This is a genomic window from Schwartzia succinivorans DSM 10502, assembly GCF_900129225.1.
GTDB lineage: Bacteria > Bacillota > Negativicutes > Selenomonadales > Selenomonadaceae > Schwartzia > Schwartzia succinivorans.
On sequence record NZ_FQUG01000009.1, the window covers coordinates 1 to 57,358 of the forward strand.

At 48.3% G+C, this 57,358-nt stretch carries 59 protein-coding genes, 1 tRNA gene and 2 rRNA genes (1 of these 62 cut by a window edge); 53 read left to right on the top strand and 9 right to left on the bottom strand.

Annotation, left to right across the window (positions count from 1 at the left end):
- The 19 genes from BUA83_RS12770 to BUA83_RS10280 all read left to right on the top strand — a co-directional run.
- A 23S ribosomal RNA gene (locus tag BUA83_RS12770) occupies positions 1–105 on the top strand; the annotation flags it as partial.
- Between the two features lie 65 nt (positions 106–170).
- A 5S ribosomal RNA gene (gene rrf / locus BUA83_RS10195) occupies positions 171–287 on the top strand.
- Between the two features lie 285 nt (positions 288–572).
- The gene (gene rny / locus BUA83_RS10200) at positions 573–2,099 is read left to right on the top strand and encodes a ribonuclease Y (RefSeq protein WP_407695188.1); all 1,527 of its coding nucleotides are present in this window, start codon (positions 573–575) and stop codon (positions 2,097–2,099) included.
- 191 nt (positions 2,100–2,290) lie between these two features.
- Positions 2,291–2,815, top strand: coding sequence for a hypothetical protein (locus tag BUA83_RS10205; protein ID WP_072936195.1), 525 nt, complete (start codon positions 2,291–2,293; stop codon positions 2,813–2,815).
- 9 nt (positions 2,816–2,824) lie between these two features.
- On the top strand, positions 2,825–3,601 hold the full coding sequence (locus BUA83_RS10210; protein ID WP_200796054.1) for a TIGR00282 family metallophosphoesterase: 777 nt from the start codon (positions 2,825–2,827) through the stop codon (positions 3,599–3,601).
- A gap of 151 nt (positions 3,602–3,752) precedes the next feature.
- A complete protein-coding gene (locus tag BUA83_RS10215; RefSeq protein ID WP_072936196.1) occupies positions 3,753–4,586 on the top strand; it encodes a PHP domain-containing protein in 834 nt (277 codons plus the stop codon).
- A 48-nt stretch (positions 4,587–4,634) separates the two neighbouring features.
- Entirely contained in the window at positions 4,635–5,471 is an 837-nt protein-coding gene (locus BUA83_RS10220) for an Asp23/Gls24 family envelope stress response protein (protein WP_072936197.1), read from the top strand.
- Between the two features lie 60 nt (positions 5,472–5,531).
- Positions 5,532–6,197: an L-serine ammonia-lyase, iron-sulfur-dependent subunit beta gene (sdaAB, locus tag BUA83_RS10225; RefSeq protein ID WP_072936198.1), complete on the top strand. Its 666-nt coding sequence runs from the start codon at positions 5,532–5,534 to the stop codon at positions 6,195–6,197.
- A gap of 12 nt (positions 6,198–6,209) precedes the next feature.
- A complete protein-coding gene (gene sdaAA / locus BUA83_RS10230) occupies positions 6,210–7,076 on the top strand; it encodes an L-serine ammonia-lyase, iron-sulfur-dependent, subunit alpha (protein ID WP_072936199.1) in 867 nt (288 codons plus the stop codon).
- A 290-nt stretch (positions 7,077–7,366) separates the two neighbouring features.
- Positions 7,367–8,632: a porin gene (locus BUA83_RS10235; protein WP_072936200.1), complete on the top strand. Its 1,266-nt coding sequence runs from the start codon at positions 7,367–7,369 to the stop codon at positions 8,630–8,632.
- 125 nt (positions 8,633–8,757) lie between these two features.
- On the top strand, positions 8,758–10,320 hold the full coding sequence (locus tag BUA83_RS10240; RefSeq protein WP_072936201.1) for a bifunctional metallophosphatase/5'-nucleotidase: 1,563 nt from the start codon (positions 8,758–8,760) through the stop codon (positions 10,318–10,320).
- A 179-nt stretch (positions 10,321–10,499) separates the two neighbouring features.
- Positions 10,500–11,171: a Crp/Fnr family transcriptional regulator gene (locus tag BUA83_RS10245; protein WP_072936202.1), complete on the top strand. Its 672-nt coding sequence runs from the start codon at positions 10,500–10,502 to the stop codon at positions 11,169–11,171.
- Positions 11,168–11,797 (top strand): ABC transporter ATP-binding protein, encoded by a 630-nt coding sequence (locus BUA83_RS10250; protein ID WP_072936203.1) that lies wholly within the window; start codon positions 11,168–11,170, stop codon positions 11,795–11,797. The genes BUA83_RS10245 and BUA83_RS10250 overlap by 4 nt, the downstream gene beginning before the upstream one ends.
- Complete coding sequence (locus tag BUA83_RS10255) at positions 11,769–12,440, top strand: heme exporter protein CcmB (RefSeq protein WP_072936204.1); 672 nt, start codon at positions 11,769–11,771, stop codon at positions 12,438–12,440. The genes BUA83_RS10250 and BUA83_RS10255 overlap by 29 nt, the downstream gene beginning before the upstream one ends.
- A gap of 15 nt (positions 12,441–12,455) precedes the next feature.
- Complete coding sequence (locus BUA83_RS10260; protein WP_268793931.1) at positions 12,456–13,082, top strand: cytochrome c biogenesis protein; 627 nt, start codon at positions 12,456–12,458, stop codon at positions 13,080–13,082.
- A complete protein-coding gene (locus tag BUA83_RS10265) occupies positions 13,079–13,450 on the top strand; it encodes a cytochrome c maturation protein CcmE domain-containing protein (protein WP_072936206.1) in 372 nt (123 codons plus the stop codon). Before BUA83_RS10260 ends, BUA83_RS10265 begins: the two co-directional genes overlap by 4 nt.
- A 3-nt stretch (positions 13,451–13,453) precedes the next feature.
- Positions 13,454–15,550: a cytochrome c biogenesis protein CcsA gene (ccsA, locus tag BUA83_RS10270; protein ID WP_072936207.1), complete on the top strand. Its 2,097-nt coding sequence runs from the start codon at positions 13,454–13,456 to the stop codon at positions 15,548–15,550.
- A 166-nt stretch (positions 15,551–15,716) separates the two neighbouring features.
- Positions 15,717–16,199, top strand: coding sequence for a cytochrome c3 family protein (locus BUA83_RS10275; protein ID WP_072936208.1), 483 nt, complete (start codon positions 15,717–15,719; stop codon positions 16,197–16,199).
- The gene (locus BUA83_RS10280) at positions 16,192–17,490 is read left to right on the top strand and encodes an ammonia-forming cytochrome c nitrite reductase subunit c552 (protein ID WP_072936209.1); all 1,299 of its coding nucleotides are present in this window, start codon (positions 16,192–16,194) and stop codon (positions 17,488–17,490) included. Before BUA83_RS10275 ends, BUA83_RS10280 begins: the two co-directional genes overlap by 8 nt.
- 117 nt (positions 17,491–17,607) lie before the next feature.
- Here BUA83_RS10280 and BUA83_RS10285 read toward each other — a convergent pair whose 3' ends face one another.
- Complete coding sequence (locus BUA83_RS10285) at positions 17,608–18,012, bottom strand: GtrA family protein (protein ID WP_072936210.1); 405 nt, start codon at positions 18,010–18,012, stop codon at positions 17,608–17,610.
- 165 nt (positions 18,013–18,177) lie between these two features.
- On the opposite strand from BUA83_RS10285, the gene BUA83_RS10290 reads away from it, so the two are divergent.
- Together BUA83_RS10290 and BUA83_RS10295 are read left to right on the top strand one after the other, a co-directional pair.
- Positions 18,178–19,005: a M15 family metallopeptidase gene (locus tag BUA83_RS10290; protein ID WP_234988321.1), complete on the top strand. Its 828-nt coding sequence runs from the start codon at positions 18,178–18,180 to the stop codon at positions 19,003–19,005.
- Between the two features lie 117 nt (positions 19,006–19,122).
- On the top strand, positions 19,123–20,067 hold the full coding sequence (locus BUA83_RS10295) for a glycosyltransferase family 2 protein (protein WP_072936211.1): 945 nt from the start codon (positions 19,123–19,125) through the stop codon (positions 20,065–20,067).
- 71 nt (positions 20,068–20,138) lie between these two features.
- Here BUA83_RS10295 and BUA83_RS10300 read toward each other — a convergent pair whose 3' ends face one another.
- Positions 20,139–20,681: an NADH peroxidase gene (locus BUA83_RS10300; RefSeq protein WP_072936212.1), complete on the bottom strand. Its 543-nt coding sequence runs from the start codon at positions 20,679–20,681 to the stop codon at positions 20,139–20,141.
- A gap of 146 nt (positions 20,682–20,827) precedes the next feature.
- Here BUA83_RS10300 and tsaE point away from each other — a divergent pair, with 146 nt between their 5' ends.
- From tsaE to BUA83_RS10350, 10 genes are all read left to right on the top strand, one after another.
- Positions 20,828–21,298 (top strand): tRNA (adenosine(37)-N6)-threonylcarbamoyltransferase complex ATPase subunit type 1 TsaE, encoded by a 471-nt coding sequence (gene tsaE / locus BUA83_RS10305; protein ID WP_072936213.1) that lies wholly within the window; start codon positions 20,828–20,830, stop codon positions 21,296–21,298.
- Positions 21,299–22,003, top strand: a complete 705-nt coding sequence (tsaB, locus tag BUA83_RS10310; RefSeq protein WP_072936214.1) for a tRNA (adenosine(37)-N6)-threonylcarbamoyltransferase complex dimerization subunit type 1 TsaB — start codon at positions 21,299–21,301, stop codon at positions 22,001–22,003.
- Positions 22,000–22,440, top strand: coding sequence for a ribosomal protein S18-alanine N-acetyltransferase (rimI, locus tag BUA83_RS10315; RefSeq protein WP_072936215.1), 441 nt, complete (start codon positions 22,000–22,002; stop codon positions 22,438–22,440). Before tsaB ends, rimI begins: the two co-directional genes overlap by 4 nt.
- An 11-nt stretch (positions 22,441–22,451) precedes the next feature.
- Positions 22,452–23,483, top strand: a complete 1,032-nt coding sequence (gene tsaD / locus BUA83_RS10320; protein ID WP_072936216.1) for a tRNA (adenosine(37)-N6)-threonylcarbamoyltransferase complex transferase subunit TsaD — start codon at positions 22,452–22,454, stop codon at positions 23,481–23,483.
- 20 nt (positions 23,484–23,503) lie between these two features.
- Complete coding sequence (locus BUA83_RS10325; RefSeq protein ID WP_072936217.1) at positions 23,504–24,946, top strand: sensor histidine kinase; 1,443 nt, start codon at positions 23,504–23,506, stop codon at positions 24,944–24,946.
- Positions 24,943–25,524: an ANTAR domain-containing response regulator gene (locus tag BUA83_RS10330; protein WP_072936218.1), complete on the top strand. Its 582-nt coding sequence runs from the start codon at positions 24,943–24,945 to the stop codon at positions 25,522–25,524. The genes BUA83_RS10325 and BUA83_RS10330 overlap by 4 nt, the downstream gene beginning before the upstream one ends.
- Before the next feature lie 28 nt (positions 25,525–25,552).
- Positions 25,553–26,296 carry an NAD-dependent protein deacylase gene (locus BUA83_RS10335; protein ID WP_072936276.1) on the top strand — a complete coding sequence of 248 codons (744 nt, stop codon included), beginning with the start codon at positions 25,553–25,555 and terminating at the stop codon, positions 26,294–26,296.
- A 61-nt stretch (positions 26,297–26,357) separates the two neighbouring features.
- Entirely contained in the window at positions 26,358–27,230 is an 873-nt protein-coding gene (locus BUA83_RS10340; RefSeq protein WP_072936219.1) for a LysR family transcriptional regulator, read from the top strand.
- Between the two features lie 171 nt (positions 27,231–27,401).
- A complete protein-coding gene (locus BUA83_RS10345) occupies positions 27,402–28,064 on the top strand; it encodes a DUF1638 domain-containing protein (protein WP_072936220.1) in 663 nt (220 codons plus the stop codon).
- Positions 28,065–28,091: 27 nt separating this feature from the next.
- Positions 28,092–28,769 (top strand): flavodoxin, encoded by a 678-nt coding sequence (locus tag BUA83_RS10350; protein ID WP_072936221.1) that lies wholly within the window; start codon positions 28,092–28,094, stop codon positions 28,767–28,769.
- 52 nt (positions 28,770–28,821) lie between these two features.
- On the opposite strand, the gene BUA83_RS10355 is transcribed toward BUA83_RS10350, so the two are convergent.
- On the bottom strand, positions 28,822–29,340 hold the full coding sequence (locus BUA83_RS10355; protein ID WP_072936222.1) for a cysteine hydrolase family protein: 519 nt from the start codon (positions 29,338–29,340) through the stop codon (positions 28,822–28,824).
- A gap of 499 nt (positions 29,341–29,839) precedes the next feature.
- Here BUA83_RS10355 and glmS point away from each other — a divergent pair, with 499 nt between their 5' ends.
- The 3 genes from glmS to BUA83_RS10370 all read left to right on the top strand — a co-directional run bounded on the left by glmS (position 29,840) and on the right by BUA83_RS10370 (position 34,895).
- Entirely contained in the window at positions 29,840–31,669 is a 1,830-nt protein-coding gene (gene glmS / locus BUA83_RS10360) for a glutamine--fructose-6-phosphate transaminase (isomerizing) (protein ID WP_072936223.1), read from the top strand.
- A 194-nt stretch (positions 31,670–31,863) separates the two neighbouring features.
- A complete protein-coding gene (locus BUA83_RS10365) occupies positions 31,864–33,366 on the top strand; it encodes an IMP dehydrogenase (RefSeq protein WP_072936277.1) in 1,503 nt (500 codons plus the stop codon).
- A 158-nt stretch (positions 33,367–33,524) separates the two neighbouring features.
- The gene (locus BUA83_RS10370) at positions 33,525–34,895 is read left to right on the top strand and encodes a sodium-dependent transporter (RefSeq protein ID WP_072936224.1); all 1,371 of its coding nucleotides are present in this window, start codon (positions 33,525–33,527) and stop codon (positions 34,893–34,895) included.
- Positions 34,896–34,983: 88 nt separating this feature from the next.
- On the opposite strand, the gene BUA83_RS10375 is transcribed toward BUA83_RS10370, so the two are convergent.
- The 6 genes from BUA83_RS10375 to BUA83_RS10400 form a co-directional block, all read right to left on the bottom strand.
- Entirely contained in the window at positions 34,984–35,355 is a 372-nt protein-coding gene (locus BUA83_RS10375; protein WP_072936225.1) for a hypothetical protein, read from the bottom strand.
- A 417-nt stretch (positions 35,356–35,772) separates the two neighbouring features.
- Positions 35,773–35,861: transfer RNA gene (locus BUA83_RS10380), tRNA-Ser, on the bottom strand.
- Positions 35,862–35,900: 39 nt separating this feature from the next.
- A complete protein-coding gene (locus tag BUA83_RS10385; RefSeq protein ID WP_072936226.1) occupies positions 35,901–36,467 on the bottom strand; it encodes a chromate transporter in 567 nt (188 codons plus the stop codon).
- Positions 36,468–36,478: 11 nt separating this feature from the next.
- On the bottom strand, positions 36,479–37,054 hold the full coding sequence (locus BUA83_RS10390) for a chromate transporter (protein WP_072936227.1): 576 nt from the start codon (positions 37,052–37,054) through the stop codon (positions 36,479–36,481).
- Between the two features lie 18 nt (positions 37,055–37,072).
- A complete protein-coding gene (deoC, locus tag BUA83_RS10395; protein ID WP_072936228.1) occupies positions 37,073–37,738 on the bottom strand; it encodes a deoxyribose-phosphate aldolase in 666 nt (221 codons plus the stop codon).
- Positions 37,739–37,922: 184 nt separating this feature from the next.
- The gene (locus BUA83_RS10400; RefSeq protein WP_072936229.1) at positions 37,923–38,603 is read right to left on the bottom strand and encodes a hypothetical protein; all 681 of its coding nucleotides are present in this window, start codon (positions 38,601–38,603) and stop codon (positions 37,923–37,925) included.
- Between the two features lie 403 nt (positions 38,604–39,006).
- On the opposite strand from BUA83_RS10400, the gene BUA83_RS10405 reads away from it, so the two are divergent.
- From BUA83_RS10405 to BUA83_RS10495, 19 genes are all read left to right on the top strand, one after another.
- On the top strand, positions 39,007–40,614 hold the full coding sequence (locus tag BUA83_RS10405) for an amidase (protein WP_072936230.1): 1,608 nt from the start codon (positions 39,007–39,009) through the stop codon (positions 40,612–40,614).
- A 246-nt stretch (positions 40,615–40,860) separates the two neighbouring features.
- Positions 40,861–41,451 carry a biotin transporter BioY gene (locus tag BUA83_RS10410; RefSeq protein ID WP_234988322.1) on the top strand — a complete coding sequence of 197 codons (591 nt, stop codon included), beginning with the start codon at positions 40,861–40,863 and terminating at the stop codon, positions 41,449–41,451.
- A gap of 3 nt (positions 41,452–41,454) precedes the next feature.
- On the top strand, positions 41,455–42,162 hold the full coding sequence (gene bioD, locus BUA83_RS10415) for a dethiobiotin synthase (protein ID WP_072936232.1): 708 nt from the start codon (positions 41,455–41,457) through the stop codon (positions 42,160–42,162).
- A 26-nt stretch (positions 42,163–42,188) separates the two neighbouring features.
- Positions 42,189–43,538 (top strand): adenosylmethionine--8-amino-7-oxononanoate transaminase, encoded by a 1,350-nt coding sequence (bioA, locus tag BUA83_RS10420; RefSeq protein ID WP_072936278.1) that lies wholly within the window; start codon positions 42,189–42,191, stop codon positions 43,536–43,538.
- Between the two features lie 166 nt (positions 43,539–43,704).
- Positions 43,705–45,444 (top strand): putative bifunctional diguanylate cyclase/phosphodiesterase, encoded by a 1,740-nt coding sequence (locus tag BUA83_RS10425; RefSeq protein ID WP_072936233.1) that lies wholly within the window; start codon positions 43,705–43,707, stop codon positions 45,442–45,444.
- On the top strand, positions 45,444–46,085 hold the full coding sequence (locus BUA83_RS10430) for an HAD family hydrolase (RefSeq protein WP_072936234.1): 642 nt from the start codon (positions 45,444–45,446) through the stop codon (positions 46,083–46,085). Before BUA83_RS10425 ends, BUA83_RS10430 begins: the two co-directional genes overlap by 1 nt.
- 44 nt (positions 46,086–46,129) lie before the next feature.
- Positions 46,130–46,825, top strand: a complete 696-nt coding sequence (locus tag BUA83_RS10435; protein WP_072936235.1) for an L-ribulose-5-phosphate 4-epimerase — start codon at positions 46,130–46,132, stop codon at positions 46,823–46,825.
- Between the two features lie 210 nt (positions 46,826–47,035).
- Positions 47,036–48,229: an ADP-forming succinate--CoA ligase subunit beta gene (gene sucC, locus BUA83_RS10440; RefSeq protein ID WP_072936236.1), complete on the top strand. Its 1,194-nt coding sequence runs from the start codon at positions 47,036–47,038 to the stop codon at positions 48,227–48,229.
- A 21-nt stretch (positions 48,230–48,250) separates the two neighbouring features.
- Positions 48,251–49,153 (top strand): succinate--CoA ligase subunit alpha, encoded by a 903-nt coding sequence (gene sucD, locus BUA83_RS10445; RefSeq protein WP_072936237.1) that lies wholly within the window; start codon positions 48,251–48,253, stop codon positions 49,151–49,153.
- Between the two features lie 169 nt (positions 49,154–49,322).
- Entirely contained in the window at positions 49,323–50,351 is a 1,029-nt protein-coding gene (mreB, locus tag BUA83_RS10450; RefSeq protein ID WP_072936238.1) for a rod shape-determining protein, read from the top strand.
- 220 nt (positions 50,352–50,571) lie between these two features.
- Positions 50,572–51,369, top strand: a complete 798-nt coding sequence (gene flgF / locus BUA83_RS10455; protein ID WP_072936239.1) for a flagellar basal-body rod protein FlgF — start codon at positions 50,572–50,574, stop codon at positions 51,367–51,369.
- 94 nt (positions 51,370–51,463) lie between these two features.
- Positions 51,464–52,252, top strand: a complete 789-nt coding sequence (gene flgG / locus BUA83_RS10460; RefSeq protein WP_072936240.1) for a flagellar basal-body rod protein FlgG — start codon at positions 51,464–51,466, stop codon at positions 52,250–52,252.
- A complete protein-coding gene (gene flgA / locus BUA83_RS10465) occupies positions 52,252–52,989 on the top strand; it encodes a flagellar basal body P-ring formation chaperone FlgA (protein WP_072936241.1) in 738 nt (245 codons plus the stop codon). Before flgG ends, flgA begins: the two co-directional genes overlap by 1 nt.
- Before the next feature lie 65 nt (positions 52,990–53,054).
- Positions 53,055–53,612: a flagellar basal body L-ring protein FlgH gene (locus BUA83_RS10470; RefSeq protein WP_072936279.1), complete on the top strand. Its 558-nt coding sequence runs from the start codon at positions 53,055–53,057 to the stop codon at positions 53,610–53,612.
- A 17-nt stretch (positions 53,613–53,629) separates the two neighbouring features.
- Positions 53,630–54,736, top strand: a complete 1,107-nt coding sequence (locus tag BUA83_RS10475; RefSeq protein WP_072936242.1) for a flagellar basal body P-ring protein FlgI — start codon at positions 53,630–53,632, stop codon at positions 54,734–54,736.
- 11 nt (positions 54,737–54,747) lie between these two features.
- Positions 54,748–55,197 (top strand): rod-binding protein, encoded by a 450-nt coding sequence (locus BUA83_RS10480; protein WP_072936243.1) that lies wholly within the window; start codon positions 54,748–54,750, stop codon positions 55,195–55,197.
- 114 nt (positions 55,198–55,311) lie between these two features.
- Positions 55,312–56,709 (top strand): phosphodiester glycosidase family protein, encoded by a 1,398-nt coding sequence (locus tag BUA83_RS10485; RefSeq protein ID WP_072936280.1) that lies wholly within the window; start codon positions 55,312–55,314, stop codon positions 56,707–56,709.
- Between the two features lie 82 nt (positions 56,710–56,791).
- Positions 56,792–57,085, top strand: a complete 294-nt coding sequence (locus BUA83_RS10490) for a hypothetical protein (protein ID WP_072936244.1) — start codon at positions 56,792–56,794, stop codon at positions 57,083–57,085.
- Between the two features lie 15 nt (positions 57,086–57,100).
- On the top strand, positions 57,101–57,358 hold the 5' portion of the coding sequence (locus BUA83_RS10495) for a SpoIVB peptidase S55 domain-containing protein (RefSeq protein WP_072936245.1). It continues 2,043 nt past the right edge of the window; 258 of the gene's 2,301 nt are visible here — the first part of the coding sequence; its start codon is at positions 57,101–57,103; the stop codon falls past the right edge of the window.

A 57,358-nucleotide genomic window follows, 5' to 3' on the forward strand; every position in this document is an offset into this window, starting at 1 on the left:
ACAAGCTGGTAAGGCACCTTGAAGACGACAAGGTTGATAGGTTGGGAGTGGAAGTCCCGTGAGGGATGAAGCGGACCAATACTAATATGCCGAGGGCTTGACTTACAAGACTAAAATGTTCGAATCTTCTTCTGTATAGTTTTGAGAGAGCAATCTCTTAACAAAATATATCCGGTGGTGATGCCTACGTGGTTCCACCTGTTCCCATTCCGAACACAGTAGTTAAGCACGTAAAGGCCGAAAGTACTTGGCTGGAGACGGCCCGGGAGGATAGGAAGCTGCCGGTTGAAAAGAGACATGTATAACGCATGTCTCTTTTTTCGTTGTTAGAGAAACATACGCCTATCCGACCGGGGAACCCGTTAAAAAATTATTTTTCACTTTTCTAAGAAATTTTCTAAATTTTCTTTTTAATTTCGTAAACGCGTGAACCCCTTATACGGTTGACTTATTACATTAAATTCATTACAATAAAGTTTGTATAGTTGCCACTACTATCATGATTTACAACGCTTAAAAAAGCAAAATGTTTTACAAATTTAATCAAAGAGGAGGCGTGTAGTATCTTAGAATTGGTATTAGCAGCAGTACTTGCACTGATTGTTGGCGCAGGCGCGGGCTACACAATGCGTAAGCAGCAGGCTGAGTCGCAGATTGGTTCTGCAGAGGAGCAGGCGAAACGCATTTTGGAGGACGCGGAGGCGAAGGGCGAGGCGAAGAAGAAGGAGGCTTTGCTCGAGGCTAAGGAGGATATCCACAGACTGCGTCAGGATCTTGACCGCGATACGAAAGACCGCAGAAATGAATTATCCAGGCAGGAACGCCGTCTTGTCCAGAAGGAAGAGAACCTGGACCGCAAGATGGATTTGCTGGAGAAAAAGGAAGAAGACCTTTCTGCAAGGGATGAAGCACTTGAGAAAGAGCGTGTTTCGATTGCAGAGCTGCATGAACAGCAGAAGGCTGAGCTTGAGCGGATTTCTCAGATGACGACAGAAGAAGCCAAGACCTTGTTGATGGCCGAGGCTGAAGATGAGATGAAGCTTGAGAAAGCTAAAATGATTAAGGATTATGAGCAGCAGGCAAAGGATGAAGCTGACAAGATTGCCCGTGATATTGTTTCACAGGCAATTCAGCGTTGTGCCGCTGATCAGGTAGCAGAGACAACGGTCTCAGTCGTAGCCCTTCCAAATGATGAGATGAAGGGACGTATTATCGGTCGTGAGGGGCGCAATATCCGCGCTCTTGAGACGCTTACCGGTATCGGTCTTATTATTGATGATACCCCTGAGGCGGTTATTTTGTCCGGGTTTGATCCGGTGCGCCGCGAAGTGGCTCGCATTGCATTGGAAAAGCTCATTCAGGATGGACGTATTCATCCTGCACGCATTGAAGAAATGGTTGATAAAGCAAGACATGAGGTTGATCAGCGTATTAAGGAAGCCGGTGAGCAGGCTACCTTCGACACAGGTGTCAACGGACTTCATCCTGAGCTTGTCCGTCTTATCGGCCGTTTGAAATATCGCACCAGCTATGGTCAGAATGTACTTAATCATTCTGTAGAGGTTTCCTATCTTGCAGGAATCATGGCTGCAGAGCTTGGTGTGGATGTTATGCTGGCAAAACGTGCCGGTCTTTTGCATGATATAGGTAAGGCCATAGACCATGAGGTAGAGGGACCGCATGCTCAGATTGGTGCAGACTACGCTCGCAAGCATCATGAGTCCAAGGAAGTTGTAAATGCTATTGAGGCGCATCACGGTGAAGTTGAACCGATGACGGTTGAGGCTGTTCTGGTTGCAGCAGCAGATGCTATTTCCGCTGCACGTCCGGGCGCCCGTCGTGAAAGCCTTGAGGCATATCTCAAACGCCTGACGCGTCTCGAAGAGATTGCGAAATCCTTCGATGGCGTTGAAAGCTGCTTCGCTATTCAGGCGGGCCGTGAGATACGCGTAATGGTTAAGCCTGATAAGGTTGACGATGTTGCTTCTGTCGGACTTGCTCATGATATTGTCAAGAAAATCGAGTCCGAGCTTGAGTACCCGGGTCAGATTAAGGCGACAATTATCCGCGAAACGCGCGTGGTTGACTATGCCAAGTAATGGGTATATGATAAAAGAACAGTGAAGTCAGATGAACAGAAGGATGTTGTGAGGTTCACTTCGCAGCATCCTTCTTTTTTATCCGATGCTAACAGATGCTAAGACTCTCACTTCTAACGTGAGAACTAGCACCCACAATCGGTGTTAATCTGAATTCGATTACGATTATTATCAGAAGTGAGGGAATACCAATGGTCAGCTTTGGAAAGAAGAAAAAGCCGAATATGGATGGTATCAATCTGCTGATTTCGATTTTGGTATGTTATCCTGAGATTGGAACGGTAAGTTATGAGCCTTCACGCAGTGCGCTTCATTTTGCGTTTGCGATGAAGGAGGTTCCGAAGCGTCAGGCTTATGAGGATGTGGGTATGCTTATCAAGGAGAGCATCAAGTCGTATCATTCGCTTGAGGGGTTTCAGGATGCTGATGTCGAGATTTTTCTTGAAGGTCAGGGGCATACAGCTTTTTTCCATATCATACGCGATGTGAAGACTATATCGCAGGGTGAGATTAGTATGCTGAGTACTATTATGAGGGAGCATTTTGGAAATATCCTTATTATGGATCCTGATAACGGTACAGCAGCCTATGAGATGGAGCAGGAAGCTCATGAGGATGCAATCGACCATATGATATGCAATCTTAAGGTCAGCAATGGAACGAACCGCATGGTCGGAATCCGCGAGGAAGGCCGGGTTTTGGTTTTTAATAAGTGAGGGATTACTGTGCGCATAGCAATGGTAGGCGATGTTATAGGCCGCCCGGGTAGGGCGGCCTTTGCTAAATACACAGCGCAGCTGCGTAAGGAAAAAAAGGTAGATATTGTTGTCGTGAACGGGGAAAATTCTGCAGGCGGCAAAGGTATTACACGCAAGGCACTTGATGAGCTTCTGCACGCAGGCGCGGATGTTGTTACGAGTGGAAATCATATATGGGATAAAAAGGATGTGCTGGAGTTTATTGACCAGGAGCCTTTTTTGATTCGCCCTGCAAACTATCCTGAAGGAGCACCGGGCAAAGGGTGGTGCATATACCCCTGGAGGGCAAAAAATATCGGAGTGATGAATCTTTCAGGCCGTGCGTTCATGCCACCTATGGACTGCCCATTCCAAAAGGTTGAGGATATTCTGAGGGAAATGAAGGATAAGTGCGATATTCTTCTCCTGGATTTTCACGCTGAAACCACATCAGAAAAAATGGCGATGGGCTGGTATCTTGACGGACGGGTGAATGCAGTAGTCGGGACACACACTCATATCCAGACAGCTGACGAAAGGGTGCTTCCGAACGGTACTGCTTACATCACGGATTTGGGTATGGTAGGACCATGGGATTCGGTGCTCGGAGTCAAAAACGATATAATACTGCAGAAATTTACAACCGGAATGCCTGTCAGATTTGAGCTGGCAGGGGGGCCTAATGTTTATTCGGCTGTTATTCTTGACATTGATGAGTCTACAAACAAGACAACCGGAATAGAAAGAATCATGATTAAAGAGTAATTGCGCAGGACAGGAGCTGTGAAAAAAGCTCCTGTTTTTGTTTTAGTTGGCATTTGGTGCGTTTTTCTTCAAATTGTGGTAAAATGATATCATATATAGATTATGTTCGGTAAGTATGCTTTCAAAGCAGAGAAGAGGAAGTGGAGACGGTATGCCCAGTGATTTGCACATCCACACTACGTTTTCCGATGGGCGTCTGACGCCGGAAGAGGTATTGGATGCGGCTAAGGAAGCCGGTCTTACATATATCGCGATTACGGATCACGATACGGTAGACGGTATACGGCATCTTTATGAGCAGGGGCTGTATCCCTCAAAGACGCTGTCTATTATTCCGGGGATTGAATTCAGTACCGAGATGGACGGACATGATGTCCACGTGCTCGGTTATGATATAGATATATATAATCAGGAGCTTTCGGACAAAGTAACAGAACTGGCGGAATCCAGATGGATGCGGTTTACACAGATTTTGTCAAAGCTCAGGGAGCTTGGCTTCGATCTTTCTGAGAGTGATGTGCTCCAGATTGGGGGAACCAGCAGTTCCATAGGACGTGCCCATATTGCGCGTGCTTTGGTGAGAAAAGGCATTGTTCCGACAATCAGGGAGGCTTTCGATACGCTTCTTCAGCACGGATGTCCTGCATATGTCCCGCATTACAGAATTCAGCCTAATGAAGCTGTGGATTTAATTCGCGGCGCAGGTGGAGTTCCTGTTCTGGCACATCCAAAGCTCGTTGGGGACGATCAAATGGTTGAGCATTTGCTGTCGATGCCGTTTGGCGGTATTGAGGTGTTTTATCCGCAGCATGATGAGGAGGATACGGCGCGTTACAGTGATATGGCGAAATCACATGGACTTCTCATGACAGGCGGTTCTGATTTCCATGCGCTTTCAACACGTTTTCCGGAAAAACTGGGCGTGGTTACGATTGATGATGATTTGGCAAAGCCTTTTTTCCATCCGCCCAAGGCGCTTGAGTGAGATTACTTATTTGATTTGACTTTTAGAGTTATCGGCAGGTGAAATTTTATGGATGTTATAGCCCTGGTAGGACCGAGCGGTACGGGGAAAAGCCATCGCGCCCTTCTTGTTGCTCATCAATATGGAGCGGACGCGATTATTGATGATGGTATTCTGATACGCGACGGCAAGATTATTGCCGGACATTCTGCAAAGCATGAAAAGAGCAAGATTATGGCGGTAAGGCGCGCTATTTTTGTGCTCCCCGGACATGCCGAAGAGGTTCGCGAGGCTTTGGAAGAGATGAAGCCGCAGAGAATCCTGATTTTAGGAACCTCTGAGAATATGACACACAAGATTGCGAAGAAGCTTGGCCTTCCACCGATTTCGAAGCTTATTCACATTGAGGATATAGCTACGAAGGACGAAATGGCGAAGGCGGCATTTTATCGGCTCAAGGAAGGAAAGCATATTATTCCGGTTCCAACTATTGAGCTGAAGCCTCATTTTTCGGGATATCTCATTGATCCTATTCAGTCGTTTTTCAAAAAGGCACCTGCCCGTCGGAGACGCCTAGGGGAAAAATCCATTGTGCGTCCGGTTTTCAGTTACTATGGAAAACTCAGTATTGATGATTCGGCTGTAAGTGCTATCGTAAAGCGGCTTATCGGAGAGAAGGAATTTGTCAGCTCTGTAGGGAGCGTTAGAGTACGCCATCTTATGTATGGCGATGAGGACAGAGGTATTGAGGTGTCCTGTGAGGTCGTGCTCCATTACGGCAAGCATATTCCAACGCTGATACATGAAACCCAGCAGAAAATAAAGGAAGCTATAGAGTACATGACCGGAATGGTCGTTCATCATGTGAATATTGTTGTGCGTACACTTTATGTAGTGAACGCATGAAATACAGGCAATGGGGCCTGCTCCGTAAAGGGGCAGGTCTCTTTTTGGGAGGCAGACATTATGCACGGTGTTTTTGATATTATCGGTCCAATCATGATCGGGCCGTCAAGCTCACATACGGCAGGTGCAGTCAGGCTTGGACTAATGGCGAGAAAGGTGCTGGGTGAGCCGGTTACAAGGGCTGGTATCATGCTGTCGGGCTCCTTTGCCCAGACTTACAGAGGACATGGAACGGATAAGGCACTGATTGCAGGAGTGCTCGGAATGAAGCCTGATGACGAACGTATAAGGGACTCTCTTTCTATTGCAAAGGAGCAGGGGCTGGAATTTGCTTTTCAAAAAGCTGATATTCCCGGTGCACACCCGAATACGGCGGAGCTTCATCTGACGGGACTCCATCAGAATATTGCTGTGGTGCGCGGCGCATCGGTGGGAGGAGGAAATATCCTCATTACGAAAATCAATGATTATTACGTTGAGCTTGCGGGAAGGTATCCTGCGGTTGTTACGATACAGCGTGACCAGCCGGGTGTCATTATGAATATCACCTCAATTCTCGGAATGGGAGGCCTTAATATAGCATTCATGCATGTTGCCCGCAAAAACCGCGGCGAAGAGGCAATGACGATTTTGGAGCTGGATGAGGAGCCGCTTCCTTCTGTTATCGAGGCAATAAAGGGAGTAGACGGAATTCAGCAGGCTTTCAGCATACCGGCGATAGGGTGAGGAGAGGGTATTATGGATAACTTTCATACAATAGCGGAGCTAATCCGCATTGCTTCCGAGCGGCAGAAGCCTGTGCATGAAATTGTTTTGGCGGTGGAGTCGGAGCAGAAGCTGCGTACAAGGGAAGAGCTTATTGATGAAATGCGGCAAAACTGGAAGGTCATGTATGAGTCCGTGAAAAAAGGACTCAAGGGAGGTATTCGTTCAGTTAGCGGATTGACCGGGGGAGACGCGCCCAAGCTTTACAGACATCAGCTGAAGGGATTTCTGGGGCAGGCAGGATTGTCTACAGCTGCTTTTGCTGTTGCGGCAAGTGAGGTAAATGCTTCAATGGGGCGTATTGTTGCATGCCCTACGGCAGGCTCCTGCGGAATTGTTCCTGCTGTGCTCACTGAGGCGTATGAGCAGGGACGGGCGGAGGAAGATATTGTCATGTCGCTTTTTACAGCGGCGGGTATCGGAATGGTAATTGACGAAAACGCTTCTATCGCAGGCGCTTTGGGAGGCTGTCAGGCCGAGTGCGGCTCTGCTGCAGGAATGGCGGCTGCGGCACTTACGGAAATTGGTGGAGGAACGCCTGAACAGATTGGACACGCGGTGGCACTTGCCATAAAAAATCTCCTTGGACTTGCGTGTGATCCTGTGGCAGGTCTTGTTGAGGTGCCCTGCGTAAAACGCAACGGATTTGCTGCAGTTCACGCTATGCTGGCGGCCGATATGGCTCTTGCCGGGGTGAAATCAGTTATCCCTGTGGATGAGGTCATTGACGCAATGGACCGTATCGGACGTGCCATGCCGAGGGATATTAAGGAGACGGCAGAGGGTGGACTTGCAACAACAAAAACAGGTCTGGCGCTTCAAAAGAAAATTTACGGTTGATATATTCAAATTTCCGCGTCAAAATCATTATCGGGGTGCATTTGCACCTCTTTTTCTTTTGTATACATGTTTTTATTGCAAGGGATACCTTGCTATGTATAGCTGAATATGTTATTCTATTACGCATAGGTGAAATTTTGTTGTTGCATCTGTCTATTATAAGAGGAAACATGGATACTCTAAATGGATTTATGTAAAAACAAAAGGAATCCTCCCGTTGTTTGTCCATAATGGATGAACAACATGCTTCACGGGGAGATGAAGCAAAAAAATTTTAGGAGGGGTTCTTAATGAAGAAGACTCTTGTATCCGCACTTACGACGGCATTGGTCGTCGGCGCTGCATCCACGACGTTTGCAGCTGCTAATCCGTTTGAAGATGTTGCTGCTGACCACTGGGCTTATGATGCAGTTGCACAGCTCGCTGCAGACGGTGTAATCGAAGGCTATGGCGACGGCACGTACCGTGGCGACCAGGAAATCACACGCTATGAAATGGCTCAGATGGTTGCACGCGCTATGGCAAAGAATGGTGTTTCCGCTGCTGACAAGGCAATGATTGACAAGCTGGCTGCTGAGTTCGCGGATGAACTCAATGCACTGGGTGTTCGCGTTGCTGCACTGGAGAAGAAGGTTGACAACGTAAAATGGTACGGCTTGATGCGTTACACCTATGACCGTACACGCGTTGAAGGTCAGAAGGACCACAAAAACACGAATGACTTCCGGCTCCGCCTCATGATGGACGCAAAGGTTAACGAGCACTGGACAGGAAAGGCTCGTATCGAGTACAAGTCAGATATGGATTCTGCAAAGAATTCCACAGGCGCTGACGGCAACATCTTCCTGAACCGTGCTTATGTTGAGGGTACTTACGGCGCTACGGTCATCGACCTTGGCCGCTTCCCGGCTTTCTCCACGGTAGACGGCGGTATGGTATTCGATGATGAGATGTCCGGCGGACAGGTCGTATTCGGCAAAAAGGCACAGCTGAAGCTCTTTGCCGGCCGTTATCGCAATGATGACCTCATTGACGGAAAAACCTCCACACTCATGGGTATTGAGGTAGATACAGATCAGTCCAAGAAGTTCAAAGCAGGTGCTGCATACTATCATCTGAGCAACAAGGATGCTTTTGAAAATGCTGATTATGCAGGCAAGCTTTATGACGCAAAGAAAGCAAGCATCTGGGAAGTCGGACTTGGCTACCGCTTCGATAAGAACTTCGCTTTGAACGGTGCTTATGCTGCGAATACGTCCGGCGACATCGAATCCAAGCATCGCCGTGCATGGAGCGCACAGCTCGATTACAAAGGAGCAAAACTCAATCAGGTAGGCTCCTTCGGTCTCTACGCTGCATACCGCCACATCGGCAACTATGCTGTCCTTGCTCCAACATACAACGTCGGTGCACGCGACAACAAGGGCTGGAGCGTCGGTGCCAAGTACACAATCATGCAGAATGTATTCCTCATGGCTGAATACTTCGACGGCAAACAGCTCTCCACAGATTTGAAGAAGAAAGAAATCTTCACACGCGTTGAGATGTACTTCTAATTTGATATTAACTAAAAACTCCCGCCTCGGCGGGAGTTTTTTTCTACGTGAAAAAGGATTTTTCAAACCTTTGACGAACTCTTACAACGTGAAAATTTTTTGAAGAAAAGAAAGGGGAGAAATTTATGAAGAGAAGATTGGCGGCAGGATTTTCATTTGTGCTGGTGCTTTTACTTTTTGCTGTACCTGCATTTGCGGCAGAGGTAACCTTCTATCACACAAATGATATACATGCACGTGTCGAAGCCGGGGATGACTACGGCAAGTCTGTTGGATTGGCTGAAATTGCGGCTGTTGTAAAAGAGGGGAAAAAACACAAGACAGCGCTGTGGCTTGATGCAGGTGATTTGATTCACGGTATGCCGCGTATCAATATCACGAAGGGCGAGGCAATGGTTCCTATTCTTAATGAGGCAGGGATGGATGTTACCGTTCCCGGAAATCATGATTTCAATTATGGCTTTGCGCAGCTTCATAAGATATCCAAAGAATTCAAATTTCCCGTTCTTTCCGCAAATATTGCGATGAAAGAAACGCCCGAGGGGCAGACGGAGCGTGCGCTTCCCTTCCGTCCGTATGAGATTTTTAAGCTGAAAAACGGTGTAACTGTCGGCGTATTCGGACTTACGACACCGGAAACACAGTACAAAACTAATCCGAAGAATGTCACAGAGGTTGAATTTCTTGACCCGGTGAAGTGTGCCCGTGCGATGGTATCCATGCTTCGCCCGTCCTGCGACATTGTTGTCGCAGTCATGCACATGGGAGTGGACCTTGGTTCTGAAATCAAGAGCGAAACGATTGCAAGGGAAGTCCCCGGAATTGATGTAATCGTTGACGGACACAGCCACACACGTCTGCCTGAGGGCGAGCTGGTCAATCAGACGCTGATTGTACAGACCGGCTGGCACGATTACTGCCTCGGAGAGGTAACTGTAAAGGTTGAGGATCACAAGGTCGTTTCAAAAAAGGCAAGACTGATTGAGGCAGAGGAAATGAAGAAAATCGCTCCTCAGCCGGACAAGGCCGTTACCGATACTCTGAAACGTCTTAACGCTGAAAGCGACAAGCTGATGAATGAGGTTGTCGCTCATAGCGGTCGTGAGCTTACAGCGGAAAGAGATATTGTACGTTCAAGGGAAGCCGAGCTTGGGAATTTTTATGCGGATGCCTTCAGGGCAACGGCAAAAACAGATATTGCTGCCATCAACGGAGGCTGTCTGCGCGAAAAGCTTCCGAAGGGCGATGTAACGCGTGGAAACTTAATGGAAATTACTCCCTTCGGCAATACATTAAAAGCAATTCGTATAAAGGGTGCTGTAGTTCGTGCTATGGTTGAGCATTCGGTATCACAGGTGCCGGGCAATTTCGGAGGTTTTCTTGACTTTAGTGGCCTGACCTTCTCCTTTGACCCGTCAAAAGCACCGGGAGAGCGCGTGCAGGATATCCTTGTAGGAGAAGAACCTCTTGACCCGATGAAGGATTATACGTTTGCAACAGTAGATTATTTATGCGACGGTGGCGACGACTATAGTATGCTGGTCGGCGCGCCTGTCGTCGGAGAGTTCGATACTGTAGAAAGTGTCGTGGCAGATTATATGAACTCCGGAGCTGAGGTAGGAGCTGACATGGGCCGAATAACGGTTCTTGGCAAAGAGGCTGCAACGGACAGCAAAGAAGCGGCGTAAAGTACAACTAAAAGGGACTGTGAAAAATGCGTCAGCATTTTGTCATGGTCCCTTTATTTTTAGCGTATGTCCATCATAGATTGCTTTTTGTGATGTTGCAATTGCAACATCATAGTGTGGCAGTTGATGGTATAGTAGTAAGTAGATTATGAAAATTTAAAAATGTTGGGGGTGTGGAAATGGCCGGGTATCATCTTGATCTTCACCTGCTGCATCTTTTTGAGGGGCTGACAGCAGCGGAAACAGATCAGTTCCTTGCAGGAATGAACGCCTCAGTTCGGAGATATGAAAAGGGGAAATATGTTTTGCAGGCGGGGAAGAAAAACGAAAATATCGGTGTTATCGTTGAGGGTGAAATACAGGTAATCTCAGAGGATGTACACGGAAATGAGTCCGTAAGCCATTCGTTGGAACGAGGGGCACTCGTAGGAATTACTACTGCGATTCTTCCGGATAAGGCAATGAATTTGTCTCTTGTTGCGACAACAAATGTGCTTGTTCTTTGGATTCCATATAATATCCTGCTGACTTCAGGAGCCCGCATGGGCCGTATTCATGGAGTGGTCATGAAGCACCTTTTGCAGGTATTCGCTTGGAAGACCGTCATTATGGCAGAAAAGATTCAGCTTTTATCGCAGAAGACTCTTAGGGAGCGGATCGTTTTGTACCTTCAGCAGAAGATGTGGAGGCAGGGAGTGGATAAGGTTCATATTCCGGGACGTATACAGATGGCAAAGGAACTGGAGTGCAATCGAAGCGCGCTTACGCGAGAGCTGTCTATTATGAAAGCAGAGGGTATTATCTCTTTCGAGGATGACTGGATGCAGCTGTGCGTGGAGAAGCGCTTATGAAAATGATTGTGTTTGAAGAAGTAGATAAATCCTTTGGGGGAAGAAAGGTTCTGAGAAATTTATCTGCCGTATGTTGTGGGGGGCAGATTACATCGGTCGTTGGACCGAACGGATGCGGAAAGTCAACTTTTTTAAAACTGGCTGGGCACTTCATGCTTCCTGACAGTGGACGTGTCACGATAAAGGAAGAAGACATGGTGCTGCAGGGGGAAGAACTTCGTATGTCTCTCGCTTATATGTCGCCGGAGCTAAGATTTTATCCGAGACTTACGGCGCTGGAAAATCTCTCTTTTTTTCTTGGGCTTAGGGGGATAGCGTTAGATGGCAGACAGTATGAGGAGGTGCTGGAACGTGTCGGAATACTTCCAGAGGCAGTAAAAAGAACCAGAGTCGGTGAATTTTCTACAGGCATGCGGCAACGTCTCCTTTTTTGTGTGATGCTGGCATCGAAAGCGGATATATGGCTTTTGGATGAACCGGGAGCAAATCTGGATGATGAGGGACGTGCAATGGTGCTTCGTGAGATAAAGCGCGGAGCATCTGAGCAAAAGCTTATATTGCTCGCAACAAATGACAGCAGGGAAAGGGGGGCGGCAGATGAAGCCATCGACCTTTCAGGGAATTAAGCTGGTGCTTCGAAAAGAGCTTATGACAGGTTTGAGGTTTCGTGCAGCGTGGGCGGCAATGCTTATGTTTTCTTTTACGTCGCTGGTGTGCATTAGCTTTGCACTGGGCGGAACCTCAGCAGAACCAAAGCTTTTCGCAGCACTTTTATGGATTCTGTTGTTCTTTTCCTCACTGGCAGGGTCGGACCGTGTGTTTTCAGATGAAGAAGCTGAAGGAACACTTATGGCTCTGCGTGTATATGCCCCTTCTCAGGCTGTGCTGTTCGGCAAAATGCTTTATGAGTTTTTTGTACTGACCGTTATCACTGTACTTCTTTTGCCGCTGTTCATAGTATTTCTTGGAGTGGAAACGAAAGAGATACTGCTGCTGCTTTGTACGGTTGGCGCAGGTCTTTGGGGTATTTCGGCGGCCGGAACGCTGCTTTCCGCGCTGATTGTCGGAGCAGGGGTTCGAAGCGGACTGTTTTCGGTTCTGATGCTTCCTGTGATTCTGCCTGTCTTTCTTCCGGCAATCCGGCTGACAGAGGCGGCGTTTGGAGGAACCGTGGTATCACTGAGCTTTTTTGGTGGAATCGTTTTGTACGATATGATTTTGTCTGTGGCAGCATCGATTTTGTTTGATTATCTCTGGTATGCGGAGTAAATGGGGGTGAAGTTTGTGCTTGGTGCGTGTATTGTGATATTGACAGTAATGGTAGCCGGTGCAGTATTCTTCGTCGTGCCTCCTGCGGAAGGGCTCGGGAATCTGGTCCGTATCGCGTTTTTGCATATTCCTGCGGCGTGGGTATCCGTTATTGCCTTTTTTATGAGTGCATGGTGGGCTGCGGCATATCTTCGCAGGGGAAATATACGGGATGATGCGCGTTCATTTTCCTCGGCAAGACTTGGCTTTGTATTCACACTTTTGGCCACTGTCAGCGGGGCCGTATTTTCAAAGCTTACATGGGGGGCCTATTGGAACTGGGACCCAAGACAGACGACAATCCTGGTGCTGCTTTTAATTTATGGGGCGTATCTTACACTGAGGGCTGCAATGGAGGAATACAATCGCAGGGCCAGGGTATCAGCGGTATACTCACTTTTTTCTTTCCTGACCGTGCCGTTTCTCGTGTTTATCGTTCCACGCCTGTTTTTTTCGCTGCATCCGACACCGGTTTTGAACGGCAGCGGCTCTGTAGATATGGATCCGGTGATGCTGGTTACGCTTTTTGCGGCGGCAGCGGATGCAACGCTGATTTACATCTGGCTGCTTTTGAAGAGTTCCCGTAAGGAGGAAAAGATATGAACCGAAAGGCTCTGCTGGTTGTTCTTTTATTGGCCTTTATAGGATATGCAGGATGGAGCTTCGTGGACTCACTGACCCCGTATGTCGGCATCGCAGCCGCCAAAAACGCATCAGGCAGCGTGCAGGTTAAGGGGCTTTTGGATGATAGGGAAAGCGCTCCTCACATGGAGGGAGATACCTTTGTGTTTTTTCTGAAGGATGAGGAAACAAGTGAGAGTATGATGGTTCGTTACAAAGGCACAAAGCCGGATCAGTTCGATCAGGCACATCATATTGTTGCGGTGGGGAAATATCATTCAGGCGCTTTTCATGCGGAAAAGCTGCTTATCAAATGTCCGTCGAAATACGAGCAGCAGAAGGGAAAATAGAAAATGGCAGGATTTGTCTTTTTGTGTGTGGTACTTCTTGCATCTACGGGAGCAGTCCTGTGTTATGGAACAGAGCGGGAAAAAACGGGCTGCTTGGGCAGGGTACTGGTATATCTGGCGTTTTTTGCGGCGTTTGCCGCAGCTGCCGTACTCATGGGATTTCTGCTGACGAATCGTTTTGACATTGCATATGTTGCAGCCTATTCATCAAAGAATCTTCCTTTAATGTATAAGATTTCAGCTTTTTGGGCCGGACAGGAAGGTTCCTTCCTCTTATGGCTGCTAATACATGCCACAGCAGGTGCATGGCTTGTTTATAAAGGAAGAATGAAATATGGTGGATTAACAGTATATCTACTTATTCAACTTCTCTTGACCGTGTTGTGTGTTGAAAAAAGCCCTTTCCGTCCTATAGAGGAATCGGTGCTTGACGGTGTGGGGCTTAATCCTCTGCTGCAGGACCCATGGATGGCAATACATCCCCCAATAATTTTTGTCGGATACGCACTTCTTGCCGTGCCGTTTGCGTACTGCTGCGGGGCGCTTATTGAAAAGGACATGGGAACGGGATGGATGAATTCTGTGCGCAGATGGGGGCTTTGTGCGTGGGCGTTTTTGGGTGCGGGTATTTTTATCGGCGGCTATTGGGCGTATAAGGTTCTCGGCTGGGGCGGTTATTGGGGGTGGGACCCTGTGGAAAATTCCTCCCTTGTACCGTGGCTTGTAACGGGTGTCATGCTCCATGTGCTATGTACAGCAAAAATCCGGCCGGCAGTTATCCCTATGGTGCATCTGTCGGTAATATTTACGTATACACTGGTTATTTACGGAACGTTTCTTACTCGAAGCGGTATTCTCGGAGATTTTTCGGTCCATTCCTTCAGTGGGACAGGAATAGGTCTCATGCTTGCGGTCGCGGACGGAACCGTGCTGCTGGCAGGACTCATCTTGATGATTGTACGTGCGGGCCTTCTTCCACAGGGTGAAATGTATACGGACCACAATAGCCGCGAGTTTTTCATGCTTCTCGGGTCGCTTTTGATTGTGTTTGCTTCTGCTATTGTCTTTATAGGAATGTCTATGCCTCTTTTGACGCAGCTTGTGAGTAAACCTGCGGCGGTCAATACAGATTTCTATGTACGGACATTGATGCCACTTGCAGTGGTACTCATGCTTGTTATGGGCATCGGAAGTCTGAAGCGATGGGGTAAACAAACAGAAAAGAAACGGCTTATACTCCCGATGGCTTTCTTTGTACTGGGGATTATGGCTGCACTTGGCATAGGCCTTCGCGCGCCGCTTCCAATTTTGCTCTCCGGCGCTTCGCTCTTTGCTGTTGGATGTGTTTGCATGGCAAAGAAAAAACAGCTGATAAAATGGGGAGGCTTCACTGCTCATCTTGGAGTCGCAATCGGCCTTTTTGCCATTGTGCTTTCCGGAAGCGGTAGCCGTCAGGTTTCCAGTGAATTTATCACAGGGACACCACAGCAGCTTTTTGGTCATGAAATTATCTATGAAGGGCAGCGTTTTACTGAGGATGGTTCAGAAAAGCGCTATGTTTTTCGGGTGGATGGAACAGAATATTCCGCTCTGACTAAGCTGCGCGCAAATGGGGAGGATGCGGCGCGTGAACCTGCTATAGGGCACTTTGCCGCAGGCGATGTGTATATAGCTCCGTCGCCTTTAAGTGCGGAACGAAGAGAAATGCTGCTTAAACACGGGAAAATTGCTATGGACGAAGCTTATGCGTACCGTTTTGAATCTGTTGAATACGAAGAAAAGAATGACGGCACAACGCTCGTGACGGCTGATGTAGAGATTACGGACGGAGAGCGCGTAGAACATGCTAAGCCCTGGATACGCGCGACTGCTGAAGGCGGTACATCAAAGCCTGTTGAAGTGTTTGGCGGGGCCTCGCGCATACGTTTAACAGGTGTTTCTTCAGATGGCCGTACTATACGCATGGAGTGCATGCCGTCCCTGGAATCTGAACAGGCTATGCCGGTGACCGCATCGGTAAGCACAAAACCTGGAATATGGATATTGTGGCTTGGCACGATGCTTGTTACAATTGGGTGTATAAAAGCTGCAAAAGAATAGCAAGAAGGAAAAACGCCGGGGAAAAATTCCCCGGCGTTTCGCGGTTTTGTAAAAATAAAAGCAATCGGTTTTGTTGTAAAAATTTTCTATAAAAACGTTGCTAGTGCAACATACGATTAAATTTTATGATGATATAATGAAAATAAATGAAAGGAGGGGAGCGGAATTGGATTTCAAACAGTATGTTTCCGAGCATACGCTGAAGTGCCTGGCGGGTGGATTCGTTATAGGTGCTCTTGTTATGGGGGTCGGGTCCGTTATGGTATCGGCAACAGGCGGCCCGGCATTTTGCGGAAGCTGTCACGCGATGAAAGAACCTGCTGCGAGCCATGCCATGGCAACGCACAAAGACAGGGACTGCGTTGAGTGCCATCTTCCACACGATAATCCGGCCATCTATCTCATAGAAAAGGGAAGAACCGGAATGATTGACACATATCATGAAGTCCTGCGTGATTACCCGGCGCATATTCAGCTCTCGAAGGGAGCGAAGGAGACCGTAAATAAGAACTGCCTGCGGTGTCATCAGACTACCGTAGAAAGGGTAAAAATGGGAGCCGCACCTATGGATACGGGTGACTGTATGAAGTGCCACAGCCGTGTGGCCCATGGCTCCAACCATCTCGAAGGGGGGATAAAAGTTGAATAAACTGCAAAAACGGCTCATCGGACTTGCCGGTGCATCGGCCCTGTTCTTCGGATTTGTGGTGTTCCGCATCGCAGCAGCTCCGCATGATGATACCGTGAAGCTTGCAAAGATACCGACGACGAATAATGCGCATTTGGGAACGGAAGCGTATAAAGACGCGTATCCTCTGCAATACAAGTCATTTATGAAAAATAATGAAGGAGCTCCTTCACCAACAGGCTTTGGCGGAGCACAGCCGGAAAATTCTCATTTGAAAAATCAGCCTGAGATGCTGGAGAATTTCAAAGGATATAAATTTGCCATTCAGTATGATGACGACCGTGGTCATACATACGCCGGCAAAGACATTCTGAGCTCAAAACGCCGTCCGGGGCAAAAAGGAAGCTGTATCGTCTGCAAGAGTTCGTATATGTATGATGTCTATTATAAGGACAGCGGTTGGGATTTTGCTTCCAAACCTTTTGATGATATCGCTGCACCGATTGCGGCTGATCAGTGGTTCGGCTGTTCGTCATGTCATGATCCGGAAACCATGCAGCTGCGTATTTACAACGTGGGCTTTGTTGATTCCATGGCACGTCGCGGTATCGACGTAAAGACTGCATCCCATAACGATATGCGTGCTTATGTCTGTGCGCAGTGCCATACTGAATATTATTTCACCAAGGAAGACGGACGCGTTAATATGCCGTATGACAACGGATATGATGCCGAGGCCGAATTCCAATTCTATCAGTCGGGGCAGGCGGGAGGCTTCCAGCAGGATTGGATTCATGCAGATTCCAAGACACCAATGCTCAAAGCACAGCATCCGGATTTTGAAGCATGGGTCACGGGTGTCCATGCGGATGCGGGAGTAACCTGTGTGGACTGCCACATGCCGTATGTACGTGAGAACGGACGTAAATATACATCGCACTGGATGACGAGTCCGTTGAAGACTATCAATGAATCGTGCCTTAAATGTCATGATGAGAGTGCTGAAACCCTCACCGCGCGAGTCAAGACTATTCATGAGAATACGTTCAAGCTCCAGCGCATTGCGGGACAGACAGTATCCAAAGCGCATCTGACCATTCAGGCAGCCATGAACAGCGGTGCAACAGATGCACAGCTTGCGCAGGCACGTTTGAAGCTTCGTGAGGCTCAGTGGTATTGGGATTGGGTGGCTGCCGAGAACGGTGTCGGCTTCCATAATCCTGACCGTATCATGCGCACACTTGGTCTTGCAATAGACCTCGCCCATCAGTCAATAGAAGAAGCAAATGCAGTAGTTAAGGGTTCACTGTAAGAACAAAAGAGACTGTGTAAAATGCGAAAGCATTTTCCACAGTCTCTTTTTTATAGCCCTGGATAAGTTCGGCTAAATTCAGAAGTAGTCTAAAATTCCCCCTGAATAAATTTCATTTTATGTTCGCCCGAAGGCGAAGATTTTTACGAAAAGGAAGGTGACGGGGACTCCGAGAACCGCAGCTATGAGATAGCTTACTATGTCGGGATAGCCCAGCCAGTTGTAGAAGATAAGGACAATGATATTCTGTATGACATAGTTTGGTATGTATGATACAGCAAATTTCGCCAGTCTCTGAAGGCTCAGCGGCTCAGGGAATATGAATTTGCTGTTCAGCACGTATGCGATTGTGTTTGCTACGATATATCCGCAGTTGAATGCGATATTGCTGTCGGGGATAACATGGCGGAACAGCCACGCCAGAAATGTTCCGTTAAATGTGTTTATGCAGCCGACAACGAGAAAAAGAAAAAATTCCTTTGTGAAAAAATGATGCCTAATGCGTTCCATTAGTGATGACAATTACAAGACTCCCTTCGTCAGTGAATATTATCCGAAGATATAGGGCTTTTGTCAACTTAAATGAAAGTCTTTGGATTATGCAGATTATTTGAAGCAAAAAGAAGGAATATTTCCTTGTATGGAGAAATAAGTAGCGTAAAAAGATTTTTTCTGGAGAATGACGAAATGAGAAAGATGAACAAAAAGCTTTTCGGAATTGCAGGCGGCATATTATTTGCGGCAAGTATATTTCAACCTATACAGGTGCAGGCAGCAGCGGAAACGGTGGCTGAGGCCACGGTAACTGCAGGACGCAGTGCGGACATAAATGATTCCACGGGATTTGTGGTGTTATCCGATGTAGTTCCCGATATCATTCAGGAGGTGCGTTATTTTTCAACATATAACTTTGTCGGAGACCGTATCAACGGATATCATGAGCCCTGCGTACTCATGAGCAGGGAAGCAGCTCAGGCTCTGAAGGCTGTCTCTGATGAGCTGAAGGAAAAGGGCTACCGTCTTAAGGTTTACGATGCGTATCGTCCGCAGGAGGCCGTGGACAACTTTGTTGCCTGGGCAGAAAATCTCAAAGATGCGCGTATGAAGACGTACTTCTATCCGCAGGTTGACAAAACGAGACTTTTCGCTGACGGATATATTGATGCGAAATCAGGTCATAGCCGCGGCTCTGCCATAGACCTTACACTTTTCGATATGAAGACAGGCAAGGAAGTGGACATGGGAGGTACCTTCGACCACTTTGGGCTGGAAAGTCATCCCGACTGGTGCGGAGATCCTGAGACAGGAAAATATACAGGAAAATTCAAAGGGAATGCTGTACCAAAGGAAGGAAAAATTACGGAGAAGCAGTTCGCCAACCGTATGATGCTCAGAGACGTAATGCTGCGTCACGGCTTTAACCCGATTGATACGGAATGGTGGCACTTCTTCCTGAAAAATGAACCGTATCCTGATATGTACTTCAATTTCCCGGTAGAGAAACTGAATAAATAATGCAAGGGAATTTTTTGAGGATTTGCCTTTTTGGGGGCAAATCCTCTTTTTGCAGTAAAGAGGAAAAGGCGTTATAATTAAAAAGATATTTGGATGATGGGATGAAGGTTTGTATATATGAAATTAGTTTCTATTGTTGTACCTGTTTATAATGAAGAAGCGAATCTGCGGCATTTTTATGAAGCCGTATGCGAGGCCATGAAGCCCTTGACAGATTATACCTTTGAGCTTGTTTTTGTTGATGACGGTTCGAAGGACAATAGCCGTGTGATTCTCCGTGAGCTTGAAAAAGAGGATGAGCGGGTACAGCCGATGTTTCTGGCAAGAAACAGCGGTCATCAGCTTGCCCTGACCTGCGGACTTGACCATACAGATGGTGATGTAGTAATTACTATGGACGGAGATATGCAGCATCCGCCTGAAATGATTCCTACGCTTCTCAAAAAGTGGGAGGAAGGCTACGAGGTCGTTCAGACTGTTCGCGTGACTACAGAGGGAGTATCATTTTTCAAAAAGACGACCTCGGCTCTTTATTACAAGGTGCTGAATATGGTTTCAACTGTACCGATTCAGCCCGGCGGTTCGGATTTCAGACTCATGGACCGTATTGTTGTGGAGGCATTCAGAAAATATCGCGAGCATGCACGATTTATACGCGGACTTATTGTTGCTATGGGTTTTAAGCAGACGAAGCTGGAGTTCGTCGCTCCGCCGCGCTTTGCAGGTGTGTCAAAATTCTCTTTCAGGAAGATGCTCCACCTTGCGGTAGACGGCATTCTGGCTTTTTCTACGGTTCCACTGAGATTCGGCCTTTATGCAGGAGTGCTGTCAGGTATCATAAGCTTTTTCCTCTTCCTGCATGTGCTTTTTGTAAAATATGTTGAGAACGATGCTGTCCCTGGCTGGGCAACTATTCTTGCCTGCGTTCTGTTTTTCGGAGGGGTGCAGCTCTTTATTCTCGGAATTATGGGAGAGTACATCGGACGTATTTTTGAGGAAACAAAGGGAAGGCCTCTGTACCTGATTGCAAAGGACAAGCCGAAAAACGAGAAGAAAGAATAAAAGCTGAAATTTTGTTATAGAGAATAAGAAAGACCGTCGGCAGCTGCCGACGGTCTTTGTGCGTTCGGATATTATTTGAAGTAACGGTCGAGAAGTCCTTTGAAGCCGCAGCCGTGACGGGCTTCGTCCTTTGCCATTTCGTGGACTGTGTCGTGAATGGCATCGAGATTAAGCTGTTTTGCCAGCTTTGCAAGCTCCATTTTTCCTGCGCATGCACCGTGCTCGGCGTCAACGCGCATCTGAAGATTTTTCTTTGTGGAGTCGGTGAGCACCTCTCCGAGAAGCTCCGCAAATTTTGCGGCGTGCTCTGCTTCTTCAAATGCATAGCGTTTGAATGCTTCTGAGACTTCGGGATAGCCTTCGCGGTCTGCGACACGGCTCATTGCAAGATACATGCCTACCTCTGAGCATTCACCTGTAAAGTTTTGGCGGAGGCCCTCGATGATTTTTTCATCAACACCCTTTGCAACGCCTACACGATGCTCATCGGCAAATACGAGGTCTCCTGACTGCTCAACGAATTTGGAGGCAGGAGCCTTGCAGATAGGGCACTGCTCAGGTGGATTGTCACCTTCATGGACATAACCGCATACGCTGCATACAAATTTTTTCATAATAGCCCTCCTACAACAATTGTTCTGTAAATTCGTTCATCATACTCCTGATTTGATTATATAGGCAGTATAGATAAAAAGCAATGAGTAAAAGCTTAAGTTTTGTGTTATGATTAAATGAGTATAGAAAGAAGGGAAGAACCCGTATGGAAATCATAACAAAGGCGCCGGAGGAGACGAGCGCTCTTGCGTGCAGAATAGGGAAAAATGTGCCTGCCGGGACGGTAATATGCCTTACGGGGGATCTCGGAGCAGGAAAGACACTTTTCACAGAAGGCTTTTGCCGTGGTCTCGGAATTGATTCGGATGTAACAAGCCCGACGTTTAATCTTATGAATGTGTACGAGGGAAGGCTTCTCGTGCGTCATTTTGACCTTTACCGCCTTGAGGATGAGTCGGAGCTTGAGGAGTTCGGCTTTTATGAGTACTCTGAGCCTGATGACGGGCTGGTGCTTATTGAGTGGGCGGACAAGTTCCCTGAGGCTTTGCCTGAGGCATATATAAGAATACATATTGAACGCGGTCAGGATGAAAATGAACGCGTCTTAAGCTTTACGAGGGCCGGCGAAATTGATGCCGCCTGGCTCAGGGAGCTTCTTTCACAGGAGGGAAAGTAATTGTTGGTTTTAGCTATAGAGACAGCGACTATTGTATCAAGTGTGGCGGTTGCCGAGGATGGCAGGCTGCTTTCTGAGGTGACTGCAGCGGCAAAGCTGACTCATTCGGAAACGCTTCAGCCCCATATAAAGCAGGCGATGGAGATGGCTCGCGTAAAGAGAGAGGATATAGGGGCTGTTGCGGTAAGTCTTGGACCGGGTTCCTTTACGGGACTTCGTATCGGTCTTGCCGCTGCCAAGGGCCTCGCGTACGCGTGGGGCGTGCCCATCGTCGGGGTTTCGACGCTTGAGTCGATGGCTGCGGATTTCCCTGTGCCTGGTGCGTGTATTGTGCCTCTCATTGACGCGCAGAAGGGGAATGCCTATATGGCATGCTATGAATATGGAAAAAACGGCCTTGAGGAAGTAGAAAAGGTTGAGGTCGTTTCTATTGATGAAGTCCTTTCGCGTTGCGGAGCAATGAGTAAAAATGTGATACTCTGCGGAGATATGGTAAAAAAATTCGCAGGCAGGGAGCTTCCATCCAATGTGGTTATTGCCCCCTTTACTCACGTGCTTCCAAGGGCTGCGACGGTGGCTTCATTGGCGTTGGAACGCCTTTCAAAGGGCGAAGAAGACAATGTTATGAACCTTGAACCTGTTTATATCAGACGCTCGGAGGCAGAGGTGCTTTGGGAAAAACGCCATCCGGAGGCAGAGCTTTGATTACGTTTCGCAGGATGCGGCCTGAGGATGCCGCAGGGGTTGAAAAGGTTGAGCTTGCGTCTTTCCCTGTTCCCTGGTCCAGACAGTCATTTTGGGAAGCTGCGGCAAATGACAAGACGCATTATATTTTGGCGGTTGACGGTGAGGAAATCATTGGCTATGCCGGTACATGGATTCTCGGAGACGAGGCGCAGATTACAAATGTGGCAATCGCGCCGGAATACCGTGGAAAGGGTGTAGGAACCAAGCTGATGGCGGAGCTTATAAAGGCGTCAAAGGAGCTGGGCGCAGTACGGATGACTCTTGAGGTGCGCCCGTCAAATGCTCCTGCCATAGCTCTTTATGAATCCTTCGGGTTCAAGGACTGCGGAAGAAGACCGGGCTATTATCAGGATAACGGCGAAGATGCCATTATCATGTGGAATATGAATTTGTAATGGAGGAACGTATGAATAATTCAGAGGAGCGGCTGACACTTGGGATTGAGTCCAGCTGCGATGAAACGGCAGCCGCGGTGCTTCGCGGCGGCCGTGAGCTTTTATCCAATATAATATCGACACAGATACCGATTCATCAGAAGTTTGGCGGTGTTGTGCCTGAAATAGCATCGAGAAAACATATTGTGAATGTAATGCCTGTGGTTGATGAGGCGCTTCGTACGGCAGGCGTAAAGCTCTCGGATATAGACCAGATTGCGGTGACCTACGGACCCGGACTGGTAGGCGCGCTTCTTGTCGGGGTATCGGCGGCGAAGGCGCTCGCTTTTGCGCAGGATATTCCATTGATTGGTGTAAATCATCTTGAGGGGCATATATTCGCAAATTTCCTGAGTGCGCAGGAGCTGAAGCCGCCTTTTATGGCTCTCGTTGTCTCGGGCGGTCATACGGCTTTGGTTGAGGTCAAGGACTACAATAAATTCCGTATGATGGGACAGACGCGTGATGACGCGGCAGGAGAGGCCTTTGATAAGGTTGCCCGTGTCATGGGGCTTCCGTATCCGGGAGGTCCGCAGATTGACCGCCTTGCCAAGGAGGGAAATCCTAAGGCGATAGATTTCCCCCGTGCGCTTGTCAAAAGCGGTGATTACGAATTCAGCTTCAGCGGTCTGAAATCTGCTGTGCTTAACTATCTCAATGCTCAGAAGATGAAAAATATTGAGGTCAACCGCGCGGATGTTGCGGCGTCCTTTCAGGATGCGGTTATTGAGGTCCTTATCGCAAAGGCTCTTGAAGCAATGCGTGAGACAAATATGGATACTCTCGTGCTGGCAGGCGGCGTTGCGGCAAACAGTATGCTTGAGGACCGCCTCCGCGCAGCTGCTGAGGAAAACGGAATCAAATTCTATTTCCCAAGCCGTATTCTTTGCACGGATAACGCGGCTATGATAGCGTGCCGCGGATATTATCAGGCTCTGGACGGAGGTTTTTCGGATTTGTATCTGAACGCGGTGCCCGGGCTTGGTCTTAATGATGTGGGTTAAGTCGGCAAAAGGAGAAATCAATGGACGTACGTGAGCTTTGCCGAAAATTTACATCCTGTACCGCTGTCCAGGGAGAGATTCTTGCACATATTGCTGTATGCTTTTCGTTTGTGGCTGACCTGACTCATGCACAGGTGACACTTTACGCACCTGTGAAGGGAAAGGATTTTGAACAGCCCTGCTTTATTGTGCTTGCACATGAGGAGCCGCATACAGCGGTTCATGCTGCCAGCTGGGCGGAGCAGGGAAGCCTTGTGCGCATGCTTGAGGAGCCTTTGGTCAGGCAGACCTTTGAAACCGGCAAGCCTCTTACCGGAAGACGGGAATGGGAGCTTGGACAGACAGATATAATGATGTTCACCTACGCCATTCACGACGGTAATACACCGATGGCTGTTGTGACACTTGAAACAGCTGAGGAGACTCTGCACCTTGCCGGCAGCAGCCACCTTTTGAAGACCGCGTGCGCTATGCTTGTAAATTCCAGAAAACCTATCGAGCCAACCCTTTATCGTCCGATTGGGGCAAGTGACGGTGTGCTTATCACGGATGCTTATAACCGTATCATTTTTGCGAATGAAGCGGCAGGGCATATATACCGTATGCTTGGTGTCGGAAATCTTTTGGGGATGCATTTTTTCGACCATAAGCTCACCAGGCATATCACACGGGAGACAGTTTCACCGCAGCGTCCTGATGAAAAGGAATTTGAAGCGGGAAATCTCGTGCTTGTTCAAAGAAATATCCCCATTCATGAGGGAGGTAAGCTGCTGTGCCGCGTTATCGTTCTTGAGGACGTGACCGAGCTCAGGAAAAAGGAAAAGCAGATTCGCGTACAGTCGGCGGTCATCAAAGAGATTCACCACCGTGTAAAAAATAATCTGCAGACCATCGCAAGCCTTCTTCGTATGCAGGCCCGTCGCTCTTCGGAGCCTGCGGTCAAGGAGGCACTTTCAGAGAGCGTAAACCGCATTATGAGCATTTCTGTTGTTCATGAATTTTTATCTCAGCAGGGTTTTGAGGAAATCGACGTAAAAAAAGTCACGAACAATATTTTGGATTTGCTGCAGCCGATGATGCTTCCTGCGGATTTTGTGCTTGAGCGCAAATTTACAGGAGGAAATGCTTTGCTGCCGCCTGTAAAAGGAACGAATCTTGCTCTTGTCATAAATGAGCTGCTGCTTAATGCTATGGAGCATGGCTTTGAAGGAAGAAAAAGCGGAGTAATCGGGCTGGATATTGATGAAAAACCGGAATGCTTTTTGATTGATATATATGATGACGGTCTGGGGCTTCCGCATGACTTTAAGCTTTCAAAAACAAAATCTCTTGGGCTTCAGATTGTCCGCACGCTGGTGGAGGGAGATCTGGGGGGAGAGTTCCGCCTTGAAAGTGATGGGGAAGGTACTCACGCGCGGCTTATTGTTCCGCGTGGAAATGATAAGGAGGAAAAGAGTGTATGACGCCTTTGCGGCTTGTAATAGCGGATAATGAATCAATCATCCGAATGGATTTAAGGGAAATGCTGGAGGATGCGGGGCATGAGATAGTAGGCGAGGCTACGGACGGAAAACGTGCCGTGGAGCTTACGAAAAAATATAAGCCTGACCTCGTCCTTATGGATATCAAGATGCCTGAGATGGACGGCATAACGGCAGCAGGAAAAATTTCCGAGGAAGGGATTGCTCCTGTGTTGCTTTTGACGGCATTCAGCCAGCAGGATATAGTGGAAAAGGCGAAAGGATCTGGCGTTCTCGGGTATCTGGTAAAGCCCGTGCGTGAGGAAAATCTTTTCCCTGCAATGGAGATTGCTCTTTCGCGCTGGCAGGAAATGAAGGAGCTTGAGGGGGAGCTTGATAAGGCAAGGGATTCTCTGGAGCTTAGAAAGACTCTGGACCGCGCAAAGGGAATCCTGATGGATGCGTATTCTATAAGTGAAAGCGAGGCGTACCGCCGTATACAGCGCTACAGCATGATGAAGCGAATGACCATCAAGGAGGTAGCGGAGGCGGTTGTGCGCTCGGGAGTCAAAAAGAAGTAAAAAGCATAAGATGAAAGGGATGGGAAACATGGACGGAGAAATGCAGCGTTTTGTCGATATCCTTAAGGAAAGCCGCCGTATCGTATTTTTCGGCGGGGCCGGTGTATCCACGGAATCGGGAATACCGGACTTTCGAAGTGCTCAAGGACTTTGGAACGAAAAGCTCAAGATTGAGTTTACCCCTGAGCAGCTTGTGTCTCATACCTGTTTTATGAAATACCCTGAGCAGTTCTTTGACTTCTACAGAGAGAAGCTGATTTATCCCGATGCAAAGCCAAACGCCTGTCATACGGCGCTTGCGGAGCTGGAAAAAATGGGGAAGCTTTATGCCGTCGTCACACAGAACATAGACGGGCTGCATCAGGCTGCAGGCTCCAAGACTGTTTACGAGCTGCACGGCTCTGTGCTGAGAAACTATTGTATGGACTGCAATGCGCCATATGATATGCAGTTCATTTTTGACACTGCTCCCGAAATACCGCGCTGCCCCAAATGCGGCGGCATTGTAAAGCCTGACGTGGTGCTTTATGAGGAACCGCTGGACAGTGAGGTAATCAGCGATGCTGTGGATGCTATCCGCATGGCAGACACGCTCATCATTGGCGGAACATCCCTGGTGGTTTATCCGGCGGCAGGACTTATACGATACTTTGGCGGAAAGCATCTGGTGCTTATAAATAAAAGTGAAACGCAGGCAGACCGTGCCGCTGAGCTTGTAATAAGGCGCCCGATAGGAGAGGTTATGGGAGAAGCTGTGGCAGCACTGAGATAGAAGCTGCAGCTCCGGAAATTGAGCGAAACGTTCTTTTGTTGATGAAACAAAGGGGGATACGATGGAGATTCGGGTTCTTCGATATTTTCTTGCCGTTGTGCGTGAACAGAATATTTCACGCGCAGCAGAAGCACTTCATATAACTCAGCCTACACTTTCAAGGCAGATTGCCGAGCTTGAGGAAGATATAGGCCGTCCGCTTTTTGTGCGCGGGCGCCGGCTTGTACTTACAGAGGCCGGAATGATGCTCCGCAGACGGGCGGAGGAAGCTGTTGCGCTGATAGATAAGATAGAGACTGAATTTCGTCACGGAGATGAGGTCGGCGGAACAATTGCTGTAGGAAGCGGTGTTTATGCGGCAGGTGTTGAGGTCATCCGCGCACTAGCGGATTTTTCCCTTGTATACCCAAATGTGCAGTATGAAATATATACAAACAGCGCGGATACGCTTCGGGACAGACTGGATGCAGGGCTTTTGGATTTTGCGATTTTACAGGAGCCTATTGATATAGCTCACTATGATTATTTCCGCCTGCCGACGAGAGAGATATGGGGGATTCTTACGAGGGCAGACAGTGAGCTTGCAAAAAAGGAAAAAATACGCCGAAAAGACCTTGTGGGAAGAAAACTGATAAGTACCGGAAGGCAGTCTGTACGTAAAGAGGTGGAGCAGTGGATTGGTGATATGTCCGAGCTGGATATGTTTGCCAGTCACAATCTGGTGGACAATTCGCTTCCGCTTGTTGAAAGCGGATTTGCCGATGCAATAACCATAGAGGGAGCTGCTGCATATTGTGATCCCCAACGCTTTGCATTTCGCAGATTTGAACCGAAACTAACGTCTACGGTTGTACTGGCATGGAAAAGATTTCAGCCATCCTTTGGTGCGGCGGGATTGTTCTTGGATTTTTTGAGAGAAAAATATATGCTTTAAAAGCATGAAAGCGGATAAAAAATAAGCATTAGACAGAATTATTGATAGAAAGATATACTGTGAGCAGGGATAGAGCCTGCTCACTTTTTTTATCGCTGCCAGTGAAAAGAGGATTTGCAAAAAAAGCGGAGAATTATTTGATAGATAATTATTCGCAGAGGTGGTATTGCTATGAAAAAAACAGTGATTCTGGCATGTCCTACGCTGAAGGGGGAGCTTCAGACTATACTTTCGGAAGAAGCCTCAGAGGCTGTGGTTTATTTTTTGCCCAGAGGACTTCACAGCGACCCGAAGGAGCTTCATTCATACGTGCAGAATATGATTGACAGCTTTTGGAACGTAGACAGGATTGTACTTTGCGTAACCGGGTGCGGAGGTGGAACAGCAGGACTTCGCGCGACCACTGCGGAGCTTGTTGTACCGCGGACCAGAGACTGTCTGGATATTCTTTTGTCGGACGACAGCCTTTCATCTCTTGAGCGTGATATATCAGGTGTTTATTTCACTGAAAGCTGGATGGAATATTCACGGGAATCCGAGATTGACCTTGACAGGCTGATTGGGAAAATGGGGAAAGAACCGGCTGAGGATTTTTTGCGCAATCTTTATAAGACATGCAACAAGTTCTATATAATCGACACCGGATGCTATGACGTCAAGAAGGTAGACGACTATGTAGCACCGCTGGTAAAGGTGCTGTCGGGGACAGTTACGATGCTTAAAGGAAAATGCGGAATTCTGCGCAAAATCGCGGGGGAACGCTTTGATGAGGATTTTGTTGTCGTTCCCAAGGGGAGTGAAATCCCTGCGGGTGTATTTTTGAAAAATTTTTAAGTTGGTCTGATTAAAGGAGTGTTGTTCATGAAGAAAATGTTTACCATGCTTGTGCTGGCTCTTTGCGCATTAACGCTTACCGCCTGCGGCAGCAGTGCACCGGCGAAAAACTCAGGCTCTGCACCGAAAGCAGAAGCACCTAAAACGGAACCTAAAGCCGCCGCAAGCTCTGCGCCTGCCGGAAAGCGTGCGCTGGTGGTATATTTTTCCCGTGCCGATGAAAATTACGTAGTGGGTAATGTCGAAAAAGGCAACACACGTATTCTGGCTGAAATGATTGCCGAAGCAACGGGAGCGGATACCTTCGAGATTAAACCGGCTAAGCCGTATCCAAAGGAATACACACCTGCAACAGAGGTGGCGAAGCAGGAAAAGAACGATAACGCACGTCCTGAGATTGTCGGTACAATGCCGGATGTTTCGGGCTATGATGTAGTATTTGTAGGCTATCCGATTTGGTGGGGCGACCTTCCGATGCCATGCTATACCTTCTTTGACAAGGTGAAGCTTGAAGGCAAGACCATCGCACCCTTCTGCACTCACGAGGGCAGCGGCCTTTCAGGTACTGACAGCAATATTGCCAATGCAACTAAGGCAAAGGTTACTGAGGCACTTGTCATGAAAGGCTCAGTCGCACAGAATTCCCGTGATGAGGCAAAGAAGGAAGCAACCGACTGGCTGAAAAAGCTTGGGTATGTTAAATAAAATGGAAATTATTAAGGGGGGAGTCGTAGACTCCCCCCTAATAATTTTTACCTTATCGGATGATTTCAATCTGGCACATCTTCATGGCTTCAAGAGCGTTGTTATGGCTTTCAGGTGTTACGCCGGCGCAGCCTTTTGCGTCGATTTTTACGGGGCGCTCGGGATAGAAGGCTTTCAGCAGCATTGCGTTGGAGATGACGCATATATCCGTGCATAATCCAAGAAGAATAAATTCGTCACAGTCCTTGACGGCCTTCGGAAGCTCCGTGCTGCCGAAGGTCGGTTTTTCTATGACAACGGCATCCTTGACATACGGTGTAAGTGACGGAGCAATTTCCCAGCCCTTTTGAGGCTTGATGCAGTGGGGAACAGGAAGCTTCTTGCCTTCGGCTGTATCAAGATAGTTTTCTTTATGGGTATCCTGTGTAAAAACGAGAAGCGTGTCAGGCTCTTTTGCTGCCTCAGCTGCTCTTTTTTCAACGTACGGAAGTATGCTCATGGCTTCCTTTGTGCCAAGGGCACCGTCAATAAAATCATTCTGCATGTCGATGACGATAAGTGCTTTTTTCATATAGCTTCACCCTTTCGTATATTGTATCTATTTTAACATCTGTCTTGACAGTGTCAATGCTGAAACGAAAGAGTATATGGTATCCTTCGAAAAACTTGACTATTCCAGTTGTTTACATTAAAATAAGTGCGTGCAAAGCAAGGGGGCTTATGCTCCTTTGCTTTGTTTATGTTGCGACGTGAAATCTCCTGTTGTTTCACGGCGAAGGAAAGGTGGGCAGAGGCAAAGGAAAAGATTATATCTTAGCGCGAGCTCTTGCGTATGCAAGAGGACGAGGAAGAGGTTGTCGAAGGGTGGAGCATACGCTCCCGGTTCAGCGGATGCCTCTCGGCCGGGTCCGGTCGAAAAAGCTGTAAAATCCGAACGGTGACGGGCGGGACAAAGCAGTGTATAAGGACCGATAAGCAGGAAAAGGATAAATACTGACGACCTTGTCGATGCCGATAAGGTTTTATCGGAGCAGGAAACCTGCATCCGTTTACTTAATGGAGGTTTACATATGTGTGGTATTGTTGGTTATGTAGGTGACGCCCAGGCGGTAAAGTTCCTCATCGAGGGCCTTTCCAAGCTTGAGTATCGCGGTTACGATTCTGCCGGCATTGCTGTTTATAACAATGATAAGATTCGCACGGAAAAGAGCGTAGGCCGTCTGGCTGCTCTTTCTGAGAAAATTGAAAATGATATTCCTGTGGGTACGATGGGTATCGGTCATACGCGCTGGGCAACCCACGGCCGTCCGTCTGATGCAAATTCTCACCCTCACATGGACTGCCATGGTGATTTCGCTGTAGTTCACAATGGAATCATAGAGAATTATCTTGCCCTCAAGGAAGAGCTTATGGCGAAGGGACATGTCTTCAAGTCCGAGACGGATACGGAGATTGTCGCGCATCTCCTGGAGGAGGTCTATGATGGGGATTTCGAGGCTGCTGTCCGCGAGGTGCTTCGGCAGATAGAGGGCTCGTATGCGCTGGTGTTCATGTCGCGCCGCGACCCGGGAGTGCTCATTTGCTCCAAGCAGGATAATCCGCTTGTTATCGGACTCGGCGAGGGAGAGAATTTCATCGCATCCGATATTCCTGCTATCATTGCGCGTACGCGCCGTACATATATCCTGAGCGACGGCGAGATGGCTGTTGTGAAGAAGGATTCCGTTTCGATTACGAACCATGCCGGTGAGGCAGTTACGAAAAAAGTATTCGAGGTTAACTGGAATGCTGAGGCAGCTGAAAAGGGCGGCTACGAGCATTTCATGCTGAAGGAAATTCATGAGCAGCCCAAGGCTGTCCGTGCAACGATTTCTTCCCGTATAGCAAAGGATAACAGTGCTGTTGTTCTTGATGAACTCAAGTGGAATAAGGATTTCCTTAATTCCTTCAACCGCATTTTCATTGTTGCATGCGGTACTGCTTATCACGCAGGTCTCGTTGGAAAATATTATATTGAGAAAATGGCACGTATTCCGGTAGAGTGCGATATTGCGTCAGAGTTCCGCTATCGTTCGCCTATAGTGGATGAAAACACTCTGATGATAGTCGTCAGCCAGTCAGGTGAAACAAGCGATACTCTGGCTGCATTGAAGGAAGCAAAACGCCTTGGCGCGAAGACACTGGCGGTTACAAATGTCGTCGGTTCATCAATCGCCCGTGAAGCCGATCAGGTTGTTTATACCTGGGCAGGTCCGGAGATTGCTGTCGCTTCCACAAAGGCATACACGACACAGCTTATCGTTATGCTGCTTCTTGGACTTTATATGGCAGGCATCCGCGAAACTATGCCTCAGGAGCGCATCACGGAGCTTATCCGCGGACTGCGTGAAATCCCGACACAGATTGGTCAGACACTTGAGGACGAGGACCCGATTAAGACCTTTGCGAAGCAGTACGGCTTCAATGAGGATGTATTCTTCATCGGACGTTCCCTCGATTACGCCGTAGCCCTTGAAGGCTCCCTTAAGCTGAAGGAAATCAGCTATATTCATGCTGAAGCCTATGCGGCAGGAGAACTCAAGCATGGTACACTGGCACTGATTGTTGACAGCATTCCTGTAATCGCTCTTGCTACACAGAAGAGCGTCTATGAAAAGACACTCAGCAACATAAAAGAGGTCAAGGCCCGCGATGCAGTAGTCATCGGTATTGCATCGGCAGATGATACGGAGCTTGAGAAGTATGTAGACCATGTAATCAAGGTTCCTGAAACGGATGAGCTTTTGATTCCGCTTCTGGCAGTCGTACCGCTGCAGCTCCTTGCGTACTACGCTGCCATCACCCGCGGCTGTGACGTCGATAAACCACGAAATCTTGCAAAATCTGTTACTGTTGAGTAACAAAAAATATACGCCTGTCCATTGGGATGGGCGTATTTCTTTTTGATGTATACAAAGTTCTTTTTCCTTGACAATGCACTATATGTTGTACTAGAATAGTAAAAATTCAAATCGGGGGCACATATAGGGTGCTCTTTCAAAAGCGGCTTCACAAAGAGGAAGCGCTCAGAAAATAAGAGAAAGAAGGAGTTATGGTGGCATTTTATTACAAAGAACCGTCGCACACGTTTGGAGAGTATCTTTTGGTTCCGGGGTATTCATCCGATAAATGTATTCCGGCCAATGTATCATTGAAAACACCGCTGACAAAATTCAAGAAAGGCGAAGAACCGGCACTCAGCCTGAATATCCCTATGGTATCGGCTATCATGCAGGCCGTCTCTGATGACAGGATGGCAATCGCGCTGGCAAAGGAAGGCGGTCTTTCCTTCCTGTACGGCTCTCAGACACCTGAGCAGGAAGCTCAGATGGTCAAAAAGGTAAAGAGCTATAAATCCGGATTTGTTTCCAGCGATTCCAACATCAAGCCGACGACTACACTTGGTGAAATCCTCGCACTCAAGGAAGTCACCGGACATTCGACGATGGCAGTTACCGAGGATGGTACGCCGACGGGAAAGCTTCTGGGTATTGTCACAAGCCGTGATTACCGTGTAACCCGCATGTCCATGGATACACCAGTTTCGGAGTTCATGACTCCCTTTGAAAAGCTCGTCTACGCAGATGCAGGCACGACTCTTACGGAAGCTAACGACATCATCTGGGAAAGCAAGCTCAACATGCTCCCGCTCGTTGACAAGAACCAGCGCCTCATGTATATGGTTTTCCGCAAGGATTACACGGAGGATAAGGAGTTTGAGAATCAGCTCATTGACGAAAACAAACGCTATCGCGTAGGCGCAGGTATCAATACGCGTGACTATGCTGAGCGTGTTCCGCTTCTTCTTGATGCAGGCGTTGATGCCCTCTGCATTGATTCCTCTGAGGGATATTCCGAGTGGCAGCGCATTACTCTTGACTACATTCATAAGAAGTTCGGACCTGAGGTAAAGGTTGGCGCGGGCAATGTTGTTGATCGTGAAGGCTTCCTGTTCCTCGCAAAGGCAGGAGCAGATTTCGTCAAGGTCGGTATCGGCGGCGGCTCCATCTGCATCACCCGTGAGACGAAGGGTATCGGACGCGGTCAGGCTACGGCTCTTATCGATGTCTGCCAGGCACGTGACGAATACTATAAGGAGACAGGCATCTACGTTCCTGTCTGCTCGGACGGCGGTATCGTTCACGATTACCATATCACTCTTGCGCTTGCCATGGGCGCAGACTTTATGATGCTCGGACGTTACTTCTCGCGCTTCGATGAAAGCCCGACAAACAAGGTTAAGCTCAACGGCACATTCTATAAGGAATACTGGGGCGAAGGCTCCAACCGTGCCCGCAACTGGCAGCGTTATGACCTTGGCGGAGCTTCCAAGCTCTCCTTCGAGGAGGGTGTCGATTCCTACGTACCGTATGCAGGCCCGCTGCATGACAACGTCGGCATCACTCTCAGCAAGGTACGCTCCACAATGTGTAACTGCGGCGCGCTCAACATCAAGGAACTGCAGGATAAAGCGAAGCTTACGCTTGTATCCTCTGTAAGTATTGTTGAAGGCGGCTCACACGACGTTATTCCACGCGATCAGTTCACATCCCGTTAACAGTATATTTCAAAGCCTGCGGCTTCATGCCGCAGGCTTTTTTGCATCTCAAAATATTTGATTTTGGTTCGTTTTTCTTATATACTTTTTATTAAGTGTCTTCTGGGGATGGAAGTACACTAATTTTCGATTCGTTATAGAAAGTGGTGTATCGCATTTTGGAACGTGGAAGTTTTTCCTCCCGTTTAGGGTTTATTCTCGTTTCCGCAGGCTGTGCCATCGGTCTGGGAAATGTTTGGAGATTCCCTTATATTACGGGAAAATTCGGAGGCGCATCCTTCGTACTTATTTATCTTGTTTTTCTGGCAATTCTTGGCCTTCCTATTATGATTGCCGAGTTTGCTGTGGGCCGCGCGAGCAAGCGCAGCGTTGCGCTGTCCTTTGATGAGCTTGAGCCGAAGGGGACAAAATGGCACTTATATAAATATGGCGCTATTGCCGGAAATTTCCTTCTCATGATGTTTTATACGACGATTTCCGGCTGGATGATTTATTATCTGTGGCAGATGGCTATCGGAGGGTTTGATGGTCTGGATGCCGCCGGAATCGGGCAGAAATTCGGCGCACTGCTGGCCGACCCCGTTCTTATGACGGTGCATATGCTTGCCGTTGTCGTGATGGGCTTTGGAGTCTGCTGGCTAGGAGTACAGGCAGGCGTCGAGCGCATCACAAAGTCAATGATGGTATGCCTTTTGGGGCTTTTGGTTGTGCTTGCGGTGAATTCCGTGCTGCTTCCTGGAAGCGAAGCAGGGCTCTCCTATTATCTGATGCCTAACATGGATAATCTGATGAAGTACGGCGTGAGCGAGGTCGTGTTTGCTGCAATGGGACAGGCATTCTTTACACTGAGCCTTGGAATAGGTTCTCTTGCGATTTTCGGAAGCTACATCGGAAAATCCAAGCGCCTGACAGGAGAAGCAGTATGGGTTGTTGTGCTTGACACCTTTGTAGCCCTTATGTCGGGACTTATAATTTTCCCTGCTTGCTTCAGCTTTGGAATTGACCCGGGCGGCGGACCGAGCCTGCTTTTCATCACACTGCCGAACGTGTTCAACAGCATGGCAGGCGGACGCATCTGGGGAACGCTGTTCTTCCTGTTTATGTCATTCGCTGCCATGTCTACAGTAATTGCCGTATTTGAAAATATTATTTCCTGCGTTACTGAGCTGATGGGAAGGGGACGTCGGGGAACAATCCCGGGACTGGCTGTAATCATATTCCTGCTGTCAATGCCCTGCGTTCTCGGCTTTAACGTATGGTCGGGCTTTCAGCCCTTCGGACCAGGCAGCGGAGTCCTGGATTTTGAGGATTTCTTCGTAAGCAGCAATCTGCTGCCTCTTGGAAGCCTTGTTTACCTGCTGTTCTGTGTAACGCGCTATGGCTGGGGCTGGGATAATTTCATACGGGAAGCTGATACAGGACGGGGAATGGCATTTCCTAAATGGCTCAGGCTTTATCTCACGTATATCCTTCCGCTTATTGTTCTTTACATATTCGTCAAAGGCTATATGTCGATATTCCTAAAGTAAAATTTCGGGGCTGCACTTCGGTGCAGCCTTTTTTGTGTGCGTACAGACAAAGAAAAATCCCTGCCGATGTCCGGCAGGGACTGATATGTTAGCTGAGGAGAATACGATTTGCAGCGCTCTGGAAATTGAAACTGAGCTCAAGGGAATAAGCCGGGCCGATATGCTGCTCGGTATCGAGCGAAATACCGGTACGAAGATTCGCCTTGTTACGGTCAACAATCTTTTCAATTTTCCTGTGTACTTCCGCCAGTTTCTTTTCAGCAGTACGGATTTCGCGCGTGTTGCGGTCGTCCTTCTCGTGGCTCAAACGCTCGAGCGTTGCCTCGAAATTGCCTTTCTCCAGACGATACTGCTTTGAAAGAAGATTATCTGAGGAAGCATTTGCCTTTGACGTGACTGCGATCATGTACGGAGAAATCCTCTTCGCCGGATCATAAAGCGCAGCTTGAATGGAACTCATAGCTAAGCACCTCCCTGTGTTTAGTTGTACAGGCATCCGTAAACATACAATGTTTACAGCAGAATCTGCAATAAAATACATTGTAAGTGGATATCTGTTTACATTATATCGCATGCAAAAACGGCCTGCAAGCCTATGAAATCAAGGATTACGGGCCGTTCATGAAAGTTATATGAAATGTAGCAGACTGTGGGAATTAAGTCACAAATTTTCAAGAAAAACTGTTAAATACAAATTAAGCTTTTTTCGTTAGATTTCAGTGGACTTGCAGCAATATGCTCAAACGAAGGAATTTTTTAACATAAGATGGGACTTTACTCTCAAAATAAATATATTGGTTTATAGTGAACGGATAAGGCAGATATGATGAAAAAAGAAACAAAAAAGCCCCGACAGAAAATCGGGGCTGAATCTTCATGGCGGAGAGGGTGGGATTCGAACCCACGGTGCCTTGCGACATCACTGGTTTTCAAGACCAGCTCCTTAAACCACTCGGACACCTCTCCAAAAAGCAAGTAATATTATATCAGTGATATGGCGATTGGTCAATACTGCTGCAAAATTCCAATGACAAGACCAAGAATACCGCTGCCGAGAAGAACAGGTATGACTCCCTGCTTTTTTCTTATTGCGATGATGGCGAGAAGAAGAATGATTCCTCCGCGGAGGTCCACAGCAGCCCAGTCGGAGGGCATTGCCTCTGAGTTCCAGAGAGCCAGAAGGATAAAGCTGAAGCCTGCGCCTATAATGAGCGCAACAACTGCAGGCCGCAGTCCGTTCAAAATGCCGCGGATAGGGCCGATATCCCCGTATTTATAAAAGAGCATAGCCAGCAGTATGCCGAGGATGAAGGATGGGAAAACAAAGCCTGCCGTGGCAGAGACCGCTCCTAAAATGCCTGCTATCTTGTTGCCTGCAAAGGTCGCGGCATTTACACCTATAGGGCCCGGAGTCATCTGTGAGATTGTGAAGATGTCAATAAATTCCCGGAGGGAAAGCCAGTGATACTGGTCAACCACAACCGCCTGAATGAGGGGCATTGATGCGTAGCCGCCGCCTACACAGAAGAGACCTGCCTTGGCAAATTCAAGGAAAAGAATAATATATATCACGGTATGCCTCCTCAATCAAATTTATGGCTGCGCATAAAAAATAAGCCTATAAGACCGTCAATCAATACGAGCAGCATGATATTCACATCAAAGAAGAAATTTGCAGTGAAGGTTCCTGCAATTATCATAAGGGGCAGAAGAAGTCCCTTTTTTATCTGTTTTGAGAGCAGGTCGATTGCGACGTTCACAATGAGCGCAGTCGCTCCGCACTGCATTCCCTTCAAAATCATCTGGATATACGGGTTTGATGCGAAGGCCTCATAAGCAAAGGAGATGGCGGTAAGTGTTATGAGGGGCGGCAGAATCGTGGCGAGAAGCGCTATTGCCGCACCCAGGACGCCTGCCATGCGGTATCCGAGTAGAATTGACGCATTGGCGGCTACAACACCGGGCATCGACTGGGCAATGGCAACCAGATCCAGTGCTTCCTTGTCTTTAATCCAGCCGTATTCGTCAACATATTTTGCCTTTAGAAGGGGAATTATGACAAAACCGCCTCCTACGGTAAATGCGCTGATTACGAAGGTGGATATGAAAAGCGCGCGGTAGAAGTGATTACCGCGCGCGGAGTTTGTTTGTGAGTCCATAGAACAGAAAACTCCTTTTTAGACCTCTATGTCAGTTTTGTCCTTTAAAAGACGTACTGCCGCACTGCAGCCGAGACGGTCGCAGCCTTCGGAAAGGTACTGCTTCATATCGGATATTGTGCGGATACCGCCGGCGGCCTTGACCTTTACGTCTTTGCTGACATTGGCACGCATGAGCACAACATCAGCGTGGCTTGCACCTGCAGAGCCAAAGCCTGTCGAAGTTTTTATGTAATCGGCACCGCCGTCCGTGACAGCATGGCACAGGGCGATTTTTTCCTCGTCCTCAAGGTAACACGTCTCAATGATGATTTTTAGGATGTGCTTGCCGACGGCTTTTTTCAGTGAGGCAATCTCCTCCGTGATTTTATCAAAATCTCCGTTTTTGACATCACCCAGATTGACTACAGCATCAATTTCAGAGGCACCGTTTTTTACAGCCTGCTTTGCTGCCCACACCTTTGCTTCTGTGGTATCTGCCCCGAGAGGGAATCCGATTACCGTACAGATGTTGATTGATGCTCCGAAGGTTTCGTGGACGCGTGATACGTAAGAAGGAGGAATGCAGATGGAAGCAGTGTGATAAATAAGTGCTTCTTCACAGAGCTCCTCGATTTGCGGCCATGTAGCCGTTGGAGAAAGCAGGGTATGATCTACGTGCTTCAGAATATCCGAGCCTTTCATTGGATAAAACCCCTTTCCGGTTATCGTGTGTTACGAAACAAGGTCATTATACCGCCTTTGTTCAGGTTTTGCCAAGGGCAAAACTTCACAATATGTGAGTTTTTCAAAAGCAGGCATTTCCATTGAAAAAGAAAACCGGTTTGAATGCCTGTGGTGAGCGGCAAATCAAACCGGTTTGTATTTTTTATTTTATTGCCGCAGCGGCTGCAGCAGCTTTCTCTTCGGCAAGGATTCTCTTGGCTGAAGGATTCATTTCAAAGTTAGTATTGTGGTATTTGTGGCTGAAACGGTCAGCGACAATGACAAAATTCTTTACGAGAGCCTTGTAAAGAGAATCGTCTGCATTGTTGATTGCAAGAGAGAATACAAAGTTGCCGGCAGTCCAACGGACTACGCGTGTCCCGTTATCCGAAACGGCGGTGTAAATCTGCGTGTTGTTCATGTCCCCTGCGCTTTCCTGTTTCCAGTCAACGCTGTAGAAGCCGCTGATGTCATTTGTGTTTACAAACGGGAGTACAGCTGTGCGGAGAGCAATAGTGCTTCCGTCAAGCTTGCTCTGGAATCTGACATCTGCTACCTGACCATGGATGCCATATACATGGACTGCCGGATGGTAAGACGCATAAAAGTTGGCAGGTAGATAGAGCACGGGGAACCCGATTGCACGCTCAAGCGCCGGAACATCCTTGTACTCGATGTACGGATTAGGCATTCCTGTTATTACCGGTGCTTCAGCTGCTGCGGGAGCTTCCGCCTCTTCCTCGTAAGCAGCTTCCTCGTTTACCTCCTCAGCATGCGCTGCCGGCATTCCCAAAAGGGCAGCGGCAAGAACTGCAGTACCCAGCGTATATTTCATCTTTGTCATGTAGTTTCCTCTCTTTTCTTGGTTATAGTTATGGATTGATTTCAATATTTCTTATTTTATCATGGAGAATCCTTTGGCGCAAATGGACAAAAGAAAGAAGCCGACAGTAAAGAGGTGGGGAGTTTTGAAAACTTTAATTGAAGCTTTAAAAAAATATTGTCTGAAAACACGAAAAATAAGATAATATAAACAGATAAATAGTTCGGCAAATTAGAATTTTTTGTGCCAATATTGAAATCCGCACACAGGGAGAAACTGCCGATTGTATTCTGTCATCCGGAAATGACCGACGGAAGACCGTATATGATGAAAGGAGGAGAAAGCTGACAAGGAAAATTCCGGTGTTTAGGTTTTAGCTGCAGGTGTTTTGAATATCGGGTAAAAATTCAAAGGAGGAGATACAATGAATAATTCCCCGAAAGCGGTTAGGTTCCTTTTGGCTGTGCTAATGGCGTTCAGCTTTGCCGTTTGCGTTTCAGCGGCGCAGGCAGCCCCGAATCCTGCTGAGTCGAAATTTACGCAGGACGAGCTGGCATACATGCCGGCCGTACAGCTTATAGAACTGTTCAAAAAGGGTGAAACAACGCCAAGCGAGGTTTTGGAAGCGCAGATTAGTCGTGTAAAGAAGTACAATGGCGAATACAACGTATCGCGGCGGGACCTGGTAAACGAGCTGGACACGTTCAATGCAGGCAAGGTCAATGCAATTACCTTCGACAACTTTGACGAGGCCAGAAAGCTGGCAAAGGAGGCCGATGAACGCTATCGGAACGGCTCTGCACGCAGGCTTGAAGGGATTACCGTCGGCATCAAGGACGAGAATGAAGTCAAGGGATGGCGTGTCGATGCCGCGTCCCTTCTCATGAAGGACCATGAGCCAAGCGACGCTGACGGTGCTATGATTCAGAAACTCCGCAAAGAGGGTGCGATATTTGTCTTCCAGACGACGGTACCCGAGCAGTATCTCAGCCCAATGACCTGGTCGCGGCTCTACGGTGTCAGCCGCAATCCGTGGAACCTCTACTACGGCACCGGCGGGTCGTCAGGCGGCTCAGGCGCGGCACTGGCTGCCGGCTTCTGCACGCTGGCCACCGGTTCCGACATGGGCGGCTCCATCCGCATTCCCTCTGCCATGAACGGACTGTATGGCTTCAAACCTCCCTTCGGCCGCGTAGCCACGTCGGACAACACCTACGAAACCTTAGGGCCGATGGCACGCACTTTTGCTGACATGGCACTTATGCAGGACGTCATTACCGGTCCAAGTCCGGAGGTACATTCCGTAATTCGTCCCAAGCTGGACTATCCCCAGAAATATACCCCGATTCAGGGGCAGAAGGTCGCTGTCGCCTACTGCAGGAACTGGCTCCAGGGCGGTCTGAGCGATGAATCCAATCATGCCATGGATACTACTGTTGCGGCGTTGAAGAAGGCCGGAGCGCAGGTTGAACTGATAGAGCTCGATGTCGAAGCCGAAAGCTTCATGCCTACCTACTTCAAGGGACTCATGTCAACAAGCATGTACGTCATATTCAACGGTTTGGACGAGCATCGTGACCTGTTCAGCTCGTACGTGAAGAATCTGGAGGCGTATGCAGGCAATCTGACTCCACAGGATCAGGTTAATGCAGAAATGCTGTTGATGAAGCTGCATCGTGACGTCCAGCAGAAGGTCTTCGAGAAGGGCTGCATCGCCCTGATTATGCCCACGCTGGCAACCCCTCATTTCCCGGCAGATCTTGAAGCGACACCGGATAAAACAGCCCCGGTAAAAGGGAAAACCTATCCAAACACCAATCTTATGTTGACACCGATTTGGAATCTTGCCAGCAGATATCCGGTGGTGGCTATGCCGGTTGAACTGTCCGATAAAAACGTTCCCGTCGGCGTGCAGATTGTCAGCAACACTTATGATGACTTGAATGCCTTCCGTGTGGCATACGCCCTGTCAAAAACGATTGCTCCGCTCTATAAGGATGGGCGTTTCCCGGATTTCAGAAATGCAAAATAGTACGATTGGGCTTTCTGAGCGCGGAACATGACACCCGGTCAGATATGAACAAATAGAACGGATAAAACATAGAAGAGAGCCTTCCATGAATCAGAACATTTCGTGATTTGTGGAGGGCTCTTTTTCACGGTTGCTTATCCTTTTTTGCAGATGGAGAGGCCTGCATGTTTGGTTAACCATACTAAAATAGTTGGTTGACAATATGAACTGTGGGGCGTATCCTATGTGAACGAAGGGGGAGTTTACGTGAAAAACTTAGAGTTAAGGGAAATGATTCTGTGTGCGCTTTTCGTCGCGCTGGTAGCTGCTGGAGCGTTTATCCGTATTCCTGTTGGTTCGGACGTGTTTACGCTGCAGTTCATGTTCACGCTTCTGGCAGGACTGCTGCTGGGCAGAAGACTGGGAGCAACGGCTGTTTTTGTTTACGTATTGCTGGGACTCATCGGTGTGCCGGTATTTGCTTCGGGTGGAGGCCCTGGCTATGTCCTGCAGCCTACCTTCGGATATCTTCTCGGATTTATTGTACAGGCGTGGTTCTGCGGATGGTATTCACGCCGTCTTAAAGAGATATCAATGAAGAGTCTTCTGCTTGTTAACGTCGGTGGAATGGCGATTGTTTATCTTTTTGGACTCAGCTGGTTCTATGTGATTTCAAACTATGTTATTGACGCTCCGGTTTCTCTTTGGTGGGTTGTTCTGTACTGCGGGATTCTGCAGGTAGTTCCGGATTTTCTTCTCTGCACGGCTGCAGCCGGTATTGCGGTGAAATGCAAGACTGCGGGAGTGTGGGTAGAGAATAAGGAAATCCGCAATATATACAATGTAAAGGAAGCGTAAATCATGGGAAAAGGTATTTTTGTAACAGGGACAGGGACAGATGTGGGAAAAACCTATGTGACCGGCCTCATAGTCAAGAAGCTGAGGGACAGCGGTAAAAACGCAGGCTACTACAAGGCAGCCATCAGCGGAGCTGAAATCGGGAAGGATGGGGAGCTTCTCCCGGGAGATGCTCTATATGTCAATGAGACGGCAAATATAGGCGAGGCTGTGGAAAATCTTGTTACTTATGTGTACCCTGAGGCTGTTTCACCGCACCTTGCAGCAAATATCAATCATACGCAGATTGACTTTGACAAGGTAGATGAGGACTTCCAATGGGCACTGGCAAAATACGATTACCTTACGATGGAGGGAAGCGGAGGCATTATATGTCCGTTGAGATGGGACGATAAAGAGCATGTTATAATTGATGACCTTGTAAAACGTCTTGACCTTGGCGCTATTGTGGTGGCTGATGCAGGACTTGGAACAATAAACTCTGCGGTGCTTACGATTGAGCACCTGGCATTCCGCCATATACCCGTGAAGGGTGTTATCCTGAACAATTTCCATCCCGGTGACCTGATGGAAGATGATAATCTGAAGATGATTGAAAAAATTACAGGTGTTCCTGTTATCGCGACAGTGAAAAAAGGCGATACCGAGCTGGATATTGATGCAGATTTTCTGGCAGGGCTGTATTGCACACCATTTGAAGACGAAAAATAAGATTTGGGGGATATACTATTATGTTGATGGATGAGCATTATGAAGAACGGGATTTGAAGCACATCTGGCATCCTGCAGCCCAGATGAAGGATTATGAGGAGCTGCCGCCGATTGTGGCGGCACGTGGGCGCGGAGCCTGGCTCTATGACGTACACGGGAAAAAATACCTTGATATCATAAGCTCCTGGTGGTGCAATCTTTTCGGACACTGTAATCCGATTATAAATGAAGCGGTAAAGGAGCAGCTGGACAAGCTGGAGCATGTCATCTTTGCCAATTTTTCAAATGAAGCGGCAATCAAGCTTGCTGAGATGCTCGCCCAGATTGTTCCGAAGGGACTCACAAAATTTCACTTCAACGACAACGGCTCGTCAGCGGTTGAGGCAGCACTTAAAATGTGCTTCCAGTATCATTTGCAGACAGGACATCCTGAGCGCCAAAAATTTATGTGTCTTTCCGAGGGTTATCACGGAGAAACAATAGGAGCACTTTCTGTCGGCAGTCTCGACCTTTACGCGAAAATGTATCAGCCGATGATGATGCAGAACATTCATGTAGAAGCACCGGACTGCTACCGCTGCCCATTCGGCAAGGATAGGGAGCACTGCAGCTGCGAGTGCTTTAAGTACGCTGAAAAGGCCTTTGAGGAGCACGCGAAGGAAACGGCGGCTATCATCGTAGAACCGCTGCTTCAGGGAAGTGCCGGTATGCGTATTTATCCGCCTCTTTACCTGAAAAAGCTTCGTGAGCTTTGCGACAGGACAGGCGTGCTTCTTATTGCAGATGAAATCGCGACAGGCTTCGGCCGTACAGGCCGCATGTTTGCCTGTGACCACGCAGGGATATCGCCTGACATTATGACGATATCAAAAGGATTGACGGGAGGATACCTTCCAATGTCGATTACGGTCACTACAGATAAAATTTATGACGCTTTTTACGCGGATTACAGCGAAGGGAAGGCGTTCGTTCACAGCCACACGTATGCCGGAAATCCTCTTGCCTGTGCTGCTGCGCTTGCCGTACAGCATATATTCCGTACACAGCCCATTTTTGAAAACATGACTGTAAACGCGAAATGGCTCACAAAAAGAATGCAGGATGAAATTCTTACGCATCCGAATGTGGGTGAGATTCGTCACATCGGACTTATTCATGCATTTGAGCTTGTTGCTGACAAGGAAACAAAGAAACCGCTGGATCCGGCAAAGCGTACAGGATATGAGGTTTACCGCCATGCGCTGGCACACGGCCTCCTGCTCCGTCCTATAGGCGACGTGCTGTACTTTAATCCGCCTCTTAACATAACGCAGCCTGAGCTTGATGAAGCAATTCGTCTTGCCAAATTGGCATTGGAAGAGGTTCTTCCTAAATAATTCGGTCAGAATCAATGAAAAGACTTCGGTAATGACAGCCGAAGTCTTTTTTTATGAAAATTCTTTTGCTGGAAAGATGAAACTTCGTTAGTAATATGATAGAATATAGTCAACCTAAAATGGCAAGGGAATGTTTCGTTTTTCCCCGACGGAAAGAGGAATATTTATGGAGAAAAGAGCCAAAAGGCCATGTATGCTTATCGTAGATGATGTGGAAATCAACCGCAGCATTCTCGAGGAGTTTTTCAAGGACGACTATGAAATCCTGCAGGCAGAGAATGGGCTGCAGGCATATGAGATTATTGAGCAGAACAACGTAGATATTGTTTTGCTCGACCTTGTTATGCCTGTTATGGACGGTTTTGAGCTGATCACCCGCCTGAAAAAGGATTCAAGGTTTTCTTCGATTCCGGTCGTTGCCACGACATCCCGCAGCGAAGAAGAGAATGAGGCAAGGATGATGGAGCTCGGTGCTGCCGACTTCGTTACGAAGCCGTATCATCCGGTCATTGTCCGCTGCCGTGTCCGAAATGTTATGGCGCGCCTTGAAAATGAATGGCGCAAAATTGAACAGGCGGAGCAGAGAGTACAGCTTTTGGAGTTAAGCCGTAAGATAGGAGAGGATCCGCTTACGGGGCTGTATAACCGCGAAAAGTTCTATTCTGCGGCTGCGGAGCTTATGCAGCATAATTCAAATACCAAATATGCCATAGCCTACTTTGACATAAGTCATTTCAAGGTAATAAATGATTTGTGTGATATGGAAACGGGCAACCTTGTGCTTAAAACTGCCGGGGCATGCCTGGCACATTACGTGGGGGATATGGGCATCTGTGCACGTTTGGAGGCAGACCATTTTGCAATCTGCATGCCGGAGGACCTGCTTATGATGGATGATCTCATCGAGGCTTTGGACAGGGATATGCAGACGCTTGTGCTTCCGCATACAGTTATGTTCTATGCCGGGGTGTTCCCTGTTGACGATGTATTTTTGCCTGTTGACCAGATGTGTGACCGCGCGCATATGGCGTTGAGCGTTGTAAAGGACAATTACCAGAAGCGTTATGCTGTTTACGACGGATTGATGCGCGAACGTATGATGGATGAGCAGATGATTCTTCGGGAAATGGAGTTTGCAATTGAGCAGAAACAGTTCTCGATTTATTTACAGCCGATATACAGCGTGGTGAAAAAGTGCGATACCAGTGCAGAAGCTCTTGTCCGCTGGGTACATCCCAAGGAGGGAATGATTTCCCCTGCACGGTTCATTCCGCTTTTTGAACGGAACGGTTTTATTGTGCGCCTCGATCATTACGTGTGGGAAGAGGTCTGCCGCCTGCTGGCGGAGGAACGGGACAAGCTCGGTCGTGTCGTTCCTGTATCAGTGAATGTTTCACGGCTGGACTTCTACGATGAAAATCTCCTGGAGTTCTTCATGGGACTTATGAAGAAATACGACCTTGAACCGTGGATGATAAAGCTTGAGGTAACCGAAAGCGCGTATACCGATAATCCGCAGCAGATTATGACGATGATGAGACGCTTCCAGGATGCCGGCTTCAAGTTCCTGATGGATGATTTCGGCAGCGGATATTCCTCATTGTCAATGCTTCGCAATCTGCCTGTCAACATTCTGAAGATTGACATGAAATTTGTCCAGGAGATTGTCACATCCTTCCGCGCCGCAAAGATAATGGAGCATATGGTGCAGCTCGCTCATGATATCCACATGGAGGTCGTTATCGAAGGCGTTGAGACAAAGGAACAGGTGGAATTCCTTCAGGAAATCGGCTGCGATGAGATTCAGGGATATTATTTCTCAAAACCGATGCCTAAGGACGAATACATCGAGCGATTGGCAGGAAGCCCTGTCGTTGGAGAAGCACTGGAGAAAGCTGAGGATTGATGAAGGCATTTCTTTTTGATATGGATGGAGTCCTCATAGACAGTGAGCCGATTCATACGCGCGTTAAGCGCGAAACACTCCTGCATTTCGGACTGGATGCGGAAATTGATTTTTCCGCGTACATGGGACGCACCAGCAAGATTCTCTTCTCTGATGCGATAAAAAAAGCAGGCAGGATGGAGCTTACACCTTCTATGCTGGCTGATTATAAGCATGAGCGTTATCTCGATATTCTAAAAAATGATGATGCAATACATCCGATTGAAGGAGCCCGTGAGCTCCTTCTTCGTTTGTCGGAGGAGCATATTCCCATGGCGTTGGCATCATCGTCTGCCCGACAGGTAATTGAAGCAGTACTTGACAAATTTGGGTTCAGGCAGTATTTTGATTCAGTGCTGAGCGGTGCCGACCTTCCTGCAAGCAAGCCGGATCCCGCGGTGTACCGTATATCTGCTGAGCGTCTTGGAGAAAAGCCTTCATGCTGCGTGGTACTGGAGGATGCTGCATCGGGGATTGCTGCGGCAAAGGCGGCAGGCATGCGGTGCATTGCCTTTCGAAACCCGAACTCCGGTGAGCAGGATCTTTCACGGGCTGACTGGATTGTTGACAGCTTAAAGGAAATAGATATTACAGCGTTGTGAAAACAGCGCTTTTTTCTTTATTCAGAAAAAAAGGGGGAAATGATATGCTGGAAAAACTTAAGGAGGAGGTATGCCGTGCCAACTGCATGCTTCCGAAATACGGACTTGTAACCTTTACCTGGGGAAATGTATCGGGGATTGACCGCAAAAGCGGTCTGGTGGTAATCAAACCGTCGGGCGTTGAATATGATGAGCTGAAGCCTGAGGACATGGTGGTTGTAAGACTTGAGGACGGCTCGGTCGTCGAAGGAACACTGCGCCCGTCCTCTGATACTGACACACACCTTGAGCTGTACCGCGCCTGTGAGGAAATAGGCGGTGTTGTTCATACACATTCCCGTTATGCGACCTCATGGGCTCAGGCAAACCGCGGGATTCCTGCACTGGGAACTACACACGCGGATGACTTTCACGGAGCTGTTCCGTGTACGAGGCCAATGAAGAATGAAGAAATACAGGGCTCATACGAAGCTGAAACAGGCAGGGTGATAGTTGAAACCTTTGCGGGAAAAGATATGATGGAGATTCCTGCTGTACTGGTGGCTTCCCACGGTCCTTTCGTATGGGAAAGGAATGCGGCCGCGGCTGTAAAAAAATCTGTGGTTCTCGAAGAGGTCGCACGTATGGCACTGTATTCGGAGACTATCGCCGGCAAAAAGCTTCCGGAAATGAATCCTGTTCTGCTGGATAAGCATTATCTCAGAAAGCATGGGGAAGATGCCTATTACGGTCAGAAGTGAGCTTTCAGGCATTTAACTTTTGTTTAGTTGGATTATGTATACAATTCGAAATAATTTACTTTTGATGATAAATTTTTTTGAAAATTCGGTAGACGAAAGTGAAAAAAACAGTTACAATGAAACTTGTAAATTTCATAAAATGCGTAAATACTGTACAGCATCCCCATTGGATGCAGCTTGAAAGTGAAACATAAGACAGGAGGCAAATCTATGAACATTCATGAGTACCAGAGTAAGCAGATTCTTCGTGAGTTCGGAGTAAAAGTTCCGAACGGCAACGCTGCGTTCAGTCCTGAAGAGGCTGCGCGTGTGGCAAAGGATCTGGGAACACCGGTTGTTGTCGTAAAAGCACAGATTCATGCAGGCGGCAGAGGCAAGGCAGGCGGTGTCAAGATTGCCCACAACATTGACGAAGTCAAACAGTTCGCATCCGGACTGCTGGGCAAGGTTCTTGTTACACATCAGACAGGCCCTGAGGGCAAGCAGGTAAACCGTCTTCTCATTGAAGAGGGTTCCAACATTGAAAAAGAATATTATCTTGGCTTCGTTATCGACCGCAAGACTGCACAGATTGTCATGATGGGTTCCGAGGAAGGCGGCATGGAAATCGAGAAGGTTGCGGAAGAAACACCGGAGAAAATTTTCAAGGAATATATTGACCCTGTCACGGGACTCATGCCGTTCCAGACACGCCGCATGGCTTTCCGTATGAACTTCAAGCCTGAGGTAATGAATAAGGTTACGAAATTTATGGATTGCCTTTACAAAGCCTTTGTGGCAAAAGACTGCTCCCTGGCAGAAATTAATCCGCTTGTTGTAACAAAGGAAAATGATGTCATCGCGCTTGATGCGAAACTGAACTTTGATGACAGTGCTCTTTTCCGTCATCCTGAAATTGAAGCTCTCCGCGATGAGAGTGAGGAGGACCCGAAGGAACGCGCGGCAGCAAAAGCGGCTCTTTCCTATGTCAACCTTGGCGGCGATGTAGCATGCATGGTCAATGGCGCAGGTCTGGCTATGGCAACTGTTGATATTATTAAATACTATGGCGGTGAACCTGCAAACTTCCTCGACGTCGGAGGCGATTCGACGGTAGAGAAGATTGCGGAGGCGTTCCGTATAATGCAGTCGGACGACCAGGTTCACAGCGTATTTGTAAACATTTTCGGCGGAATCAACAAATGCGATGTAATTGCATCCGGTATTGTTGAAGCAGCGAAGGTTGTAGGACTCCGTGTCCCGGTAATTGCCCGTCTCGACGGAACGAATGTTGAAGCAGGCCGCAAAATTCTTAAAGAGGCAAATGTGCCGGGTGTCTATATGGCAGCAGATATGGACGATGGCGCAAAGCGTGCGGTAGAGCTTGCTGCAGCAAAAAAATCTGAATTACGGATAAAAGCCTGAGGACAAAGGAGGAAACGATTCATGGGAATTTTCGTTGGAAAAGACAGCAAGGTTGTTGTTCAGGGTATTACCGGTAAACAGGCGACCTTCCATACACAGATTATGAAAGACTATGGAACGAATGTTGTGGCAGGTGTCACTCCGGGCAGAGCAGGAGAAGAGGTTCTCGGGATTCCTGTATTCAATACGGTGAGTGATGCTGTTGAGGCAACAGGCGCAAATGTTTCAGTTATATACGTACCGGCACGTTTTGCGGCGGATTCCGTCATTGAAGCTGCTGACGCAGGCGTTGACCTTGTTGTCTGCATAACTGAGAACATTCCGGTTATGGATATGATACGTGTGCGCCGCTATCTCAAAGACAAGAAGACAAAACTCATCGGGCCTAACTGCCCGGGTATTCTTACAGTTGACGAGTGCCGTCTCGGACTTCTGCCTACATATATACATAAGAAGGGACATGTCGGAGTTATCTCCCGTTCCGGCACATTGACCTACGAGGTTACATATCAGCTCACCATGGCGGGTATCGGCCAGACGACATGTATCGGTATCGGCGGCGACCCTGTCAAGGGCATGGATTTCATTGAGGTTCTCAAAGCATTCAATGAGGATGAGGATACACTGGCTGTAATGATGATTGGTGAAATCGGCGGAACAGCAGAAGAGGAAGCTGCTGAGTGGATTAAAGAGAACATGAAGAAACCGGTTGTAGGCTTCATCAGCGGACAGCAGGCGCCTCCGGGCAAACGCATGGGCCATGCCGGCGCGATTATTTCCGGCGGCAAAGGAACTGCAAAGGATAAGATTAAGGCTTTGAACGCAGCAGGTATTGAGGTAGCAGATACTGTTGCATCCATGGGACAGCTCGCTGTCAAGGTGCTCAAAGAGCACGGCATTTACGATAAATGTCATACATGCTGATTAAATATTGAATGAAATATCTCCTGACTGACATTCGGTCGGGAGATATTTTTTTGAAATTCATGTTTGACAAAATATATAGCCTGCTTTACTATTTTATATATATGCCTGTTTTCAGATTGACTTTGTGGAAAAGGGTTATTCTTTAAATCGGGAAGGATCATGATAAATGTTTGGAATGAATATGGATATCGGCATTGATCTTGGAACAGCAAATGTACTGGTCTATGTAAAAAATAAGGGAATCGTTCTCAGAGAACCGTCGGTTGTCGCGGTGGACAAGGATTCCGGTAAGATTCTTGCAATCGGAGAAGACGCTAAACGTATGCTCGGACGCACTCCGGGAAATATTGTTGCTATTCGTCCGCTTCGTGAGGGTGTTATTGCTGATTACGATATCACTGAAAGTATGCTGCGGTATTTCATTGATAAGGTTATTGGCCGCAGTTTCGTATTCAGGCCACGTATCATGATATGCGTTCCTACGGGAGTTACAATGGTTGAAAGACGTGCTGTGCAGGAGGCTGCGGAGCAGGCAGGCGCGCGTCGTACCCAGCTCATTGAGGAACCTATGGCTGCCGCTATCGGCGCAGGACTTCCCGTTGATGAAGCAACAGGCTCGATGATTGTCGATATCGGTGGAGGAACAACGGATGTGGCGGTCATAAGCCTTGGAGGCATTGTCACAAGCGCCAGCCTTCGTGTAGCAGGAGATAAATTTGATGAGGCGATTATTGAATACGTCCGCCGTATGTTTAATGTAATGATTGGCGAACGTACTGCAGAAGAGGTTAAAATAAAGATTGCTGCTGCGTTCCGTGACGCTCGCCAGGCAGAAATGGATGTGCGGGGCAGAGACCTTTTGACAGGACTCCCCAAAAACATAAGAATGACTACCGCACATGCAGCTGAAGCTCTTGAAGGACAGGTAGGGCGAATCGTTGGATGCGTAAAGAAGGTGCTTGAGGAAACTCCGCCGGAGCTTTCCTCGGATATTATGGACCACGGCATCGTACTCACAGGCGGAGGTTCGATGCTGTATGGACTTGACGAGCTTATCAAAAGGTCAACGGGTATTCCTGCAATGATTGCAGATGATCCGCTGTCATGTGTTGCACTTGGCACAGGAAAGGCTCTGGAATATGTGGACCGTTTTGGAGATGTGCAGGAGTCACCTAGCTTTTTTCATAAGCTGTAACTCGGCAAAAGATGTTCTACACTTCTATAAGTGGGGGCTTGGGTAAATAACAGGCGGCGAGCATATCTCCTGCCTCGTTGAAACGCCGACAGATGGAGTTTTGCCTACGGCAAAACCTGAACAAAGGCGTTATAAAAGGATTTTTGCTAAAAGCAGGATTTTTGATACTGCGTGTCGAATTGAAATAGATATGAGATTTATTGAAAATGAGGTGGCGTAAATGTGGCGTGGATTATATACGGCTGCGACGGGAATGATTTCTGAGCAGAACCGTACTGCCGTTATCGCAAACAATTTGGCAAACGCGAATACGACAGGATACAAGCGTGACCGGGCGATTGATGAGGAGTTTAATCCTATGCTCATCCGCCGTATAAATGATACAAAAAAAATAGCAGTAACTGATTTTAAGGAATTTTCTCTTGACCGCCGTGCACCGGTTGTGGGAACCCTCGGTCTGGGTTCTTATACCGCAGAGATTGCTACGGATGCTGCTCAGGGAAACATGATGACGACAGGCAATCCTCTGGATGTCGCAATTTCCGGAAACGGATATTTTGAGGTACAGACGCCGCAGGGCATACGCTATACGAGAAACGGTAATTTCTATCGTCAGCAGGACGGCACGATTGTAACGTCACTCGGACAGCCGGTGCTCGATACGCGTGGCCGCAGAATCCAGATTCCGCAGGATGTTGTGGATGTAATAATCGGCTCGAAGGGTGAAATCTACGGCGGCGGTGAACAGATAGGTCAGCTTGGCTTTGTGGAATTTGATGACCGCCGTGCTGTTTTGAAGCAGGGTGACAGCCTTTATTTTGCGCAGGAAGGGGCACAGCCTCGGCCTGCAACGGGAGAAATCTATCAGGGAATTCTTGAGCGCTCGAATTCTAATGTCGTAAATGAAATGGTTGAGCTCATCAATAATCACCGTGTATATGAGGCAAACTCCAAGGCGGTAACCTCACAGGATACGCTGCTTGACCATGCAGTAAATGAAGTCGGACGTGTGTCCTAATATTTGAAAAGCAGTTAAGTTATTTCAAAAACTTTTCGATATAATTAATAAGGTTAAGTATTTTTACGATTTATCTGATGGGAGCGAATGCATTATGATGAGAGCCCTTTGGTCCGCAGCGTCAGGCATGAAGACGCAGCAGGACAATATGGACGTTGTCGCACATAATCTTGCGAACGTTAATACCTACGGCGCGAAGAAGGTGCGCGCTGAGTTCCATGACCTTCTGTACCAGACACTGCGTCCGGCAGGAGGAAACAGCGGTCCGGATTCCCAGTATCCGACAGGACTGCAGATTGGTCTCGGTGACCGTCTTGCCGCAACCCAGCGTATATTTACACAGGGTAATCTGCAGGCAACAGGCAATCCGACGGATATCGCTATTGAGGGAGAGGGTTTCTTCCGCGTAGAGATGCCGGACGGAACGGTTGCTTATACGCGCGACGGCTCGTTCAAGCTTGATTCCAACCGCCGCCTTGTTACGACGGACGGATATCCTGAGGCTGACAATATCACAATCGACCAGAACGCGTCGAATGATTCCATCACTATTTCCGGAACAGGTCTTGTTTCGGACGTTGTAGACGGACAGACGAACGAGGTCGGACAGATTACGATTACGCGCTTTGTCAATCCGGCAGGTCTTACAGCTATCGGAAAGAATCTTTTCATTGAAACAGAAGCATCAGGTGAGCCTCTTGACGGAAACCCGGGAGAAGACGGAGCAGGTACGCTTGTACAGTCCGTAATCGAAATGTCAAATATCCAGGTTGTTGAGGAAATGGTCAACATGATTGTTGCTCAGCGTGCGTACGAATCCGATGCAAAGGCAATCACGACATCGGATTCCATGCTTGAAATTGCGAATGGTTTGAAACGCTGATGCGTAAGCTGTGTTTTACTGCTGTTCTGTTGTGGTGCGTTTTTGCATTTCCACTGCGGGCGCTGGCATATACGCCGGCTGATGCTGCGGAAATGCAGACAGTTTCACAGGAACAGATGAAGGAAGCGGCAGAGGCTTTTCTGCATGAGTCGCTGGAAGCGGCAGTCATGGAAGGCCGTTATGAATTGGAATGTGTTCATCTGCCTCGGCCGATGGAGATACCGCTCGGGGCTGTAAGTTTTCAGGTGCAGACCTCGGGCGGTCTGCGTTTTTGGGGGAATACGTCCGTTGAGATTACACCGGTAGTAGACGGTGTTCCGTCCAGGACAATCCGCTGCCACTATCGTATCCACCTTTATGACAATATTGTTGTGGCGGCACGCCCGCTTCAGCCGGAAACTCCGCTTACAGCGGCTGACGTTCGGCTGGAGGAACGGGAGATAGGAACGAAGGGAAAGCGTTTTTTCACACGAATCGATGAGGTACTTGGAAAGGTTACCGCACGTCCTGTTACAATAGGCCGCGCACTGGAGCGCAGCATGATTAAATCAAAGGTTGTTTTGCAGCCGGGAACACTTGTAACGCTGGTAGCGTCCGTTAACGGTGTTGAGGTAAAGATGGAGGGTACTACCCTGCAGCCCGGACGCGAAGGAGAAATCATACGTGTACGCAACAATTCGTCCCGCAGAATCATCAGGGCAAGGGTAATCGACGCGACAACGGTAGAGGTTGTTTGAGCACAAGAGGTGACGACAGAATGATTAAGAAATTGCAAAAAGGCGCAGCTGCAGGTCTTTGCATTATGATGCTTTCGGCTATGCCGGCTCCGGCTTTGGCTCAATCCCTTTGGGCGGATTCCCCGGGCGGTTCTGAAAGCATGCTTTTCGCTGACCGCAAGGCACGCAATGTTGGAGATATTTTGACTATTGTAATCAGTGAGACCGCATCTACATCCATGGTGAAGGGCGGTTCGAACTCGAAAAGCGGAAGCACTAATCTGAATGCCGGCGTAGGTATTTTCGGATTTCTGGCGGCGGCATCCGCAAGCGGTTCTGATACATGGAAGGCAAACGGAACGGCAACAGACGTAAACCGTGCTACGGGTCGTATTACCGTCACCGTTACGGAGGTTATGCCGAACGGAAACATGGTTGTCGAGGGAACGCAGTCAATCTGGAACAATAAGAATGAACATAAGATTACGCTTCGCGGTGTTGTCCGCAGAGATGACGTAACCTATGATAATACAGTTCCTTCCACACAGGTTGCCGATGCGACAATCAAGTTCGACGGCAAGGGCCCAATCAACGCAAAACAGCGTCAGGGCATTCTCACACAGATTTTCAATATCCTGTTCTGACAACCGGGGGTATTTGTATGAAAAAAATTACAGCACTGCTTGTTGCAGTTTTGTGCATGTTCACCTTTAATACAGCATTTGCCGATTCGGCGATAACCCGTATCAAGGACATTGCCAAGGTGCAGGGCGTCCGCTCGAACCAGCTTGTAGGCTACGGTATCGTCGTGGGCCTGAACGGTACTGGAGATTCCAATAAGACTCTGGAAACCCTCCAGTCCGTAACGAATATGCTGAGAAGCTTCGGTGTTACGATTAACCAGTCCTCGCTTAAAACGAAAAACGTAGCGGCGGTTATGGTCACGGCGACGCTCCCGCCCTTCGTACGCGAGGGTGACACCATTGATATCACAGTTTCCTCCATGGGTGATGCCAAGAGCATTCAGGGCGGAACACTGATTCAGACACCGCTTCAGGCCGGCAACGGTCAGGTCTATGCGGTGGCGCAGGGCGCAGTATCCACCGGCGGTTTTACTGCGGGAAACGGCGGTAATACCCGTCAGAAAAATTTCCCGACTGTAGGAACAACGCCGAACGGAGCTATCGTTGAAAAAACTGTTGAGGATGATCTCGGAACAAACGGCACACTGTCGCTTTCCCTTGCTCAGCCCGACTTCACAACAGCTGCCCGCGTAGCACAGGCAATCAATCTTCGTTTTGGCAGCGTAGCTAAGGCTGCGAATCCGGGACGCATAGATATTACTGTACCGCCGTATTACCGCGGCAACGTTGTAGGCTTCATTGCAGGACTTGAGGAGCTTCCTGTTATGCCTGATAAGATTGCGAAGGTTGTAGTCAACGAGCGTACAGGCACCATCGTAATGGGTGGAGATGTTTCCGTTGACAGCATTGCAGTCACCCAGGGCGGCATATCCATCAGTGTCACGACGGAAGAGGATGCCAACCAGCCTGCACCGTTCAGCTACGGCAGCACCATCGTTACGAAGAATCAGGACGTAGATGTTACTGAGGACAACGCGAATACAATCGTCCTTCCTGCTACGGCTGATGTAGCGGATATTGTCGGCGCATTGAATGCAGTGGGTGCTACACCGAGGGATGTTATTTCAATCCTTCAGGCAATCAAGGCATCCGGAGCTTTACATGCTGACCTTGAGATAATTTGAGGTGTTTGACTATGATAGATCCAATGGCGGGCGTCGGAGCAGGAGGCGCCAATGCAGCCTATACCAGAAGTGCTTTCGAAACGACACGCAGCGCGGCTGAATCCAAAAGGTTTGAAGCCGCATTGCGTGAGGCTCAGCAGAAGGCCGAAGCGGCAAAGCCTGCAGGAGCAGCCGCAAACGGCATGAGCCTTGATGAGCAGAAGCGCCTCAGAGATGCATGCGAAGGCTTCGAAGCCATGTTTCTTTCCATGATGTACAAGGAAATGCGCAAAACCGTTCCGAAGAATGAGCTTTTCGGTGATGACAACGCTGAGGAAATATGGCATTCCATGCTGGATACGGCGCTGATGGAAAATGCGGCAAAGGCCGGCGGAGTCGGACTTGCGGATATGATGTATCAGCAGCTTTCACAGCCGGTGCTTTCACCTGAAGCCGTAAAGAACATGGTTCACAAAAAATGAGTTGGTTCAAGAGGACGCTGACTATTGGTCTGCGTCCTCTTAGTTTTGCGTTTTTTTTCATATTGCACGGGTAAAATGTGTTAAACACAATGGTAGGGAGAGATAGTATTGAACATGATAAAAGAGAAGCTCAGCCGCGCAGCAGTGCTGTGCGTTCTTTTGATTTTTGTTATGCAGGCAACGGTTCTTGCTGCCGCAAAACCGACACTTTCAAATATACGCTTCGGAAGCGGAGTGGAAAGAGACAGGATTGTTTTCGATTTCGGAAATACCGGGACACCCTCCTACGATGTAAAGGAGGAGATGGGAGGCCTTCGCGTCATCCTCACATTTGCAAAGCTGGAGGATGCGATGCTGATAAAGCCGCCTGTAAGAAGCAGTCTTATCAGTAAGGTTGAATACAAGAAAACCGAGCAGGGACTCAAGGTCATCATTGACCTGAAAGAAGCGGCAGAGCATGAAGTAAAGGCACTGAAAAAACCGTCCCGAATATACATCAACTTCAGCAAGCAGTACGAGCGCGAGGAGCGCAGAGAGCCGGCACCGGGCCTTGAACTGACCACCTACAGAAGAAAAGACGGACGCGGACTTTTGACTGCATACCTTCTGGATGTGGATATGAAGCAGTACAAGCTTTCACCGGTACTGGCCAACGGAGAAGTAGTCGGCAGGGACACTGTAAGCGGAATGTCTGACAGCGTGAATGCGGCAGCTGCCGTAAATGCCAGCTATTTTGCAAAAAGCGGAGAAATTCTTGGCATGCTGCGCATAAACGGAACTGTCGTTGGAACGACTTACTTTACACGGAGCGCCCTTGGCATCAAACCAAGCGGAGCAGCCTTCGTCGCTCCTGTGTACTACGACGGCAAGGTCACAATCGGAAATGTAACCCAGCAGGTTTCAGGAGTTAACTCGGAGCGCGGAGAGAACGGTCTTGTTATTTACAACCGCTACTACGATACAACGACAGGTACGAACGCCTACGGCCGTGAGTTTATCGTCCGTAACGGACGTGTTGCGGATATTCGCCAAAGTAATTCACCAATACCGAAAAACGGCTATGTGATTTCTGTACATGGGACATCGCGAAACGCTTTTGCAAAAGTGAGAATAGGAGACCCTGTGACATTTACAGAGGATTTGGGTGCCCAGTGGGGAAACGTACCGACGATTATCGGGGCAGGTCCGACTTTGGTCAAAAATGGCGAAGTGAATGTTACAAGCGAGGACTTCCCAGGTGATATCACGAGGGGCAGGGCACCGCGTACGGGAGCGGCAGTACTCAAAAACGGACACATGCTGCTGGCTGTTGTTGACGGCAGACAGGAATCCAGCATAGGCTGTACCCTTGAAGAATTTGCAGAGCTTCTGGTAAAATTCGGAGCGCAGCAGGCAGTCAATTTTGATGGCGGCGGCTCAAGTGAAATGGTCGTTGGCGGAGAAATACTGAACAGCCCGTCAGACGGAAGTGAGCGCAAGGTGGGAAGCGCTCTGGCAGTGTTCAAAAAGTAAGAAATTCCCTTGCACTTGCGTCCTAATAAAGTATAATTATAATAATGGAATAAAAGATATTCATGACCGGGATGGGAGAACCATGCGAAGAATATATTTGGCAGCAGCACTGCTCATCTTGACAGCGGCAGGCGGACTGCTTTGGAGATGTATGCCGGTTCCGGTGAATGCGGTAGTTGGCGGAAAAGTGACATGGGTTATACCCAAGGGCAGTGAGGTTCGGGAAGGCTCTGAGCTTGTACGCATCTCAACGCTTACCGGAGGAGAAATCGCCGCTGCACGTTCAAAAACGGAAGGCACAGTGAGCGAGGTTTGTGTAAGGGAAGGCGACAGTATTGTTTCAGGGGCTGTTGTCGTTCGTATAGATAAAAAATGAATGGGGTGTAGATTTTTGTATAAATCAATGAAACGGGTTATGGCAGCCCTTTCCGTATCCGCAGCGTTATGGATGGGGACGCCGTCTGTATATGCAATGCCGGATATCATGCCATTGCAGGATGTCGCGGAGGGAATGCAGGGCGTGCTGTACACTGTTGTTGACAGCAGCGGAGAACTCAGAAGCTTCCCACTGCATGTCCTTGGCGTTATGAGCTCGGGCCGTGGAAGCATGCCGTACATCCTGGCACGCAGCGAGGGTCCTTTTGCCGAT

Bases quoted from the DNA above. Each gene is read 5' to 3' on its own strand.
- BUA83_RS10205 (WP_072936195.1), top strand. From the start codon at position 2,291: ATGGTCAGCTTTGGAAAGAAGAAAAAGCCGAATATGGATGGTATCAAT.
- BUA83_RS10215 (WP_072936196.1), top strand. From the start codon at position 3,753: ATGCCCAGTGATTTGCACATCCACACTACGTTTTCCGATGGGCGTCTG.
- BUA83_RS10220 (WP_072936197.1), top strand. From the start codon at position 4,635: ATGGATGTTATAGCCCTGGTAGGACCGAGCGGTACGGGGAAAAGCCAT.
- sdaAB (WP_072936198.1), top strand. From the start codon at position 5,532: ATGCACGGTGTTTTTGATATTATCGGTCCAATCATGATCGGGCCGTCA.
- sdaAA (WP_072936199.1), top strand. From the start codon at position 6,210: ATGGATAACTTTCATACAATAGCGGAGCTAATCCGCATTGCTTCCGAG.
- BUA83_RS10235 (WP_072936200.1), top strand. From the start codon at position 7,367: ATGAAGAAGACTCTTGTATCCGCACTTACGACGGCATTGGTCGTCGGC.
- BUA83_RS10240 (WP_072936201.1), top strand. From the start codon at position 8,758: ATGAAGAGAAGATTGGCGGCAGGATTTTCATTTGTGCTGGTGCTTTTA.
- BUA83_RS10245 (WP_072936202.1), top strand. From the start codon at position 10,500: ATGGCCGGGTATCATCTTGATCTTCACCTGCTGCATCTTTTTGAGGGG.
- BUA83_RS10250 (WP_072936203.1), top strand. From the start codon at position 11,168: ATGAAAATGATTGTGTTTGAAGAAGTAGATAAATCCTTTGGGGGAAGA.
- BUA83_RS10255 (WP_072936204.1), top strand. From the start codon at position 11,769: ATGAAGCCATCGACCTTTCAGGGAATTAAGCTGGTGCTTCGAAAAGAG.
- BUA83_RS10265 (WP_072936206.1), top strand. From the start codon at position 13,079: ATGAACCGAAAGGCTCTGCTGGTTGTTCTTTTATTGGCCTTTATAGGA.
- ccsA (WP_072936207.1), top strand. From the start codon at position 13,454: ATGGCAGGATTTGTCTTTTTGTGTGTGGTACTTCTTGCATCTACGGGA.
- BUA83_RS10290 (WP_234988321.1), top strand. From the start codon at position 18,178: ATGAGAAAGATGAACAAAAAGCTTTTCGGAATTGCAGGCGGCATATTA.
- BUA83_RS10295 (WP_072936211.1), top strand. From the start codon at position 19,123: ATGAAATTAGTTTCTATTGTTGTACCTGTTTATAATGAAGAAGCGAAT.
- BUA83_RS10300 (WP_072936212.1), bottom strand. From the start codon at position 20,681: ATGAAAAAATTTGTATGCAGCGTATGCGGTTATGTCCATGAAGGTGAC.
- tsaE (WP_072936213.1), top strand. From the start codon at position 20,828: ATGGAAATCATAACAAAGGCGCCGGAGGAGACGAGCGCTCTTGCGTGC.
- tsaD (WP_072936216.1), top strand. From the start codon at position 22,452: ATGAATAATTCAGAGGAGCGGCTGACACTTGGGATTGAGTCCAGCTGC.
- BUA83_RS10325 (WP_072936217.1), top strand. From the start codon at position 23,504: ATGGACGTACGTGAGCTTTGCCGAAAATTTACATCCTGTACCGCTGTC.
- BUA83_RS10330 (WP_072936218.1), top strand. From the start codon at position 24,943: ATGACGCCTTTGCGGCTTGTAATAGCGGATAATGAATCAATCATCCGA.
- BUA83_RS10335 (WP_072936276.1), top strand. From the start codon at position 25,553: ATGGACGGAGAAATGCAGCGTTTTGTCGATATCCTTAAGGAAAGCCGC.
- BUA83_RS10340 (WP_072936219.1), top strand. From the start codon at position 26,358: ATGGAGATTCGGGTTCTTCGATATTTTCTTGCCGTTGTGCGTGAACAG.
- BUA83_RS10345 (WP_072936220.1), top strand. From the start codon at position 27,402: ATGAAAAAAACAGTGATTCTGGCATGTCCTACGCTGAAGGGGGAGCTT.
- BUA83_RS10350 (WP_072936221.1), top strand. From the start codon at position 28,092: ATGAAGAAAATGTTTACCATGCTTGTGCTGGCTCTTTGCGCATTAACG.
- BUA83_RS10355 (WP_072936222.1), bottom strand. From the start codon at position 29,340: ATGAAAAAAGCACTTATCGTCATCGACATGCAGAATGATTTTATTGAC.
- glmS (WP_072936223.1), top strand. From the start codon at position 29,840: ATGTGTGGTATTGTTGGTTATGTAGGTGACGCCCAGGCGGTAAAGTTC.
- BUA83_RS10375 (WP_072936225.1), bottom strand. From the start codon at position 35,355: ATGAGTTCCATTCAAGCTGCGCTTTATGATCCGGCGAAGAGGATTTCT.
- BUA83_RS10390 (WP_072936227.1), bottom strand. From the start codon at position 37,054: ATGGACTCACAAACAAACTCCGCGCGCGGTAATCACTTCTACCGCGCG.
- deoC (WP_072936228.1), bottom strand. From the start codon at position 37,738: ATGAAAGGCTCGGATATTCTGAAGCACGTAGATCATACCCTGCTTTCT.
- BUA83_RS10400 (WP_072936229.1), bottom strand. From the start codon at position 38,603: ATGACAAAGATGAAATATACGCTGGGTACTGCAGTTCTTGCCGCTGCC.
- BUA83_RS10405 (WP_072936230.1), top strand. From the start codon at position 39,007: ATGAATAATTCCCCGAAAGCGGTTAGGTTCCTTTTGGCTGTGCTAATG.
- bioD (WP_072936232.1), top strand. From the start codon at position 41,455: ATGGGAAAAGGTATTTTTGTAACAGGGACAGGGACAGATGTGGGAAAA.
- bioA (WP_072936278.1), top strand. From the start codon at position 42,189: ATGGATGAGCATTATGAAGAACGGGATTTGAAGCACATCTGGCATCCT.
- BUA83_RS10425 (WP_072936233.1), top strand. From the start codon at position 43,705: ATGGAGAAAAGAGCCAAAAGGCCATGTATGCTTATCGTAGATGATGTG.
- BUA83_RS10430 (WP_072936234.1), top strand. From the start codon at position 45,444: ATGAAGGCATTTCTTTTTGATATGGATGGAGTCCTCATAGACAGTGAG.
- BUA83_RS10435 (WP_072936235.1), top strand. From the start codon at position 46,130: ATGCTGGAAAAACTTAAGGAGGAGGTATGCCGTGCCAACTGCATGCTT.
- sucC (WP_072936236.1), top strand. From the start codon at position 47,036: ATGAACATTCATGAGTACCAGAGTAAGCAGATTCTTCGTGAGTTCGGA.
- sucD (WP_072936237.1), top strand. From the start codon at position 48,251: ATGGGAATTTTCGTTGGAAAAGACAGCAAGGTTGTTGTTCAGGGTATT.
- mreB (WP_072936238.1), top strand. From the start codon at position 49,323: ATGTTTGGAATGAATATGGATATCGGCATTGATCTTGGAACAGCAAAT.
- flgF (WP_072936239.1), top strand. From the start codon at position 50,572: ATGTGGCGTGGATTATATACGGCTGCGACGGGAATGATTTCTGAGCAG.
- flgG (WP_072936240.1), top strand. From the start codon at position 51,464: ATGATGAGAGCCCTTTGGTCCGCAGCGTCAGGCATGAAGACGCAGCAG.
- flgA (WP_072936241.1), top strand. From the start codon at position 52,252: ATGCGTAAGCTGTGTTTTACTGCTGTTCTGTTGTGGTGCGTTTTTGCA.
- BUA83_RS10470 (WP_072936279.1), top strand. From the start codon at position 53,055: ATGATGCTTTCGGCTATGCCGGCTCCGGCTTTGGCTCAATCCCTTTGG.
- BUA83_RS10475 (WP_072936242.1), top strand. From the start codon at position 53,630: ATGAAAAAAATTACAGCACTGCTTGTTGCAGTTTTGTGCATGTTCACC.
- BUA83_RS10480 (WP_072936243.1), top strand. From the start codon at position 54,748: ATGATAGATCCAATGGCGGGCGTCGGAGCAGGAGGCGCCAATGCAGCC.
- BUA83_RS10485 (WP_072936280.1), top strand. From the start codon at position 55,312: ATGATAAAAGAGAAGCTCAGCCGCGCAGCAGTGCTGTGCGTTCTTTTG.
- BUA83_RS10490 (WP_072936244.1), top strand. From the start codon at position 56,792: ATGCGAAGAATATATTTGGCAGCAGCACTGCTCATCTTGACAGCGGCA.